This is a genomic window from Campylobacter portucalensis, assembly GCF_009690845.1.
GTDB classification, from domain to species: Bacteria; Campylobacterota; Campylobacteria; order Campylobacterales; family Campylobacteraceae; genus Campylobacter_B; species Campylobacter_B portucalensis.
The window spans coordinates 1-57671 of sequence record NZ_VWSJ01000023.1; the positions used below are offsets into that span (position 1 = coordinate 1).

Below are 57671 nucleotides of genomic sequence, written 5' to 3' on the forward strand. Positions count from 1 at the left end.
TTTATAGGTTTGTAGTAACGGCTCCTTTATTTTCTATCATCTCCCATTCAAGGGTTGGAATTTTTACGTTTTTACTTATACCTAAATAGCCTTTGCCGTTTATGAAAACGTTTGCTTCTTGTATAATTTGTGGTGCTACTCTTTTCATCTATTCTCCTTATTTTTTTAAAGTTTCCATTAGCTTATCGCCGTATTTATCAACATAGATAAAATCAAGTGTAAGTTGCTTTACGATTGGATTGTTTTGCATTCTAACATCTAAATAAAATTTACCTGCTGTTATGTTTGCTTTTGTGTTTTTTTCGCTCCAACTTATATCAAAACCTAAAAGCACATTTGATCCAACAAAAGCCCTCAAAAGCTCCTCAACGCTTCTTTTTGCGTGGTATAATTCATTTGCTCTTTTATCGATAGCAAATAAAACGCCTTTTTGGCAAGCCTGCGAAATCCTATCAAAAACCCTAACCCTTGCTAAATCTTGCCATATAGTATCGCTATCGCTAGTTTTTCCGCATTTAGCCGTAAAGCCCCTAGCTTTAGTTATGAATACAATAAAGCTTTAAAAAATAATTTTTTATATATTATTTAAAATCAAATTATGTTGTTAGCATACAAATATAAGCTATATAATACTAAAAAGACAAAGTGTATAGATGAGCTTATAAATTTATTTTGTAGTATTTATAACATTTATAGCTTTACATAAAGAAATTATAAACTCTATCATAAAAGCCTAAATAAAGCCAAATTGCAAAAGCATTTAGCGAAGTTAAAAAACTTAAAAAATATAAAAGTTGAAATAATTTAGGCTCTCAAGCTATGCAATAAATCACGAAAAGAATAGATAATGCTAATTCATTAAGTGTCTTGGCAGACTACTTAGTTTTTAAAAGCGTATTAAGTATAAATCTTTCACTCCTAAAGGAAATGTATATTATAAACTAAAAGATAATGCTATCTCTCTAATAGCTATGAGCATAAATTTAGTAAAAATCAAAAAATATTGGCTAATGATAAAATAAAGATTATAACCATTAAGAGAGATAATTTAGGTTCTTCTTATATTAGAAACGAAAGATAAAATTCATATCACAACAGGTAAAAGTGTAGGTATGGATTTAAAACACTTCTAACACTCAGCGATAATATAGCTATAAATTTTCCCTAATTTTATAAAAGAGTTAAAAGCCAAATAAAGAAAACTTAGTTTAAAAAAAAGCTCAAATGATAGACAAAGCTAAATTTCATATAAAATTAGCAAATCAAAGAAAAGATTATTTCTTTGATTTGGCTAAAAATATGATTATTGAAGATTTAAATTTAAAGGCTATGGCTAAAATTTGAGGTAGAAGGATAAACAATTTAGCATTTAATGAGTTTATTAGTATTTTAGTAACTAAAACAAATGTTATTAAGATTGATAAATTTTATCTTAGTTCCCAAACTTATAGTTGTTGTGGATATATTAAAAAGGATTGATAAAATATTTGATTGCTATAATTGCAATTCAAATAGATAGAGATTATAATGCTAGTTTAAATATTTATAGTAGAGCTTCGACTCTTAGTGGAGAATTTGTAAAACTTATAAAAGTAGGCTAGATTCGTTGATGCTAGAAATTCTTGCAGTATAGTATTTTACTCTTACAACATAAAAAACCAAGTTTTTTAAAGGCGTAAGTAATAATGCCGCAATCATAGATATAATAGATATTGCTATGTATAAAAACGCTATCAACCAAGCTCTTTTGTTACTTTTTTCAACCAAATAACAAATACTTTTTTATAAGTAAGTGTTAAGTTTTTATTATCATAGTTTTGTTTAGCCATTTATTTTTCTATCTCCTTTTTGTTTTGCTTATTTATCTCTTTTATGAGATCGCTAGGTTGCGTTTGTATTTTTTCTTGAAAATTATAAAAAGCTTTAACATTTGGATTTTTAAATTTCATTTTTTAGTTAATATTTCTATCGTAATAAAATATTATAATTTTATTTTCAGAAGAGGATAGGGCGGTGTCGACCCTCCTTTTTGACTTTTCTAAAATATCTATAACACGTCTAAATCTGACTTTATCTTTATTTTGCTATTCATAAATTTTTCCACATTTGTTTTTATCTATAAATGGCTTGTTAAAAATTTCTAGTTTAAATTTTTAGACTTTGGTTAAATAAAAGATATTGAAATGGTTTTTATTGAAGTTGAGTAGGCAAATAAAAAATATTTTATAAAAATTTAAGAGCAGATATTTTAATACAAAAATAAAAATAGAGTAAAAATATGTTGAAATTTTAATTACTTATTTAAGCACAACTAGAATAATCGAGCAAAATAAATTTAAGAGATAAAAAAATAGCAGTTAAAACCCACATAAATGCTTATTAAACAAAGAATATAATGTTAAAGATATTAAAAAAGTGATGGCTTTTTGTGCATCTTAACGGTTGCAATTTTTATTATAGATCTAAATTTAAAATTTCTAAAACCATCTTTTATGGATTGTGTCACTATACAAAAATGTCGCACTTATAGAAAATATAAATATTAAAATGATCATTTAAATTTAGCAGTAGGCTTAAAAGTGATTTAATAAAATTTTTATTGATACGAATAGATTTATCAAAATTTCTTTTATTTGGCTTGATAAGCTTGGATCATTTTAATGCAGACTAATTGAATTTATATTGATTTTCTACCAACCAATGCCTTTAAATTTTATCATAGGTTTAAAAAATGTGTAATTTTTTATGTCAACTAATTTGATTTTTTAACATAATAATTAATCTTTTTTGATATAGTTAAATGGTTTATTTAAATCTTTTAAATTCTATTTATAGCCAAATATTTTATTTGTTATTTTACATTAAAATTTAGGTGCATAAACTAGATTTTTTAATTCTAATCGCAAGAAGAAGGCATATTTTAAGAGATTGAGTAATTTTTAAAGCCATACTTTATGGTTTATCAATATTTTGATATGGATAATGAACTTAGCTTTTATGAGTTTTTATAATTATCACAACAAAAGCTATGATATTAAAATCGATTTTTGAAATGTTTTAAGCTAATAATTAATTATTTTAGATTAAATTTACAAAATTATTAGAAGAAAGAGATATGATTTATTGGGCTGCTAAAAATTCAAGCCCATATTTTTTCAATGATATCATATTAATCAAATTTTATATATGTTTTTTTGTGTTTACTTGATCTTGATTTAATATAAAATTATAAAATAAAGTGCAAAAATAATGATAATAATGTAGTCTATCTATTTTTAATAATTGCACTAAAATTTTAAGAAGCATAAAATGAGATAATTTTTGGACCTAAATTTAAGGTATTAAATTTTAAGCCCACAATGGGCTTAAAATTTAGTGGAGTTTTGACCAAATTTTTCTTTTCCACAAACCTGCAAAAATGCCTAAAATCACAAAATATATCATTATGTATATAGAAATTCTCTCTCTTTCATCCTTTTTGCTATCGCCTACATTTTGCATATAGCTTATAACTTTATCTTCAGATTCTTTTGTGAGTCCTACTCTTGGCATTGAAGTGCCTGGAAGAATTTTTTGTGTGTCGTTAATGAAATTATGGAGATAATTTATATCTCTTGAACGAATCATCATTGATAAATCAGGCGGTGTTGAACCCATATATTTAGCTACGCTTAGTTTATTTCCATCGGTATAAACATTATCGTATTTCATATCGTGGCATCTTTGACAAGCAACTTTAAATATCTCTTTTCCACTTAATTCTTCTTGTTTTGATGCTATTGATTTTAAATACGCTACAATATCGGCTATTTCTGTATTTAAATCTCCGCCAGCACCAAAAAATTCTGGCATAGGATATGGATTTTCATCGCCAAATTTATGATCAAGCTTTTGTGCCATAACAGGATTTTTAATCAAAGCTGCTAAAAATTTAGAGTCATAAATAACGCCTGCATCGCTTAAATCTGGCGGATTTGCACCATAGGCTTCACTTGCAGACATAGCATCCATAGAAGCTGGCATACCTGCTTTTTCTACGCTATGACAAGCAACACAACCTGCTGAAGCAAAAGTTTCAGCACCCCTAGTAGCATCACCTTTGCTAAGATCAATAGCATTTATTTCATTCCAAAAAGCATTGTATTTGTTTTGAGCTAATTTGGCATCTTCAAATTTTTTAGCTGCACTTTTTATTAAATCTTCATTGCCTGAATTTTGTGCAACTTCTAATGATTCTTGAGCTTTTTCTACATTTGTAGCTGCTAAATTTTTATCTTCTAAAGCAAAATCATAGTTTGCAGGATCGACATGTGGATGAAGTTTTGAATGAGCATAAGGCTCTATCCCCCAATATAAAAATAGTGTAAAAAATATGACTATTAGTAGTGTTTTTAACTCTTTCATTATCTACCCTTTCTTTCGGCTATTGTGATAAGCGGTAAAAATACTAAAATAAGAAGTATATAAAGCACAGATAACGCAAAACCAATATATGTATTTGCAATCCCTAGGGTTATACCATCTGCTGGTAATTTTCCAAAGAAACTTAAAAGTATTAAATCTAAAATCAAAACCCAAAACCAAATAGCAAATTTGATATTTTTATGTGCTGGTTTAACTACATCGCTTCTATCAAGCCACGGAATAAACGCTAAAGAAATCATAGCAAAACCAAAAGCCATAAGCCCAATATCTGCTGCTTTTAGAGGTCCAACATCAAAGAAAAAGCCTCTTAAAATTTCATATTGCCATAAAAAATACCATTCAGGGTAGATATGTGGTGGCGTTTTTAAGCTATTTGCTGGATCAAAATTTATAGGATCCATTGAAAAGCTATAATTAAAACCAACCAAATAGAAGAAAAATACCATAAAAATACAGATATAAAAGAAATCTTTTGCTAAAAATCCTGGCCAAAATGGTATAACTTTACTTTCTGCCGTTTTGCCATCTAAATATTTCTCTCCTTCAAGATCAAAGTCTATTTCTAGATCATCGCCCATTAGGTTATTAACGTGTGGAACTCTTAAAGTGTAAAAGTGAAAAGCAACACAAGCTATAACGACAATTGGAAGCAAGCAAACATGAAGCATAAAAAATCTTGTCAAGGTTGGATCACTAACTGCATAATCACCTCTAATCCACTCAACAATAGCATCACCAATGATAGGAATTCCACCAAAAAGTTGAGTGATGACTTGTGCTGCCCAATAGCTCATCTGACCCCAAGGAAGCATATATCCACTAAAGGCTTCAGAGGAGAATAAAACTAAGAGTAAAATTCCGCTTATCCATATCATTTCTCTACCTTGCTTATAAGATCGATAGTAAATTCCTGTAAAGGTATGTATATAAAGTATTAAAAATATAACAGAAGCTGCAACTGCATGCATATGTCGCCAAAGCCAACCATACTCTACTTCTTGCATTATGATTTTATTTACGCTATCAAATGCAAGCAATGCATCAGGTTTATAATAGCTCATAAGCATAAGACCACTTACAAGCAAGATAACAAAAAGTGTAGTTAAAATAACGCCCATCGCCCAAAGAAAACTTATATTTTTAGGTATCCAATAATGTCCAGCCAAAACATTCCATAATTTCTCTAGTCCAATTCTTTGATTAAACCAATCTCCCATACTAGTAGCTTTTTTAATGTGTGCCATTCATGCCTCCTTATGCTTTTCCTACGAGTTTTTGATACTCTGGCCCAACTTCGCCCAGAACTAGTTTTGTTCCGTCAATTTTAAAAGGTGGAATATCAAGTCCTCTAGGAGGTGGTCCAAAAATAGCATTTCCACTTAAATCAAACATACCACCATGACATGCACATGCAAAGTGCTCACCTTTATAACTTGGAATACAGCCTAAATGCGTACAAAGCCCGATGCAGACTGTATATCTTGAATTGCCAACGACTACATCTCTACTGTCATCTGGTTTCATATTTGCACTTTTTTTTAAAATGAAAATCGGCTTTTTACGCCATTCAACCTGATGAAGTTCACCATCTTTAACTTGACTTAAATCTACTGTTGTAAATCCAGCTGCTTTAACGCTAGGAAGTGGATCCCAAGTTTTTTTCATAGCCCCTAGAGCGAAAATTCCACCAATTGTTGCAACTCCTGCAAATGATAATCCGATGAAATCTCGTCTATTTTTGTTTTCGATAGACATTTTTATCCTTTCTAATGCTTTTTGAAATCAACGGTTAATTTTATCATAAAAAATATAAAATTTTTATAAGTATTTTATAAATATTAAAAATTTAGTTTTTATAATTTACAATTTTATAAAATTTAATATAGCATTGAAAAACCAGTTAAATATTAGAAATTTAGTTTAGTTTTTATGTGTTGGTAGCAATTTTTGATTTATTTATGTATTATTTTAAAATTTTAAGCAATATATCAGTTTTAAAATTATATAATAACAATTCTTTTTTAAAGGACAGATGGGTGAGTGGCTGAAACCACACCCCTGCTAAGGGTGCAGCTCTTAATCGGGGCTCGAGGGTTCAAATCCCTCTCTGTCCGCCACGAAATACTATTGCAGCGACATTTCAAGCAATTTTAAATAAAAAATAAAAACCCTATGCAGAGGCGATTAATAAATTTTAATATTTTTATCAAAGTCTTTTAAATTTGAATTTAAATAATTTACATAAACATCATAAATCATTTTAGGGGTTGAATGTCCTAATAATTTCGCAAGTTTTACAGGAGTTACAAAATTTTGATAAAGCATATTGGTTGCGTAAGTATGACGCATATTATATAAACGGCGATAAGATAAATTTAATTCTTTCAAAATTGGTATCCAGCAATCCCTAATAAACAGTTTAAAGACGTATTTAGGTCTAAATTTACTTAATTTTGCTAAAATATTGAATGAGAAATAACAAAAATTAAGGTTATTTAAGATAATTTGTCTAATAATTAAACAAAATAACGAATGAAATATAACAAAAATATCCTTAAATAATGCTTAATTGTTAAACAAAAATAAAATTTTATAAAGAGAAATGTTTAAAATGACAAGACAAGAACTAGCAGAACTATTAAACATAAGCAGGGGAACACTTAATAATTGGGAAAAAGAAAAGCCTGAGTTAATAAGATTAATTAATCAAGGCTTAGCACTTGATGAACAAATAGAAGAAACTAAAAAATATTTGGAAAAATTAGAGAACATACAAAAAAGAGCTATAACATCTAAAAAGATAAATTTAAAATAAAAAGTTAATTTATGAAAATATCAAATATTATAGTGATATTATTTTTAATCGCAATAATTACAATAACCAAAAAATCAACTAAAAGCAAAAAATATAAATCAAATAATAAACATCACAAAAAGGGAAGGAATATGGCAAATTTAACAGCTAAAAAAATAGGCGAAAAATTAAATTTAACTCCAAAAGAGATAAATGATATATTTATAGAACTAAATTTTATAAAAAAGTGTGATAAAGGATATGAGATAACAGATTTAGGAAAGCAAAATGCAGGAGAGCAAAAATTTTATATGGGAAATAGCTTTATAATTTGGGATGAGAAAATCTTAAATAATGAGCTATTTTTAAAGATGATAAAACCTGAAAATGAGATAAAAGAAAATATTGAAATTGATTTTAGAAAGAAATTTCAAGCACAATATAGAACTAAAAGTGGTCATTATGTAAGAAGTAGGGCTGAAGTTATAATAGCTGATTGGCTTTATAGTGAATATATTTGTTTTGCATATGAAAAAAGAGTGCCAATATTAGAAGATATTTATTGTGATTTTTACTTGCCAAAAGAAAAAATTTTTATAGAATTTTGGGGATATGAAGAAGATGAAAAATACATAGAAAGAAAAAATAAAAAACTTGAATTATATAAAAAATACAATTTAAATTTAATAGAAATTGATAATAAAATAATAAATAATATTGATGATATTTTGCCAAGAGAAATTTTAAAATTTAAGTAATTTTTATAATTTTACTTTTAACTAACATTAGAATATAAAGACACAAGAGCACAGCTGGCTCGCCGTCCCGCGGAGCGGTCCAGCTCCCCAGCGTGCGGAATGTGGGCAGTGCCCTTTATACTCCAAACACCCACACCAAAAAAATATAACCTTACAAAAAAAGCAATCTATTTTTTTATTTAATGTACGCCTTGATAGGTGCGCTTCGTCCGTTCGTAGCCCAAGGCGAGGGGCTACTCACCGTGCTAATGTTGGCGGGTTCGCAGGTGTCTGCTCACCTATCGCCAACTGCTTGTGATATTGTCGCTTTGCTCCATCACAAGCCCATTTATTTAGCAAGGAAGTAGTTTTATAAGCAAATAAGATTTCAAATCCTTCTCTGTCCGCCACTTATTTTTCAATGACAACAAAAATTTTTTATTTAAATATTTAAATTTAACAATCCCTGTAAATTTATATTTCAATAAGCTAAAATTTGCAAATAAACATAACAAAATTTAATATTTTTTTGTTTATCGCTAGCAAATATGATTTAAAATTATGAAATTTCAATAGATATTGACTTATTAAAAATAATATAATATTTTTATTTTATTATTTTTTCGTAAAATTACAGAATATAATAATTTTTAAATAGCTACAATAAAGGCGTAAATATGTCAAAAGATAGATTATTAAAACTTTTAGAGGATAAAGAGGTGCAAGAAAAGATTAATAATAGTGTTTTTAGCAGTGTTTTTTTGGTGGGTTGAATATGTTTTTTAATAAATTTAGTAAAGATATTTTGTGAAGATGACACATTAAACTCAAATTTTCAAAAAAAATAGAAGATTTACAGCAAGAAAATAAAAATATTAACAAAATTTTAAAGCAAATTTAGTCTAATTTAATTCAAACTCAAGAAAATTTACAAAAAAACGAAAAACAATTTAAAATATTTGATAATTTAAAAATCTTTCAAGCCAAACGAAAGACTCACTCAAAAATTTAAATGATGAGAATTTTGCTACTTTTATTTTATCAAGTTTTGAAGAGATAAATAATTTATGGGATTATGTAAATAATGAGCTTATTAAAGGCAAAGATAGTAATTCAAGAGAGCTTAGAGATAATTGATTTTTTGCTTCAAAATTTTATATAAGACAAGTTCGAATTTTAAATTGTAAGATGTAAAAGTGGGCGAATATTTTGATATGTAAAAGCATAGATTAATCAGTAAAGAAAGTGGAATTATAAAAGAGATTTATTGCAGAGCTTTACCTATAAAGCAATTACAAAAAAATCGGTAGTAAAAAATAGATAAGGATATAAATTTATGCAAGATACAATACAGATAGCAAAAATAAAGTTAAAAAAGTATGCTAGAAAAAAAGAATGATAGCTGGATGAAATTTTAGGTATTAATACCAAAAATGAAAATTTTAAGCATCTATTTACTGAATATATCGATAAATTTTTTAATAAATTTGTTATATATGATGAAAAAATAAGAGACTAGCTATGCTTGATGATTTGATAGAGACAATAAAATGCTTTATCTTTTATGGAATTACGACAAAGAACCGTCAAATAAATTTACAGTTATAGAAAATGAATTTAAAGAGTATGAAGAAGATGGATTAAATTTGAAATTCGGATTGAATTTGAAAAATACTTTAATCGTATGTATAAACTTTTACCTAGAATAAGAGATGAAGAAAAATTTGTTTATTATCATTATAATGATGATAATCTTTATTATTATATTGCTTTTGATAAACACTGTTTTTTACCATTAAATGAAATATGTTATAAATTATGTAGTTTTGCTATTAAAGAGATTTTTTATATGCTTTTAAAGAGTGATTGTATATCAAAATATACGAAAAAGATCAAGATTATAAGATTTAAATTTAAAGGCGATAAATTTACATTATCTAACAATGAAATATTGAATTTAAATATTGATGGGCATTTTGATTATTTATTATCAAGTGATAAGATAAGGGCTAATATTAAAGAGTATAATAAAAAATGATGGAGGATATAGAGTTTGGGCTATGGAAGATAGATCAAAACAGTGCTTTAGAAGCAATAAAAAGATGAAATTTAAAAAATCTTAAAGAGTTGCTAGATATCGGTAAAATTCCAAATAATAAAAGATATTTAAGCGATTATATTTTAAAGAAATTTTATGGCAATGATACTTAGTTTGTAAAAAATAAGATAGATTTAGTTTATGAAAAAATATTTAAAATCCAAGATGAAGATATTTTATTTAATAATCATAAAAATTTAAATGTAATTAAAATTTAATAAAAAAGAAAAAATGGGATTTTGGTTATTTGTTGGTAGTGCATTATGCAGGAGCGAGCTTATTTTTAAAAAAGGAGGCGAATTTTTGCATACAATCCTTATCTGTAGTAAATTTATGTTCTACAAAAAGCCAATTAAACTTGGTTACTGTGCTTATATATCCGATAAAAACCAGAGGATTTTGAAAAAAATAGAACATAGAATACATAAAAAAGAAGTGAATGCTGATTTTAAAGATTTTGAAAATTTTAGTGAAATTGATAAGAACAGTTATAGGATTATGTGTTTTAATAAATGCCATACTTGATACATTTAGTAAAGATGGTAAGTTTGATGATTTTTTAAAATATGTATCTAGAGATTTATAGAGCGTAAAAGATAAAATGGTCTTAAAGATATGTATAAGAGTAAAGATATAGAAAAAATGTAAGCGATATGAGTGATATAAAATCATGAAAGAATTTTTGATAATATATAAAAAGATAAAATTTCTGTTTTTGAGTTTAAGTGCGAAAATTTAATTAATTAAATGTTTTAAATTTAATATCTTATCTTGCAAATTTTAAGTTAGAAGAGGGGTAAAATTTAGATTTAGAAGAAGATAAATTTATATCACAATCAAAAAAACGCGATTTAAGAATGCATTACAAAGAAAAAATATAAACATATAGAAATAAAAAGGATAATTTAATGACTATTTAACCAAAAGGTTTTAAAAAGGTTTTAAAAAGGTTTTAAAAAGTTGTGGATATATTGAGATTGTCATATAAAAGGCGATGGGTTGGCTAGCTAAGATATAAAAAAGCTTGCATCTAAATGCACAAAATTGGTGGTGATATAAATATATCAAAAATGAAGAGCAAATTTATGCAGAAATCTTGACTAAAATAATGTATTTTTAAAAAATAGCTTTAGATGATTAATTATCGCTAAAATAGTAAAATTTAGAGATTTAAACTAATTAAAACTATCTAAAAGAAATTTAGGCAAATGTGATTTTTGTTTTAGTTGTAAAATATTTAAATTTGTTGTGATTAAGATATTAAATGATTAACAAAGATATTAGTAATTATATTAAATTATTATGTTGGTAAAGATTTTATGTAAAAAATGTTTATTATAAAAAAATATTTGAATTTTTTACTTTGCGATAATTTTTTATCGTGTTTATTGTCTTTAAATTTAACTAGATATTTATAAAATTCAAGCAACAAATTACCAAAGTTTTTGCGTATAATTATTAAAATTTATAGTGATATTTTAATGAATTAAACTAGCCTCGATTTGTTTAAATTTAGAAGAATTTATACGATACTCTTTTTAAAATAAAATGTATTTATATAAAAGTATCGTAAATTTAGTCTTTAATCTCATCTAAATTTTCATTTGATAAAATTTTTTGATTTTTATCTTGAAATTTAATCAAATATCCCTCATCTACTAGCATTTCAACAACTTCTTTAAATATCGGCAAGGCATTTTGCGCTGCATAATAACTTCCAATAGTTGGCTCTCTAACTAAAACTCCTATAGTAAAGGATGAGTTTTTATCATTAGCAAAACCAAAAAATGAGCTATTATATGCTTTTATATAGGTGCCGTTTTTTGCCATCCTTGCTGTTCCAGTTTTGCCTCCAATTTCAAGTCCATTAATTTGTCCTTTTTTGCCTGTTCCACGCTCAACCGCTTGTATGAGAATATTTTTCATTATGTTTGCTGTATTTTGCGATATGACTTGTGTTTGCTGAGGTTTATCTACTACATAAAATTTACCATTTTTATGTAAATGGCTTACAATACGTGGTTGTGTCATAATACCATTGTTATTAAATACACAAAAAGCATTTAAAATTTGCATAAATGTTGTTTGGATGCCATATCCATAGCTTAGAGTGGCTTTATAAGATTGATTTTTTAACATATTTATTGTAGGTAAAATTCCTGAGTGTTCATATGGTAGATCTATACCTGTTTTTTTAGATAGATTAAATTTATCTAGGCCTTCATAAAGTGTTAGATTATCTAGTCTTGAAATTATCATTATCATACCTATATTTGATGAATGAACTATTATGTCGGTTAGATTCATTTGACTGCTTGGATGCGTATCTTTGATAATACTATTTCCTAATTTATATGTTCCATTGTATGTAGGTATCATTTCGTTTAAATTTAATTTTTTATTTTCATAGGCGATAGAAAATATTATTGGTTTTATAACTGAACCTGCTTCGTATGGGTATTCTATGGCTGTAGAATTTAGAGCACTATAATTGCTTTTTAGGATGTTTTCTGGATTGTATCGATTCGATGTGGCAAGGGCTAGAATTTTTGATGTTTTGGAATCCATTACCCCCACTATAATCTCTTTTGCACCATATTGTTTGGCTTTTTTAGTTAAAAGGCTTTCTAGTTTTATTTGAAATTTAAGAGGAATATTTAAGATAGCATCATAACCATCTATTTTGAGTGATTTTATTGATCCTTTATCTAGGATTATTGTATTTCCTATATCTCTATAACCTTTTATAAATTCATCTTGATTTGCAAAAAGGTATTGATTGTAATATTTTTCTACGCCTTTTACTCCTGTTGTTTTTGTGATTTTATCTTTTTCTATTTTTTTGATATACCCTAAAATTGGACTTAGGCTATCTTTTGCTATATATTTTCTGTTTTCACCACTTTCTAGGATATCTAATGCTATTGGCTGACGCACTACATTATCATCTGTTATGAATGATATAAAGACTTTCTTTTTGGTTAGATATCTTGATAGTTTTTTTAGATGCATCGCTGTTTTCGGATCTATTTTATATGATAAAACAACCGTTCCTTTTCTAGAAGTGATTAAATTTTTAACCTTTTTTTCGTTATCATTTGTGTATATACAATATAACTTTATAAATAGATCTAATTTATCTGGATCTATGCTTCTTGTATCTATTACGGCTTTATATAGTTTTTGAGAATTTGCTACAATAAAGCCATCTTTTGTTATTATGCTTCCACGAAGAGCCGATGTTTTTTCGCTAATTTCAAGTTTTGTTGATTTTTTGTGTGAGATTGACTGAAAATAGGCTGCCAATAAAAATATACCCATAATAACAAATGGTAAAAAATAAAATAAAAAATATCTTCTTAAATTACTAAAAAGGTTGTTCATCATACTTCCTAAAATAATATTATATAAATTTAATCCTTAGAAACTATTTATAAATTTGGTTTTAAATTTTTAAAATCTAAATTTACATCTTCATCTATTAGTTTTAGATATATTTTTAAAAATTGCTCTTTTTTTATATTGATAGCACCCATAAAATTTAAGTGATTATTTGGTGCTTGAGAATCTATTAGAAAATTATATTTTTCTAATGCTTTACACAAAATAACAAGAGCTACTTTTGATGCATTTGGTTTTAGGCTAAGCATACTTTCTCCACAAAAAACTCGCCCAAAAATAAGTCCGTAAAGCCCACCGATAAGTTCATTATTTTCATAAACTTCTACGCTATGGGCTATATTTAAATCGGCCAAATTTGAGTAAGCTTGCACGATATCGCTACTAAGCCAAGTGATTCCTTTTTGTTTTCTAGTTTTATAACATAAATTTATAAAATTTTTAACATCTTCATCAAATTTAACTTCATATTTTTTAAAAAATGGTTTCAGGCTTTTGTGAGATTTAATAAATTTAGGAATGATTATAGAGCGTAAATTTGGCGAGTGCCACTGTATTTGTTCATTTTCTAAAAACCACGGAAAATAGCCTTGCTTGTATGCACTAATTAAGTGATTTGTATCTAGCTTGCCACCAACGCAAAATGATAAATTAGGTGGAAGCATATTTGGATCTGGAAATTTTATAAATTTATAATTCATCTTAAAATACTAAATTTGAGCCTTTTAAGACTCAAATTTAACCAAACTCATAAATTTTTAGCAAATTTTCGTTTAAAGAATGCTAAAAACGATAGCAAAAACATCACTAAAGCACTTATCCAAACTACATTTGGTATTGGAATTTTTTCTCCAGCAGCATAAGAGTGCATACCGCTAAGATAGAAATTTACGCCAAAATAAGTCATAATAACACTTGCATACGAAAACATAGAAGCCACTGCAAAATAGTATTGAGAATTTAACTTAGGTATAAATCTCATATGAATTACTGCTGCATAAATTAAAATAGTAACTAAAGACCAAGTTTCTTTGCTATCCCAGCCCCAATATCTCCCCCAGCTTTCATTTGCCCAAATTCCACCTAAAAAGTTACCTACAGTTAATAGACAAAGCCCTAAAATTAGGCTCATTTCATTTATTCTTGTCGATTCTGTAATGTTTTTAGAAATTTCATCATCAGATTTATCTTTTTTAAGAATAAAGAGTATTAGGGTAAAAAATCCGAGCAAAGATCCAAGACCTAAAAATCCGTAGCTAGCCGTAATAACTGATACATGGATAGTTAGCCAGTATGAATTTAATACAGGTTGAAGATTTGTGATTTGAGGATCTATGCTATTTAGATGAGCTACAAAAAGAGTAATGCCTGCTAAAATAGATGTTAAAGATAGAGATATGGCTGATGTTTTTGAGAATATTATTCCGCTTAATGATAATGCCCAGGCTATATAGACTAGCGATTCATAAGCATTTGACCAAGGTGCATGACCTGAAATATACCAACGCATAGTAAGACCTGTAGTGTGTATTAAAAAAGCCAAAATATTTACGAAATACACACTTTTAAAAGCTAGATTTAAATTTAAATTAGGTTTTATTAATCTCAAAAATACAAAAATCAATAAAGCAAAGCCTGATAAAAGATATATAGGCATTAATCTCTCAAAAATTTGAACTTTATTAAAAATTAACTCAAATTTAACTTTACTTTCTGAAGGAATTACATTTTTACCTACGTTTTTTTGATAGTTTTTCACCATTTCTAAAGCTTCATTAGCTTTTGTCCAGTCTCCATTTTTTTGAGCCGATAAAACACTTTCAAAATAGTTTTGAAGTAGCAATCCAACCATTTTTCCTTCTTCACCACCAAAATAATTTATAGCACCAAAAGGAGAGTACCATTTGTGATTTGGATCGTTTTGTTTAGGTATAAATTTAAAAACCTCACTCATAAAAGCTGAATAAAAAATATTTAATCTCTCATCTACTTTAATTACATCTTTATCAAAAGTAGTTCGATTTCCAGGCGGTTTTCTTGAGATTTCTTCTGCCATTTTATTGAGTTTATAATATGTTTTATTGTTATCATCTACAGCGTAAAAGTCGCTAAATTTAGCATACTTTCTATCTTTTTGCATTCCCAAAATTTTTTTTAATTCTTCATCACTTACTTTTATAAATTCAGCACTACGCCAAAATTCTGGATTTATCATTAAAGAAAGCATAACTTGAGTTGGCTCTAAGCCTTGAAAATTTTCTTGTTTATAAATTTTATGCATTATATCTCTAGCAGTTGTATCAAAAGGCTCCATTCTTCCATCAAATCCTTGCACTATTAAGGATTTTAAATTTTGAGCATGCTCTTTATCGATATATGGCACATTGCTAGCCCTTAAATTTGGAGCCAAAAGAGAAATCATTGTAAAAATAGCTAAAATTCCAACTAATTTTTTAGATGAATTTTCATTATGTTTCATAAAATTTGACCCCCTGTTTTTTTGACTACTCTCATCTATTAATTTTGATAATTTTAAAAATCTTGAATTTTTATTAAAAAAATTTAAAAACATCCCGACCATCAACAAAAAATATCCTATATATGTAGGAATCTTGCCAGGATCGTTATTTACAGATAAAATTGTGCCTTGTTCATCAAGATCGTAACTGCTTTGAAAAAATCTATATCCATTATAATCTAAAACATTATTCATATAAATTTTATACTCTTTTGTGAAATTTCCATCTTTTAATATTACCTCGCTACTATATCCAGACGGAGAATTTGAACCAGGATAACGCTCCATTTCAAAATCTTTTAGATACAAACTAAAAGGAAGTTCTATTATTTTTGGCGACCAAGCTAGTTTAAATTCTTTATCTGCAACTTTAAAATTTCTAGGATAATCTCCAAAAAACATAAAAACTTCTTGAGTCTCTCCGTTATATGATAAATCGGCTATTAAGGCGTTATTTCCTTGTATATTTTTTGGTTTTTTAACGACAACTTTTTTTGCTGAATTTGAGATAAATTTAGTAGCAAAATTTACACCATCAATAGTATATAATCGAGGTTTGTCAAAAGGAGTTTCAACATTTTTTTCAACCACCCCACTGCTCATATCAGACATTTGCATATAATTTATATCTTGATTTGTTTTGATGTAGAATTTATCATCTTTTGAGTAAATTTGTATGTAATTTTTCTGTTTAGGTTCAGTATTGAAAGCTATATCTAAATCACCAATAGCAAATACATCTTTATCTTTTAAAACAATATCTCTTTTATTTTTTGAATCAGAAAAAACTAACTCTAAAATAGGCTCGCCACCCTTAAGATGAGTCCATTCTAAAGCACCATTTAATATAAAATTTTTATATGATAAAGTGGCTTTTTTACCATCTACTTCTAAATTTATATCAAATTTATTTTTAGAAGGATTATTTGATATAAATTTTTTAATATCTTTTGAAATTTCTTTGTTTTCTGCATTTTTGGTTGAAAATTGTATAAAAATTTCTCTAGTTGAGATAGTATTTGATTTAGAATTTTCCCTTATGTGCATGGAACCTTCAAATCCAATATATCTTGTTATAGCCGATCCTATAAATATGATTATAAAGCTAAAATGAAATATAAAAGCTGGAAGTTTTTTTATTTTATATAGCCTATATTTGTATATGTTGTAAGATAAATTTATAACTATTAATAGTTGTAAAATTCCAAACCAATCAGAACCATATATATAATGCCAAGCAGTATCGGTTCCATACATACTTTCTATTATTGTCGCCCATCCGCTAGAAATAGCAAAAATTAAAAGCAGTATAATCATACAGCCCATACCTAGAAATTCTTTTAATAATCTACTCATCAAAAACCTTTTTTATCATAATTTTAGCAATATCTACATTACCTTAACAGGCATAAATAAAAAATCATAAATTTTCCACTCATCATTTTCTTTGTGCAATATAATCTCTTTTTCAAAAACGGCATTTTGTTTTTTGTAATTACTATTTAATTTCACAACGGCTATTGTAGGGCTACTTTCTTCTTTTAAGAATTTATAACTTAGCTCTATCACATCGTCATTTTTTTTATAATCATAATCTATATAAAAAAGATCTTTTCCACTATTTTTGTCTTTGTATTTTTTAAAATAGTCTAAATTGTGTTTTTTGGCTAGTAGCTTTTGAGCTTCATCAATTTGACCTTTTTCACAAAGCAATATAAAATTTTCTACAACCAAAACTGGATCTTTTGAATCTATTTTTTTAGAACAGGCGTTAAAAATAAAGCCTATCATTATAATAAAAATAATCTTTTTAAACATATATTTTCCTTATATTTTTGTGATACATTATCTAAATTTTATATAATTAAATTTAAGATTTAGCTAATAAATAGTTATTATCTCTATTAATAGCTTTAAAATCACTGAATTTAATCAATATTTTTGTAAAATTTTTCATTTAATAAAATTTAATCTAATATAAATATTTAAATTATATTTAATTTTCAATTTTTATATTTTTTGAAATTATCCAAAAACTGCTATTTTATCATTAATTTAATATTTTTATAAATTAATAAAATTTATTTTACTTATTTAAAAAAGCTTATATCTCCAATAATAGGAGCTTTTTGGTATGATTTTAAAATAAATATTAAAATAAATTTAATTATAAAAAAATTAAATAAAAATTTATATTTTTAAACAAACTTTCAATTTACTTAGTATATAATTTCTGATAATTTTAAAATTTTAAGTTAATATTAATTAAATATTGATATTGATTTGAATGCAAAAAAGGAGAGGCTATGAAGGCTAAATTATCAAAGGTTGCTTTAACCTGTATGATGCTCTTAGGAGCTTTTGGTGTAAATGCACAAACGACTGCTGAAAAATACCAAGAGAATATAAGGTTAAATGATGTTGGTTATGGCAAAGTAGATACCAATATGCCAAGAACTTTGGAGGATTATGTAAAAGGTGCAAATACTTTTTTTGATCTGCTTATAGATGTTCATCCAATGTTTAAATATGAAAAAGAAGGTCGTTTAGTTGGAAAATACACTATGAGTGATAGAATGGAAGAATTTGTTGAAATAAACCAAGGTCCTAAATTTGCAGAAAAAATGGGTTTAGAACACGCCGCTGTTACTTATAGATTAGGTATGGAGTCTATTCTTGATTTTCCTAATAAATTTGTAGGTCCTAAAAAATGTGGCGAGTGTCATCCAGCGCAATATTCTGCTTGGTCAAGATCTAGACACGCAAAAGTTGTAAGATTTCCAGATATGATGGAAGAAGTCGGCGGAGCAGAAGGCCTAAAAAAACCTATGTATAACTCTCCATCTACAATACTTCCATTAGGAATTTATCCAGATGATGTTTATGCAATCATTGGAACCCCTAGAACAAAATATGGATTTATAGATAGATGGTTAGTTAGAGGAACTTATCATATTCAAGATGGAAATTTAAGTGATATGAGTGGTAAAATGGTAGCTGGAGGTAATCAATTTTCAAGACTTTGGGCTGAACATATAACGCCTGAAATGGCTCAAAAAATAGCTAAATTTAGCCCCGGTTTTCCTACAAAAATGGATGATTTTGGACACTCAAAATCAACAGTATGGGGGACAAACTCTTATGGTGCAAAATATGCTCAAACTATGATGTTTCAGCCTGCTACTTCATATTGTGAAATTTGCCATACATTTAAATTTGATTTTAAATCAAATGAAGAATTTTTTGCAGCCATTGGTAATGCAAAAGAGCTACAAAAACACACAATATCTAGAGGCATAAGTTGTGAAGAGTGCCATGGTGCAGGTGCTCACCTTTATGGAGCTAGAGGTGCTGGAATGCCAAGCAATTGCGAAAGATGCCATCAAAGATTTGCATATCAACCAGATGAAGAAAAGCCAAATCCTAGAAAACCATTTAACGTTTATTTTAAATCTAGTTGTCCAGCGTGTGGAACGGAGGGTTCTCAAATGTATAGCTCTCTTCATTATGATAAAGGTATGAGATGTAATACTTGTCATGATCCACATGAAGTAACTGCAAATGATTGGAGAGATGAATATACTAGAGTTGGTTTGAAAAAAACTTGTGCGGATTGTCATGAAATTCAAGATGAATTTTTAAGAAAAATTGGAGGAATTCACGCTAAAGATAATTGTACAGGTTGTCATATGCCAAATATGATGAGTTGTGAAAATTTTGCGTCAGTTCAAAATCCTGATAAAGGTGGATTTGATAATGTTAGAACAAGCCATATTTGGAAAATTAAAGTTGATAAAACTGCAAAATCTATAAATCCACCAACTGGCAAGGAGAGAGATCCGATGAAAGTTAAGGGTTGGAGAATGTCAAGAGATGATGATGGTAGATTTTTTGTTGATTTGATGTGGAGTTGTGGCAGAACAAGTTTTAGCGATCCTGATTTAGTAGGTCCTGGTGCAAGCGGATGTCATAGTCCGGTTCAATCAACATTGCCAAATGATTTAAAATTTACAGATCAAGAGATGATTTATGAAAAAGTTATGCAGTGGCAAACACCTGTAAAAAGTGGTTATGAAGAGATTAAAAAGGGCTTAAGAGATATAGATAGAGCGATGGCAAACAATCAATCTCTTGATAATACAACAAAATCAAGAGCTATATTTTTAGCTAAAGAGGCAAATTTAATTAAAGAAAAATTAGAAAAAGATGGTTCTTGGGGCGTTCATGGACCAGTTTATTCTAAAAAAATTATAGATGAAGCTTTAGTTTATATCAAAGAAGCAAAAGATATTTTAAAGGCTAAGAAATAGCAAAAAACCTAGGTTTATCCTAGGTTTATAAATTTTAAGGATTACAAATGAGAGTATTAAAACAAATTTTAGCCGTTATTTTCTTTACCTTTATTTCTTTATCGAATTTAAATTCATCTAGCAATGGAACGATGGCTTTTGTGGATGGTGTTGTTCCAATTAGCATTAGTGAAGCTAAAAAATTTATAAAAGAGGGTGCTTATATATTTGATGCAAACGTTGATGAGGTTTGGAATGAATATGGACATATAGAAGGTGCGGTGCATATAAATGTAGAAAATTGGCAGTCATTACTTCCTACAGATAAGAATGCTACAATGATTTTTTATTGTTTAAATCGGCTTTGCTATATTAGTAGTGAGATGGCTTTGGCTACTATAAATTTAGGCTATAAAAATGTTTATGTTATGCTACCTGGCATCGAACAGTGGATATTAAATGGAAATCCTGTTGTAAAAGTAAAAAAAGCAGACAATAAAGAAAAATATATAGGTAGCAATAATTGGGAAAATTCTAAAAAAATCACAGATTATACCGACGTAGTTCATAGACAGATGTATTTTGGTGAAATTCCAAGTTGTAGAGATTGTCATGGTGTAAATGTTGGAAATGATACAAAAAGCATACAAAAAGACTTTGCAAGCCATAGAGATAACTTAAACAAAAATTGTGCAAGTTGTCATAAGGATACTGGCAATATATTTAAAAGCAGTGTTCATAGCGAGCTAGTTAGTGGAAAAGATAAAACCCCTCTTTGCTCTGATTGTCATAGTATTCATATGGGTAAAGAAACTACAATGATAAATATGAAAAAAATGAGTGATGAGAAATGTGGCGAGTGCCATAAAGAAAAGCAAGAGCACTATCATGATACTTTCCACGGTAAAGCGATGGTTTTAGGTAGTCATGGTTCGGCTATTAGTGTTGCTGCGTGTTATGATTGTCACGGAAATCACAATATTTTTAAAATTAAAGATGAGAGATCAACCCTCCATCCAGGTGCTAATAGGATAGAAACTTGTGCCGCTTGTCATCCAGGAGGAAACGAAAATTTCTCAAATTTTATGGCACATGCTAATCATCATGATAAAGATAACTATCCTGTTTTATATTATGCTTATATTTTTATGACAGGGCTTGTGATTTTTGTTTTTGGATTTTTTGGAATTCATACATTTTTATGGTTTATGCGTTTGACTATAACTAGAATTAAATTTGCAAAAGAGTGGAAAGAGGCAAAACATAAAGCACATAGCGATAGGGTTAAAATTTCTAGATTTAGCAATTTTCATAAAATTCAACACTTTTTCTTGGCTTCAAGTTTCTTGGGGCTTGGATTTTCGGGATTGCCTCAAAAATTCTATACCGCTTCTTGGGCTCAAGGCATGATAGATTTTATGGGCGGACCGATAGCTGCTACAAAAATACACCATATATCAGCATTTATTATGATAGCTGTATTTTTAAGTCATATTGTTGAAATTTGTTTGGTTGCTTATAAAAATAGAAGTGTTGTTTACAAAGATGGTAAATTTAGCTGGAAGTTGTTTTGGAGTAAATTTTTTGGGCCTGATTCGTTGGTTCCAAATTTACAAGATTTTAGAGATTTGAAAGAAAATATATTATGGTTTATAGGAAAAAGAAAAACAATGCCTCAATTTGATCGATGGACGTATTGGGAAAAATTTGACTATATAGCTGTATTTTGGGGGATGTTTATCATTGGGCTTTCTGGTCTTATATTGTGGTTTCCTGTTGCATTCACAAAAATTTTACCAGGCGAGATTTTAAATCTTGCCACACTTCTTCATTCAGATGAAGCGTTGTTGGCACTTGGTTTTATCTTTGCAGTGCATTTTTTTCATACGCATTTTAGAGCAAATAAATTTCCTATGGATATGGTAATTTTCTCTGGAAATTTAACAGAAGAAGAGATGAAACAAGAAAGAACACCTTGGTATAACAGACTAAAAGAGAGTGGTAAATTTGATGAGTTGGTAGTTAAGGGCGATGATGGATTTAGTAAATGGAAATGGCTAGCTTATGTGATTGGATATGCTATGCTTATTACAGGATTAGTATTTTTATTTATGATAATTTTTGCTTTTATAGAGTAATTTTTAATTGCAAGTTGCTGTTTTGGCGACTTGCAATATTAAATTTAAATTTATTTTTTATATGGATTTAATATTTTATATATGAGTTCATTTATTTTAAAAAATAAAATACATTAAATTTATTAATTGCTTATATTAATTTGTTTTTTTGATATAATTACTTTTAATTTAAAAATTAAGGAGATTTGAAACATGAGAAGTGTATTTTTTGTATTATTTTTAGGAACGTTTTTATTTGCAAATTCGCTTTCTGAAATTTTAAAAGCTGGTGAGATAAGAATAGGTGTTTGGAATGCTCAGCCACCATTTAGTTCATTTACAGATGGTAAATTTAGTGGTTTTGAAGTTGCCATGGCAAAAGAGATTGGCAGAGATATAGTAGGAGAAAATGGAAAAGTTACTCTTGTTGGAATTGATAATGTGTCTGAGAGAGTTACATTTTTAGAGCAAAATAAGGTTGATTTAGTTATTGCTAGTTTTACTGTTAATAAAGAAAGAGAGAAAATAATTGATTTTAGTATGCCTTATTTTGCAGTTGCTCAAGGTGTTTTAGTAAATGATGATAGCGTGATAAATTCTATAGAGAGTGCAAGAGAAAAAGTAGCTTCCGTCCAAAAAGGTGCAGATTTTGCAATAAATTTTGCTCAAAAAAATAATATCAAATTTATAGAAGTTGAACATGTAAATGATCAATATAAGCTATTAAAAGAAAATAAAGTTGATATGATGATAAATGACAATCTTATTGTATTGCCTTATCCTATACTAGATAGGAAGGTTATAGTACCAAAAAATCTTAGAAATGTAGGGGCGAGTTCATATCTTGCAGTAGGAGCACCTAAAAATAGCCCACAACTTATAAAAAAAGTAAATTCAAGTCTTGTTAAATTAAGCAAAAAACAGTTTTTTATAGATACTTTTAGAAATACATTTGAAATCTTTTATCGTGGTGAGTTAGATCCTAAATATTTTTTACTTGAAGATATTTACAGAATTTTTGGAGATTCTGATAGTAAATAGAAATGTAACTCAAGATTATAAAAGCTTTAAGTGGTATAATATAAGTCTCATCTTTCTGAAATAGAGTTGGATTATTAATAATTTAACTCTAATCTATATTTACTTTATGCTTAAATTTATAACGCAAATTTAATTTTATTAATAAAGTAGTATTTTTTTCTTTTAAAAACAAAGTTTTTACTTATTTAATTTTTGCTGTTGATGTATTTTGCAAAATATAGAATTAGACTTTTTTATACTTTTATCTATTTCTATTTTCTGTAAATTTTAGACTTCATTCTTTTATTAGTTTGATATGATTTTTGTTGTATTTATTAATCTTATCTAAATTTGCTATCTTGATATATGAATTATCTCTTTTTAAGTCTTTAAAATTGAGACCAGTATGCGATTATTAACCAATTTGTTTCTTGCATAATTAACAAAAAATCTATAAAGATCTCTAGTTATTTTTGCAATAAACCTCATTAAATCAATATTGGCTTATGATAACAATTTTAGTTTATCTATTTTGAGTATTTCAAATTGTTGTATAAATTAAAACAAACTCTTTTTTCTGTATGTTAATAGAAAAGATAACTCATATATTTATAACTTGTCTATAAATTTAGATATCTTTTTGTATTTTTATAATTAAAATTTTATCTACGATCCTTAAAAATATCACAAATTTTAGCTATTTTTTGATAAAAATACTCTAAAATTTCTCTAAATTTAGCTTCTAAATTTTGGTAAATATAATATATTTTTATCGGTAATACAAATTTGAATCATCCTTTTAATTTAATATAATTTAGTTTTTGAATTGATTTATCTAAATTTAGCCCTTTGTTTGTGATTATTATTTACTGTATTTATGAGGATTATTAAAAATCAAGCAGTATAAAATGTATTTTTGCAAACTTCGGCTTTAAAAGTAAAAATGAGTTTATAAACGATATTAATGGAATTGAAAATTTAGTGATTATAAAACTAGAATTAAGAGAAAAGTTTATTTTATATTTAAAAGTTTAAGTTTTAAATATACTAAATATCAAACAACACTTATATTAAATTCTATTAAAACTGATTAAGTTTTATTGAGCTTAAGATTATATTTAAATTTAAAAATATCATCTTCTAAATAGATATCTATATTTCCACCATCTTTTAATTTACCAAATAAAATTTCTTTACTTATCCTATCACTTATCTCGTAATTTATAGTTCTTTGTAAATTTCTAGCACCAAATTCAGGCGAGTAGCCCTTTTTAATAAGATATTTTTTAGCTTCAATGCTTAAATTTATAGTGATATTTTTAAGAAGTTTTTCTATCTCAGCTATAGTTTTATCAACTATTTTGATTAAAATATCATCATTTAAAGGGTTAAAATTAATGATAAAATCAATCCTATTTCTAAACTCAGGTGAGAAAAAATCTTTTATCGCACTATCTATTTTATAGCTATCATCTTTAGTAAAGCCCATTTGCGGGGCCTCTTTTGTTCCTAAATTTGAAGTCATTATAATAATTGTGTTTTTAAAGTCAGTTTTATTTCCGCTATTATCAGTTAAACTTGCATTATCAAAAATTTGTAAAAATACATTTACTAAACTTGGATGAGCTTTTTCTATCTCATCAAAAAGCACTACACTATAAGGGTGTTTTTTAACGCTATTTGTTAGCATTCCACCATCTTCAAATCCCACATATCCAGGAGGCGAGCCAATAAGCTTTGAAACGCTGTGAGCTTCCATATACTCACTCATATCATAGCGTTCAAAATGAACTCCTAATTGATTTGCAAGCTGTTTTGCTAACTCACTTTTGCCAACTCCGCTGCTTCCTGTAAATAAAAACACGCCTATTGGAGAGTTTTCTTTTTTAAGTCCAGCATAAGATCTAAAAAGTGCTTTGCAAAGTGAGTTTATCGCTTCATCCTGTCCGTAAATAACTCTTTTTAAATTTACTTCTAAATCCTTTAAAATCTCGCTATTATCATCGTTTTTAGCGATATTGCTAATATTTGCACTTTTTGATAAGGTATCAATTATATCATCTTTGGTTACTAGATACTCATCTTTGTCAAGAAATGAGAATTTCGCCCCTGTTTCATCTATCAAATCTATCGCACTATCAGGTAAAAATTTATCACTTAAATATCTTTTGGCTAACTCAACACTGCTTTTTAAAGCCTCTTGGCTAAATTTAACGCTATGGTGTTTTTCATATCTAGATTTTAAGCCTTTTAATATCTCAAAGCTATCTTCTAAACTTGGTTCAGTTACATCTATTTTGGCAAATCTTCTTGATAAGGCTTTATCTTTTGTGAAATTTCTATACTCAGCGTAAGTTGTAGCACCGATGCATGAAATTTCTCCATTTGATAAGGCTGGCTTTAAGATATTTGCCATATCAAGCCCACCACTTCCAGTTTCTCCTGTGCCGATGATTGTATGAATTTCATCTATAAATAAAATAGCTTCTTTATCGTTTTCAAGCTCGTCAATAACACCTTTTAGTCTCTCTTCAAAGTCGCCTCTGTATTTTGTCCCAGCTATTAAAGAGGAGTTATCAAGGGCGTAAATTGTTTTATTTGATAGTTTTTTTGGAACTTCATTATTTATGATTTTTAAAGCAATCCCCTCAACAATAGCTGTTTTACCAACTCCAGCTTCACCTACTAAAATAGGGTTGTTTTTCTTTCTTTTGCAAAGAGTTTGGAGGGTTTTTTCTATCTCTTTATTTCTTCCAATGATTGGATCAATTTTGCCATCTTTTGCTTTTTGGTTTAAATTTATTGTATATTTATCTAAGAATTTACTTTTTGTCTCTTCTAAAATATCTTGATCTTTTGATCCTAAATCATAAACTCCATAAAAATTTAAAAGCCTAGCACAATCGCTATTTTTATCATTTAAAATTGTTTGAATAAACTCAAAAGCTCCATATTTTTCTTGTAAAATATCTGCATTATTTAACACAGTTTTAAGCCAAAATGTTAGATTTGGCTCTTTTATTTTTTTTGATTTTGGAAAGGTATCCAAAATTTTATGTAAATTTTCAATCAAACTATCTAAAGTATCTTCTTTTAGTTTTTCATTAAAAATTTCTTGAATGGCTTCATCTAAATCTAAAATAATGCATAAAATATGCTCAGTCGTTATATATTCATGCTGATAATTTTGAGCTAAATCTCTTGCTTTTTGTATGTAGAATTGAAAATCTGATTTTAACAAATTTACCCCTTTTTAATATCGCAACGAAGCGGAAAATTTGCTTTTTGTGCAGCAATTTTCACTAAATTTAGTTTTGTAATAGCAATTTCTTTTATATATGTTCCACAAATTTCAGATCCATTATTATGAATTTTAAGCATTGTCTCAATAGCTTGATTTGTTGTTTTATTAAAAATTTTAATTAAAATTTCAACCACAAAATCCATTGTAGTTTTATCATCATTATATAAAACTACATGATACATAGATGGTGTAAAAATTTTAATCTCTTGACTAGTTTTTGTTTGCATTTTTTATCCTGTTAAAATCCTCTTCTAAAGTGCTAGTTTTAACTGTTCCAAGATAAAAATACTCTCCTTTTGGCTTAGAAAAATTTGTGAGTTTTTCTAAAATTCCGTCTTTATTGTAGATGACTTTAAAAGGCAAACTTAGAGCATGTTGGTAGTTTAGATCTTTTAAAATTTGATTTATAATTGCCTTATTTGGGTTGTCTTTAGAATTTGCAATAAAATAATAAGCATTGTATTTTTTAACAAAGTTATCAATTATATAGTCATTTGCAACTTCTTCGTATTCAATTAAACCAACTATAGTAAAATCGTCTTTATTTTTAAGCTGGAAATCCATCAAATGCGGTGCTTCAGTTTGACAAGGCACGCAAAATGTTCCAAAAATGTCTATCATTAAAATTTTATCACTATTTTCTATCTTAAAACCTTTTTGAGTTCTAACTATAGTAAGATCATTTCCTGTTACGCTTTTTAGGGTAATTTTATCGCCTTCTTTAAATTCTTGATTGGCATTTTGATTTACATCTTTAGTTGCATCATCACTACAGCCAACTAAAAAAAGTGCTAAAAAAAGTGCTAAAAGTAATTTTTTCATATAATTTTTCCTTTGCCGAAATTTGATATTGCAGCCCTTGTTTGTCTATCTGCATCTTTCTTTTTTAAAGCTTCTCTTTTGTCGTGTAAATTTTTACCTTTACAAAGAGCAACTTTAGCTTTAATTATATTTTTTTTATTTAAATAAAGTGATAATACAATTAAAGTAAGACCATCTTTTGTAACATATCCAAAAATTTTATCTATCTCTTTTCTATGCATAAGCAGCTTTCTAGGGGCTTTTTCATCTGGTCTAAAATATGAGTTTGTGTTTTGTAAAAAACTAATATGAGCACCAAGTAAAAAAATTTCTCCTTTTATAATGCGAACAAAACTATCTTTTAAATTACCTCTTCCAAGCCTAAGAGATTTAACCTCACTGCCCTTTAAACTTACCCCTGCTTCATATGTTTGTAAAATTTCATAATCATGAAACGCTTTTTTATTATTAACTAATATTTTCAAAATTATTCCTTAACGTAAAAATAACTACTTCCACTACCGCTTAAAAACTCATCATCTTTTAACATAAAATTTGGATTTAATTTTTTAAATGGAGGTAAAAGATCGTTTAAATCTATATTTTTATAATTTTTTAAAATCTCTTTTGAGCTTAAATTTGTTAAATTTTTGGCTAAATTTATATCTATTTTATCCATAAAATTTTCTCTAAATTCTTTATAAATTTTAGGTGTTGATGAGAAAATTTGTGTTGTTTTTAGAGATAAATTTGGAATATCATCTTTAAATTCTTCAACAATTTCACCAACCCCACTAACATTTGCACTTTTAAATTCGCTCACAAAAAAGCCAACATCACTACCAATATTTTTTGAAATTTGCATTAAACTTTTTTTGTCTATATTTAAATTTAATTCTAAATTTACCATTTTTAAAAAAGTTGCTGCATTGCTACTTCCGCCGCCAAGACCGCCACCTTGAGGGATATTTTTATTTAAAATAACGCTATGATATCTAAAAAAATCTTTTAATTGTTTTTCAAATCCTAGTTTTTCTAGCTCATTGTAGGCTTTTTGGATGGAATTTATGCCATCTATTTTTGCATTTGAAATTATTTGAAATTTATCATTTTTAGGTTTTTTCTTAAAATAAATTTCATCAAAAAGCTCCTCAAAAAGCACAAATCTTGATTTTATTTCATGATAATCACCTCTAGTTCCTACAATTTTTAAAAATATATTTATTTTTGCATAACTTTTCAAATTTCAACCTTGTTTAAGAGATAAATAACGCTATTTTCCTTTATTTCTACTATAGAGTAAAATTTACCCAAATTTATGATATATTGACCAATATCGGTATTTTGAAAGCTATTTTTTTCTAATTTTTTACCAAATTCAAAATCACTATAATCTTTCAAATAGAAATTCTCTTTTAAATTTAAAAAATTAAGAGGATTCAACTCTTTTTCATCTTCAAATTTAAAATCCCCCTCATTTAATCTTTCTAATGCACTTAAAGTTGCTTTTATGCCAAGTTTTTTACTAAATATTTCGGCATAAGATCTAATATAAGCACCCTCACTAACTTCTAATCTAAGCTTTAAAAACGGATGTTTATAATGCAAAATTTCGCTTTTAAATATATGCATTTTTGATGTTTTTAACTCAAATTCTTTCCCTTTTCTGGCTAATTCATAAGCCCTTTTTCCATCAACTTTTTTTGCAGAAAATTTTGGCGGTATAAATTCAATCTCACCTTTTAAATCATCAACTATAATCCTAATATCATCTATTTGAAATGGTAAAATTTTTTCAACTTCTTGGATATTTTCATTATCTAAACTCTCACTTTTTGCCCCTAACCAAATAGTGGCTTCATATACTTTTGGCTCTTTTTTAAAAAATCTAAATAATTTTGTAAATTCTCCAAAAGCTACTATCAAACATCCGCTTGCAAAAGGATCTAGAGTGCCTGAAAATCCTGCTTTTTTGACACCGTATTTTCTTTTTAATCTGCTTAAAAATAAATTTGAACTAATTTTTGATGGTTTGTTTGCTACAAAAAGACGATTTTTTTGCATTTTAAACTACCTTTTCTACAAAACTTGACATAATCTCTCTACAAATTCCACCAAAATTTATTTTGAGTTTAAATTCATTTTTAATTTTACTTAAACTCTCAACTCTTCCTATGCCAAAAATTTTATGTTTTACTAAATCGCCTTTTTTAAAGTCGCTACTTTTTTCAAATAAAAGAGCACTCTCACAAAGTCCAGCTTCACTTAAAAATCTACTTTTTTTTAGTCTCTCTCTTTTTCCTTTATAAAATCTACTTTCAGCTCTACTTAACGTTAAATTCTTTTTTGCTCTTGTTATGGCTACATATGCAAGCCTTCTCTCTTCTTCAATATCTGTTGTATCTCCAATTAAAGGAAAAAACCCCTCTTCAAGACCAATTACAAAAAGATGATCAAACTCAAGTCCTTTGCTAGCATGAACACTCATTATAGAAATAACTTCATCATTTATAGCGTCTTGTTCGCTTTGCAATGAAAGTTCATTTAAAAATTCAACCAAGTCAAATTTATCATCGTTTCTAATCTCATCTTTTAACATAGCAAATAATTCATCTAAATTTGCAACCCTTTCTTGTGCATCGGGAAGGGCTTTATAATACTCTTTTAGTTTTATTTTATCTTCAAAATTTTCTAGAATTTCTAAATCATCTTTTAATGAAGATAAAAAATTTAGATTTTGTGCTAATTTTGATAATTCATTTAAGCTTTTTTTACTAATTTGCTTATCATCTAAATTTAATATAGCATCAAAAAGAGATATTTTGTTATCAAAAGATAGCTTTTCAATTTTTGCTAAACTCATCTTTCCAAGACCTCTTTTAGGGCGATTTATTATACGTTTTAATGAAAAATCATCATCTTTGTTTAAAATAAGTCTTAGATAAGCTATAGCATCTTTTATTTCAGCTCTTTCATAGAATTTAATCCCACCTACCATCTTGTAATTAATTTTTGCTTTTGTTAAACCATCCTCTAAAGCCCTAGATAAAGCATTTACTCTATATAAAATCGCTATATCTTTAGGGCTAATTCCACTATTTATAAGAGCTTGAATTTTATTTGCAATCTTATTTGCCTCATAATTTTCATCACTGCTTTCTAAAATTTCAACCTCAGAACCTTTATCTTTTGTGCTAATTAGTTTTTTTCCAAGTCTATTTCTATTAAAATCTATTAAATTATTTGCAGCGTTTAAAATATTTGTCGTTGAACGGTAATTATTTTGAAGCTTTACTATTTTTACGTTTTTAAATTCATTTTTAAAATTTAAAATATTTTCTATCTTTGCACCACGCCAACCATAAATGCTTTGATCATCATCGCCAACTACACATAAATTATTATGTGTTAAGCATAACTTTTTTAATAAATTAAACTGTAAATCATTAGTATCTTGATACTCATCTACCATTATAAATTGATATTTGCTAGAAATATTTTTACACAAATCTTCATTTTTATCTAAAATTTTATAAGGCAACATCAATAAATCATCAAAATCAATCAAATTCTCATTTTGTAATGTTTCTTCATATTTTTTATATATATTTGCTATTTTGCTAAAAAAATCGCTTTTATAATCATTTTCTACAAAATTTGAAGCATTTTTTAGTGCTTCTTCAACACTAATCAAAGAATTTTTCATCTTTGAAATTTCTTTTGCTAAAATAGAAGATGCAATATCACTTTCAAAATTTTTAATGATTTTTTTCTTATCATCACTATCGATTATAATAAAATTATTATTTCTATTTAACTCGTTAATATGGAATTTTAAAAACAAAAGACCAAATTTATGAAAAGTACACAAAAGAGGAGTAGTTGTTAAATTTACATTTTCTAATAATCTTAATGCTCTAATTTTCATCTCATTTGCAGCCTTATTTGTAAATGTAAGTGTTAAAATACTGTTTGGAGGAATTCCTTGACTAACAAGATAAGCAAGCCTTGAAGTGATTGTTTTTGTTTTTCCGCTCCCTGCACCAGCTAAAATAAGCATAGGTCCATCGATGCACTTAGCGGCCATTTTTTGCTCTGCATTTAAATCTCTTAATAAATCTTCCATAATCTCTCTTTAAAATTAATCTACATATTTTACCAAAAATATCTTATAAATGAGTTATGATTTAGATATTTTACATTGAAGATAAATTAAAAATTAAGCTGCAATCAGCCCAAATTTTGGACTGAAAGTTTATTTTACCTCAAACACAAGAGTTGTTTTATCATTAAAAATTTCACAATCATCATTATTTGTTTTAGTATTTACTGTAGATTTTAGATACCAAAGTCCTTTCTTTAGTGCTCTAAATTCAAAATTTCCTTCTAAATCACTTTTTGCGTAACCAGCTTGAGCCATATCATTGCTAGCATATCCATCATAACTTGCATAAATTTGTGCTTTTTTTACAGGTTTTCCATTTAAAAGAATTTTAAATTTAAGTAACTCGCCTTCTTTTATTTTTGATACGCTATCAAAAAGCGGAACAATTTCTAGCCCTTTATTCAAAGGTTTTGCAATAATTTTAGAATCCCCTCCATCAACCTCTACAAAAGCCTTGCTTTGCATTGTTGAAATACCGCAATACTTAACCGCTTCTTTTGTATCTTTTCTGGTTTTATTCATCTCCCATTTGCCATCTTCTTTTTGTATCCAAGGTGTTGGTTTGTAAAAAGCATTTACAATATACACGCCTTTTTCTAGCTTATCTCCTTCAAAATGATACTCTTTGCCGCTTTGAGTTAGTGTTATTTGCGTGTTTTCGCCTATTACCTTAACTGGGTCAAAAAGCACTAATCTATCTTTTTTTATATCTTCTGGTGTTGGAAAATGATGTCCATATACCATATCAGCTTCAAATTTTTCTCCATTTTTACCTATTACCCACAAATCATGAGCTGCAACTTGTGAAGTCAAAATTCCAAATAAACATAAAAATGCTACTTTTTTCATATATTTCTCCTTAAAAATTATTAAAATAAATAACGATTATTATATTGTTTTTAAAAGCAATTGTCAAATTTAAAAATTAATTATGATTTATCAAAATAAAAGTAAAATTTATGTAAAATTACGACTTTTATACTACACTAAAGGCATATAATGATTGGAATTGATATCGTTTCTGTTTCTAGAATATCAAAATTAAAAGCCAAATTTGGTACTAAATTTTTAAAAAAATTTCTAAATCAAAATGAGATAAATTTAGTAAAAAGTGATGAGAGTTTGGCGGGTTTTTATGCAGCAAAAGAAGCAGTTTCTAAAGCACTTAAGACAGGAATAAGTGGCGAATTTTCGTTTTTAGATGTTGAAATTTATAAAGATACAAAAAATGCACCAAATTTAAAATTTAAAGATGAAATTGTAAGAAAATTTAACATAAAAAAAAGCGATTTAAGCATAAGCCACGATGGAGGATTTGCCATCGCAGCTGTAATCATTAATTAATTTAAATCAAGTGCTATGATTCTTTTTTTGTCAATAGGACAAAATTGGCTTATATACTCATAAGCTTCTTCGTAGTCATTATCCATAAAACCAGCAACTTTTACAAAAAGCTCGTAAAGCTCTTCATCATCCATATCGTTTAGATCTTTATAATCTTCTAAAAGTTCTAGGATATAAGTTTCTAACTCGATTTCATCATAAGTCATTATTGCCTCCAAATTTCAAAAATCTCGAAATTGTATCAAAAAAAGCTTTATATTAGATAAAATTTTATTTTTAAAATTATTTTTTGATTTATGATTTTTTAAGTTTGATGAAGTTATAATTTCAGAAAATTTTATCAATATGATTATAAATATCATATTGTTGGGTATTTTGATATTTTATATCCATACAAGGGGAATTAAATGGTTCTTAGCAATTGCCAAAGTGGTCAAATTTATAAAATTAAAAAAGTAAATGCCAAAGGTAAACTTTTTTATAAGATGTTAGATATGGGATTTATAGCTGGAGCCGATGTGGAGATTGTTAGAGAAGCACCGTTTTTTGATCCAATGGAGTTAAAAATTCAAAACTACTTAGTAGCTATTAGAAGAAGCGAGGCAGAGTTAATAGAGGTAGAAAGTCTATGATTGAAAATAGCACAACTGAAAATTTAAACATAAAAAAAAGCGTAAAAATTGCATTAGCTGGACAACCAAACTGTGGAAAATCTACAATTTTTACTATGCTTAGCGGTATTCGCCAACATATAGCAAATTATCCAGGCGTTACAGTGGATAAAAAATCTGGTTTTTTTTCTTACAAAAATTTAGACATTGAAATGGTAGATTTGCCTGGAACTTACTCATTTAGTTCATATTCTCTTGAAGAAAGAGTTGCAAAAGATTTTATTCTGACACAAAACCCTGATGTTATTTTAAATGTAATTGATGCTTCAAATTTAAAACGTAATTTATACTTAACTTTTCAGCTTTTAGAGATCGGAAAACCTGTTATTATTATTTTAAACATGTGTGATGTTATACAAAAAAGAGGTATTGAAATAAATTCTAAAGAAATTTCAAATATGCTTAAATGCCCTGTTCTTATGGTAAGTGGTGCTAAAAATATAGGTAAAAATGAAATTTTAGAAGCCATCCATGATGTTTGCAATAAAACTTATTCTTATGAAGATTTCAAAATAAATTACGAAGAGTTAGAGCCATATATTTTAAAACTAGAAAAAGCTATTAAAGGTGAGTATGATATTAAAAACAGATGGCTTGCCATAAAAGCATTAGAAGATGATAGCCTCGTTTATGATTTATTAAAAGATAAAAATCCAAATTTCGAAACTTTAGCAAGAGAAAGCATTGAAAATTTTAAAAATATTTCTTCTTTAAATACCGAAAATTTTTTAGCTACTTTTAGGTATGATTCAGCACAAATTATAAGCTCAAAATGCGTAAAAGAAAACAAAAAATACAAAGAAACATTTGCTGATAAGATAGATAGAGTTGTATTAAATAGATGGCTATCTTTTCCTATTTTATTTTTGATAATAGTTGGAATTTACCAGCTGTCCATTGTATTTGGGTATTATTTGACGAACAAAACTTGGCCTATTTTAGCCGCTTTTAAAAATTTAGTTGTCGATATACTACCTGAACCAGATATAACATATGTGCCTATGATTACAGATTTAGGAATTTGGCTTGTAAATAGCGTAAATGCTTTACTTAATTACTTACCGATATTTTTCATACTATTTTTTTTAATAGCTATTTTAGAAGATGTTGGATATATGCCTAGAATGGCTTTTATTTTAGATAGAATTTTTAGAAAATATGGACTTCATGGACAAAGCACATTACCACTTGTTTTGGGTGGTGCCTTGGTTGGCGGATGTGCTGTGCCTGGCGTTATGGCTACAAAAGGAATTGCAGATGAAAGGGCTAGGATGGCCACTATTTTTACAGTTCCTTTAATGAATTGTCTTGCAAAAACACCATTTTATACGCTTTTACTTGGTGCGTTTTTTCCCAAAGATATGGGATTAATGATGTTTTATATATCGACAATTACCATTTTTACAGCACTAATTATTTCAAAAATTTTAACCTTAACCCTGCTTAAAACACGAGAAACAGCACCATTTGTGATGGAGCTACCATCTTATCATATGCCTACATTTAAAGGTGTGATTTTGAAGGCTTTTGAGAGAGTTTGGATTTACATAAAAAAAGTTTGCACGATAGTTTTAGCTGTTGCTATAGTGCTTTTTGCTTTGCTTCAATTTCCAGGCATTGATTCTAATAAAGCCAAGGAATTCGAAGTTAGTGAAAATAAAATTTTAGTTAATTTTGATAAAAAAATTAAAAAAACCAAATATTATGAAAATTTTAATTCTAGAGATAAAGTATCGTCGCTTTTAAATTTTTATGATTCATATAAAGATAAAAAAATGGCAGGCGGAAGTAATATAGATAAAAAATTTGAAAAAGAAAATAAACTTTTTTACTCAATAATAAAGCCAGAAAAAAATGATAAAGACGCAAAATTAATAAATAAAGAGTTAAGAAATTTATCAAAAGGTCGAGATAAAATTTTAAGAGAACAAAAAAATATTCGCATAGAAAATTCACTTTTAGGTATGATTGGAAGAGCATTAGAGCCTATTAGTAAATTTGCAGGTTTTGACTGGAAAATTAATGTTGCTTTTTTAAGTTCTTTTGCAGCTAGAGAGTCTGCTGTAGCAACTTTAGGTAGTATTTATGAAACAGGAAAAGAAAGCCAAAGAGCTGAAGATATGATGGCAAAAAACAGTGGATACACGCCTCTTCATGCAGTAGCTATTATAATTTTTATGCTACTAACTCCGCCATGTATTGCTACAATGGTAGTCGTAAAACTTCAAATGAATAGCTATAAATGGATGCTTTTGGCTTTGTTTATACCTTTTGGTTTGGCTTTAATTATGTCAATGATATTATTTAGTGCTGGTAGCGCTTTAAATTTAAGTGGGCTTGAGGTTATGAGTTGGTATTATGGGATTGTTGTTGTACTCACTTTAATATTAGGATTGATTCCAGAAAAACGTATAAATTGGCAAGGTGGATTAAAATTTAATAAAAATCAATTTTATAAGGAGAAAGAATGAAAAAAATTCTATTTGTTTCAGCATTAGCTGTAAGTTCAATGTTTGCACATACTGCTCTCATGAGTTGTCTTGATAATGGAGATGGCACAGTCTCTTGCGAAGGCGGTTTTAGTGATGGAAGTACCGCAAAAGGCGTTAAATTTCATTTAATGCAAAATGGAAAAAGTATTTTGGAAAGCACTTTTGATGAAAATAGCGAAGTTAGCTTTAAGAAGCCAGAGGGAGATTTTGAGGCTCAGTTTGATGCAGGCGAAGGTCATAGAGTAACCATAAAAAGCTCAGATATAGCAGAATAACTTTAATAAAGGATAAAATATGAAAAAATTTTTAATTTCTTCAGTAGCAGTTTTAGCTCTTAGTACAGCAGCTTTTGGTCATTTTCAAATGGTTTATACACCAGAAAGTGCTTTAGAAAAAGGTAGCGAAATACCTTTAAAATTGGTATTTAACCACCCTTTTGCAGATGAACATACAATGGATATGGGTCTTGATGCTAAAGGCAAAATTAAGCCAGTTGAAGAGTTTTTTGTGGTTCATAAAGAGAAAAAGACAGATCTTAAAAAGAATTTAAAAAAGATAACATTTAAAGGAAATTCAAACTCAGGAAAAGGGTTTGAGTCAAAATATGCAGCTAAAAAATTAGGTGATCATGTTTTTGTTTTGGTTCCAGCACCTTATTATGAAAAAAATGAAGATGCATACATTCAACAAATAACAAAAATGGTAGTAAATGTTGCTGGTGCACCGACTGATTGGGATGCAGAACTTGGCTTAAAAGCTGAAATCGTTCCACTTACAAAACCATATTCGATTTGGGCAGGTAGCACATTTAGTGGCATAGTAAAAGGCAATGGTAAACCAGTTCCATTTGCAGAAATTGAAGTTGAATATCTAAACTGGGATGTTGATGTTGAAAAAAACGAAATGGGAAAAACACCTCATGCAACTGCACCTCAAGATAGTTTTGTAACTCTAACAATAAAAGCCGATCAAGATGGTAAATTTACATTTGGTATTCCAAAAGCTGGATGGTGGGGCTTTGCTGCTCTTGGCGTTGGACCTGATGATAAACACGATGGCAAAGAGTTAAGTCAAGATGCTGTTATTTGGGTTCAAGCAAAAGATATGAAATAATTTTTAGGGGAGCAACTCTCCCCTTTTTTTAGGAGATGTTATGAAAATTTATGAATTAGTCATTTTATTAATTTTGGCTGGATTTGCAGGATATTATGTGTATAAAAAACTCTTTAAAAGCAGTGGTTGTGGTTGTGGTAAGAGTAGTTGCAACGCTAAAAAAAATAGTTAAATTTAATCTAGTGTTTATAATAATATCAACGTAGTTAAATAAATTTATAGTTATTATTTGTTTTTTAAAAAGCACTTTGTAGATTATTTATATTAATACGCTACTAAAATAACACAAAATTTAGGCACAATATGAGTGAAGATAAGATTTTTAGCAGTTTTTTAAATATCATTCTAAGCAGAAATAGTAAAAATTCAACTCCAAGAGAGAGAATTTTAAAAATTCTTTTTTATAATAAGCACATAAGTGTCAATGAAATTCAAAAAATTTATAAAAATCTACACAAAAAATCAGTAAACATAAGCACTATTTATCAAACTCTAAATTTACTACAAAGTTATAATTTTTTAACGACAATAAAGCATTCTAAAACAAATAAATATGAAATTAACATAAATTTAAATCACGATCATATAATTTGTTCAAAATGCGGTAAAATAGTGGAATTTAGAGATGATGATTTACAAGATCTGGAAATACAAATTTCACAAAAATACAATTTTTTAGTAGAGGGTCATATACTTTTGCTTGATGGAATTTGTTTTGAATGCTTAAATAAAAACTAGATTAATGAGCATTATTATAAATTTAGTAAGATTGATATTTAAATTTAAAGATGTGTTGGCAAGAGATGAGTTTAAGCAAAAAATATTAAAAATTTCAAGATAAAAAACGTGTGCTTTATAAAAATTTACTTATGTAAATTTAAATATTAATTAAAAATTTTATAAAGATTAAAATGATTGTTGCGATGACAATAGCGAAATTAAAATGATTATTGCTTAGGATTTGAAATAAAATTGAAAATATTTATTTTGTTTACAAAGCGTAAATGTGTGATAAGTAAGATACTAAATATTATCTAAAAACTTTATATATTAACCACTTTAAATTTAAACTCAATATTTTTTAGTTTAATAGATTTTTAAATTAAAAATATAAATGATATGGTTACATTTATCAAATTTAGCCAATTATATTTGAAAAAATGGTAGAAAAATAATTAAATTCATCTTATAATGCTAAAGTTTTTATAGATAGCTAAGTTGGAGTTTTTTGTGGCTAAAATTTAGCTTGGTTTATAAATTTCAAAAGTGGCTTTAAAATATTGATAGCTTTAAATGCTATATAAATTTTAACCATATATTTTAATATATCAATATTTACTGCTTTTTTTGTTTAAATATTTTTGTACTTTTGATGATATTTAAATAAAATATTATTTGGCTTTATTTTGCAATTATGCATATCAAAAATAGCTTTTAAATTTTTAATTTCAATAATATAAAATAATATACTAAAAACTTATAAATTTAAAAGTTAAGTGTAAAAATAGCCAATAAAGCTTTATCGCTTAAATTTTAATATATAATAATATTTTATTTATGAGTTAAGATAAAATTTCTTTCAAACAAATAAAATATTTATTATATTTGATATTTAAAAAATAGATATGATTTAAATATAATCATTTATATAAATTAACTTCGCAAAACTATTTTTTTTTATTGTTTAGGCTTAGTTATTTAATTTTTATAGTACAATTTAGTTGTTTAAAAAATAAGAAAATATTTAAGATTGTGATGTATAAATTTAGTAAAAATCGTGCTTAATCTCAACTTTACAAAACTTTAGTTATAAAATTTAATGAAGTAGAAAATTTAAAAATAAATGTTGTAATTGATATAAAAACAAGAAAGATTATTTATCTATTTTTATTACATCAATATAAATTAAAATAGTATGAATTGTTTTGATATAAAATTTCATCTTTTTTTAAAAAAAATTATATCAAATAAATAATTAAATTTTAAGCTATAAAAGTATAAAATAGTGCTTAAATTTTTATTCAAGGAGAGAATCATGAAAAAACTAAGATTTTTTCTATATATTTTCGTTGCTAGCGTAGTGTTTAGTGGTTGTGCATCAGAAAAATCAAGGGCAATAAATGTTCCAAAAGTTGAAGTAGCAAATACCCCTTATTACGGAGAAAAAGTAGCTGTTTCAATAGGTAGATTTAGTAATCAAAGTTCTTATAATAACGGAATTTTTAGCGATGGTGAAGATAGACTTGGAAATCAAGCTCAAACGATACTTATCACGAGTTTACAACAAAGTGCTAGATTTAGCGTTTTAGATAGATCAAATTTAAAAGTTATCAAGCAAGAAAGCGACATTAGCAAAAAAGCTCAAAATTTAAAAGGTGCAAGATATGTTATAACTGGCGATGTTGTTGAGTTTGGAAGAAAAACGCATGGCGATCATCAATTATTTGGAATTTTAGGTAAAGGTAAAACTCAAGTTGCATATTCAAAAGTAAATTTAAATGTAGTAGATGTTGAAACTTCAGAAGTTATAGCGTCAGCTCAAGGGGCTGGAGAATATGAGTTGTCAAGTAGAGAAGTTGTTGGATTTGGTGGAACTAGCGGTTATGATTCAACTTTAAATGGTAAAGTTTTAAGCTTGTCAATAAATGAGGCTGTAAATAATTTATCAAAACTCATAGATAATGGAACTTGGAAGATTAAATGATAAGATTTGTGTTTTTTGCTTTTTTTGTTTTACTTTTTACTGGTTGTGCTACTAAACAAGAGAGTGTTTATCATTGGGAAGCTTCATATTCAAAATCAATTTATGATTATTTAAATCAAGAAGGTGATATAAATTCTCAAATTTTAAATCTTGAAAATTTAATAAAAAATGCTGACAAAAATGGCAAAAAAGTTCCTCCTGGAGTCAATGCTCATTTAGGACTTTTATACTCAAATTTAGGAAATAGCTCAAAATCTATTTATTATCTAAATCAAGAAGCAAAACTTTTTCCAGAATCAAAAGCTTATATTGAGTTTTTAAAATCTCAAAATAAAAGGATTAAAAATGAGAAATAAAATAGCGTTTTTATCTTTTTTTATTATTGCATTTTTTACAGGATGTGCAAAACAGCCTGAAATTTACGATTATTCAAATTTCTTAAACTCAAAACCACGTTCGATTTTGGTTGTAATGCCAACAAATGAATCTATTGAAGTTAAAGGTCCAGCAGCTGTTTTATCTCAAGCTATTATGCCTTTAAGTGAAGCTGGGTATTATGTTTTTCCTGTAGCATTAGTAAATGATACATTTAAAAATAACGGAGTTTATGAAGCAAGCGATATAGCAAATATTTCAATATCTAAATTAAGAGAAATTTTTGGAGCGGACGCGGCATTGTATATAAATATTGAAAAATATGGCTCATCTTACGCTATTTTAAATAGTTCCACTACAGTTCAAGCAAATGCTAGGCTTATCGATTTAAAAACATCACAACAAATTTGGGAAAAACGAGTTATAGTTAGCGAAAACTCAAGCAGTGGTAATCAAGGAATTTTAGGAATGCTAATAACTGCAGCGGTTTCTCAAATAGCAAATACAGTTTCTGATGCTGGATATAATTTATCATCTTATGCCAATGCTATGCTTTTTGCAACCAATTGTAATGATTGCATACTTTTTGGTCCTTATTCTCCAAAATATGGACAAGATAAACAACTTAGCAAGTAAATTTAGGAATTTTCTCTAAATTTACTTTTGCAAACATCTATAAATATTTTTGCTTATTAGTGCAATAATTCAATGTTTCTTAATATAAATTATTTGAATTTATATTTAATTATTTTTGTAATGGATAGTAAGTCAAGCTACTTTGTGCTTTAATGTATTATTTAAAAATAGCCTTAACTCTTTTAAATTAAAAATATCTTTTACGATTAAAAAATTACATTTTTGAAATTTCTCAATGCGATTTTTATCGATATAAATTCCAATATTTTGTACGTTGTTTAATATATCTAAATTTCTAGCATATTCTATATAGAATAGCTAAATTTTGATATTTTTTTAAATTTTTTGGATAATTCTTAGCCCTTGTTATAATTTTTATACCAAAAGAATTTAGCTTATAAAAATATAAAGCCATATCTAATATCAAAGTTTTAATTTTATTTTTAAATCATCATCCAAAAGATTTAAAATTTTATCCTGTTTAGAGCTAAATAAATCTTTTGGATAGTAAGTTTTGTATATTATATTTGCAAATTTATGATACTCTAGCGGATTTAAAACATCCCTTTTTTGCTAAATTTACAGGTTAAAAGTAAAATCTCTTTAGAATTTTAACTCCTTGATGATTAGCTTAAGGTGGCTGGATAAACTTCTTTGATTCCATTTTTTTTAGAATTTCGCCTATGATCTTAATCATCTATTAAAAGAGCGTTTTATTTTGCAAATTTTTATCTTTTAATTCTAATGTGTTAATTTGATAGACTCCATTTAAATTATTGGCCTGTTTTGTATGAATTTTGCATACTCTTTTACTTGGATTTTTGTGCTATTTTTTGAACTAAATTATAAAAAGGAGTGTTTAGTTTTTAGCAACTTTTATGGCAAAATCTTTACTAAATTATTTTTTAAAGATGGTTTTATCACCAATTTAGCATTTATCAGTTTCTATATCATCTATAATAACAGCAGTTAAGGCTTTATTTCTACCTAGAACTTCACTAACTAAATTTGTAATGATCTCAATTAAAAGTGCTTTTTGCTCTTTTGTAGGTTCATTATTTTCTTTAGTGATTTTTATGTTTATGTATGGCATAAATTTATCTTTTAAATTAAGCTTATCTTCGTCTTTTAGTCATTTAAAAACTTAAAATTTTACTTACTTTATGAATAGATAAAATGCAATTATTTTTATTTTATTTATCTAAATTTAGTATATTTCTTCCTTTAAATGATATTCTTTTATCTGCTTTAGAATTTCGTAGTTTTCGTGTTTATTTGACATAAGTTTTTTCTCAATACTAAATTTTAAAGTATTGACAAACTTTTTAAGAATCAAGCTAAACCCACCAATTCCAGCAAATAAATCAATAAAAGTAAAACTCAAATTTATCCTTTAATTTCAAATAAAAAGACTATTTTTTGCATCATTTAGCCTATTTTGAGCAATTTTGATATACTCTTCATTTATCTCATAGCCTACAAAATTTCTTTTTAAATTATATGCTGAAATAGCTGTAGTACCGCTTCCCATAAATGGATCTAAAACTATGTCATTTTCAAAACTATAAAGTTCGATTAATCTATTTGGAAGTTCAACTGGAAATGGCGCTGGATGTCCGATTTTTTTGGCACTTGCTGTGCTAAATTGCCAAATTGATTTTGTATAAGACATAAAATTTTCTTTACTTATACTATCATTTTTTTTATTTTTATCTCTTTTAAAATCATTTTTGCTAAAAACCAAAATATACTCATGAACATCTCTTAAAACTGGATTGCTAGCACTTTTAAAACTTCCCCAAGCCAAAGAAACTCCACTACTTGCTCCTTTATCCCAAATAATTTCTCCGCGAGATAAAAAGCCAATTTCAAACATTATTTGATAAACATAAAAAGTTAATGGAATATAAGGTTTTCTACCAACATTTGCGATATTTATACAAGCTCTTCCGCCATCAACAAGCACTCTAAAACACTCATTAAAAACGATTTTTAAAAGCTCCATATACTCTTTTAAACTTAAATTTTCATCATAATCTTTGCTAACATTATACGGCGGAGATGTGATTACTAAATGAACGCTTGAATCTGGTAGTTCGTGCATATTTTCGCAAGAGTGAGCAAAAATTTGGTTTAAATTTTCATCTTTTATTTTGTTTTCTATCTTATCATTTGAAATTTTTATATTCATATTTTGATATAGTCTTGTGTTATAAAATTTTTCTGAATTATGTCCGATTCTACCACTTGAGCCAAATGATGAAGTTTGTGTCGTACTCATATTTTTGCATCCTTTATGAAATCTAAAAAATAGTTTGCAATTGAAATTTCATCTTTTTGTAAAGCAGAATTTTTAATAAGTTTAGCTAATTTTTCCTTACTAATCATAGCTGAAAAATAAGTTAAATCATGAGCTAATATTTTTTCTATAATATTTTCTAATTCAAGTGTATTTTTAATTGTTCTAAAATACCCTAAATTTGAATTTTTTACAATATCTAAATTTGGATTTAAAGATAAAATTTGTTGTAAAACCCCACTTTGCCCTAAATAATCAACTTTAGCCATATAATTATCGCTAAGATGAGTATTTCCTAAAATAACTATTGGAATTTGATTTGCTTTTGGCGAACTTACTCTAATATTTACCGATTTTCCAATAGCTTTTAAAACACTATCAGAGCGGATTAAAGATGGAAGTGCCTTGTGTGTTTTATAATCCCCAATAAATTCTATATTTTTACCTAATAATTTATAGTTATTTACTATACTCATTTTTATTTCAAAGATAATTTTTATATCTTTTGGTTTTTGGATTATGCTATCTTTAGAACAAAAAGCCAAATCAGCCCTAGAAGATGGAATTAATCCTATCTCCTCGCATATTACGCCATTTATTGCAAATAAGCCAAATTTTTGTGCAATTTTTTTAAATAGCTTTTGACACCAAATTTCAGTGTATTTTCCAATAAGTGAATTTCTTGATTGTAAAGTTGGAAAGCTTCGTTTTTCTTTTTTAGGAATATAGGCGAAAAACTCGCCGTCTATCTCGTAAAAAATATCTTTTTTGTTAGCAAAATTTGATTCTAATGCGTTTTTAAAAAATGTAATTTCATCATTTATTTCCCACATTTTCGCCCTTTTAATCAATCTTAAGCACACTCAAAAACGCTTCACTTGGTAAATTTACCTTACCAACTTGTTTCATTCTTTTTTTACCCTCTTTTTGTTTTTCTAAAAGCTTTCTTTTTCTTGTGATATCTCCACCATAGCATTTTGCAGTAACATTTTTGCCCATTGATTTAACGGTCTCTCTTGCAATTATTTTATTTCCAATACTTGCTTGAATAGCAACTTCAAAAAGTTGCCTCGGAACGATTTCTTTCATTGCTTTTACCAACTCTCGCCCTTTACTCTCAGCCTTTGTTTTGGGAACGATGATAGATAAAGCATCCACAACTTCACCAGCTACTCTAACATCTAGTTTTATTAAATCTCCACTTCTATAATCACTTATTTCATAATCAAAGCTCGCATATCCTTTTGTGCATGATTTTAGTTTATCGTAAAAATCCATAACTATTTCATTTAAAGGGATATCGTATTCTAAAAGAACTCTAGTTTCAGTAATGTAATCCATTTTGGTTTGGATAGCTCTTCTATTATTTACTAAAGTTATTATATTTCCTAAAAATTCACTTGGTGTTATAATGGTAGCTTTAACGTATGGTTCAAAAATTTCAGCTATTTTATCACTAGATGGCATTTGACTAGGATTTGTAACTAAAATTTTATCATTATTTGTGCAAACTATCTCATAAGTTACACTTGGTGCAGTTGCAATCAAATCAAGATTAAATTCTCTCTCAAGCCGCTCTTTTATAACATCCATATGTAAAAGCCCTAAAAATCCGACCCTAAATCCAAAACCAAGTGCTGCTGAAGTTTCAGGTTCGTAGCTAATAGAACTATCATTTAATTTTAGTTTATCTAAAGCATCTCTTAAATCTTCAAATTTATCAGTTTCTATTGGATAAATTCCTGCAAATACAAAAGATTTTGCCTCTTCAAAGCCTGAAATCGGCTCTAAAGCTTTATTGCTAGCACAAGTTATTGTATCGCCAACTCTTATATCACCTACATTTTTAAGTCCTAAAACTATTATGCCAACTTCACCGCTTTTAATCTCTTTTGTTTTGATTGGAGAGATTGGATTTGGATACATAAGATCTAAAACTTCGTGGCGTTCGTTTGTGCTCATTATTAGGACATCATCTCCTTTTTTTACCATTCCATCATAAATTCTAACTAAAGCTAAAGCACCTAAATAATTATCAAACCAACTATCGTAAATCAAGGCTTTGAGTGGTTTTGTATCATCTGTTTTTGGTTCTGGAATTTTTTTGATAATAGCTTCAATTAAATCTTTTATGCCTAGCCCTGTTTTTGCACTAACCATTACAGAATCACTGCAATCAAGACCTATAATGTGTTCAATCTCATCTTTTACTTTATCAGGATTTGCAGCTAGAAGATCGATTTTATTTAAAACAGGGATTATTTCAAGATTATGTTCAAGTGCTATATAGACATTTGCAATAGTTTGAGCTTGAACCCCTTGTGCAGCATCTACAACAAGTAAAGCCCCCTCACAGCTTGCCAAACTTCTACTAACTTCATAACTAAAATCAACATGTCCTGGAGTGTCGATTAAATTTATGATATATTTTTCACCATTTAATTCATAATCTAAGCGAACAGATTGAGCTTTTATAGTAATTCCTCGCTCTTTTTCAATATCCATATTATCCATAACTTGATTGCTCATTTGTCTATCGCTTACTGCTCCGCATTCTTGAATGATTCTATCTGCAAGCGTGCTTTTTCCGTGATCGATATGAGCTATAATGCTAAAATTTCTAATATTTTTTTTCATAAAATTCCTACTTAAAATTTAAAATGCAATATTTTATCTAAAATTTTATAAAATTAAATGAAATTTAAGTTCAAAATAGTGATAATCAAAAAATGAAAAATCAAATTTATTTATATTTTGGAAACAAAACAGATAAAATTTCTTTTAAAAATTTAGATAGAAGAGATAAAAGGCGAGTAAAAAAATCTCCAAATTTGATTAAAAATCCGAGTTTTTTATCTTCTAGATGGTTAAAATTTAAGCTTAAAAAAAGAGATATTTTTATATCCCACAAGAGCAAATTTAGCGTGATTGGCATTTCCAAAAAGAAAATTGGTATAGATATGGAAGAGTTAAAAAGTAGAAATTTTAACTCTATAGTTGAGTTTTGCTTTACTCAAGAAGAGAAAAATTTTTTTTATGATTGCGATGATAAAATTTTAACTTTTTATAAAATTTTTACAACTAAAGAAGCTATTTTGAAATATAAAAATTTAAATTTCAGTGATTTTAAAAAAGTTAGTTATTTTGATAATGATATCTATAAATTTCATATCAAAAAATTTAATTTTTTAATTACTGTTGTATTTTAAAATCATTATTTAGTTTAATTTAAACAGTTTTTAGTATAATTTGGCTTTAATTTGGATTTTAAAGAAAAGTTATGATAGATGTTGATATTTTAATAATAGGTGCTGGTCCTAGTGGCTCTTTGGTTAGTGCGATTTTGCATAAAAATGGCTTCAGCGTGAAGTGTGTTGATAAGGCTAAATTTCCGCGTTTTGTTATAGGTGAGAGCCTTCTTCCTCATTGTATGACATTTTTAGAAGAAGCTGGTTTTTTAAATGCAGTTTTAAATGCTAGTTATCAATATAAAAACGGAGCTGCTTTTAGCTTTAAAGATCAATATACTTATTTTGATTTTTGTGATAAATTTAGCGATGGATTTGGTACTACATTTCAAGTTAAAAGAGCTGATTTTGATAAACTTTTGATTGATGAAGCTATTAAACAAGGTGTAAATGTTGAGTTTGATTATAAGATAGATGATGTTAAATTTAGTGAAAATTTTGTTATAGCATACTCAAAAAGTGGCGATATTAGAGCTAAATTTATAGTTGATGCTAGTGGATATGGAAGATTTTTGCCAACTCTGCTAAATTTAGAAATTAAAAGCAATCTAAGCCCTAAAAAAGCGTATTTTACGCATATATTTGATAATATAAGTGAGCCACTTTATGATAGAAATAAAATTCTCATCACAACACATCCAGAAAATAGAAAAATTTGGTATTGGCTCATACCTTTTAGTGATGGAATTTCTAGTATTGGAGTTGTTGGCGAGGATAAATTTTTAAATTTAAATTTAGATGATAGACAGACTTTGATAAAACACGTTTATGATGCACCTATTTTAAAACGACTTTTAAATAACGCCAAATGGCAACAAGATGTAAAAAGTATAAAAGAGTATTCTAAAAACGTTAGTAAACTTTATGGAGATAGATTTATTCTTTTAGGTAATGCAAGTGAATTTTTGGATCCTGTTTTTAGTAGTGGAGTTACCATTGCTTTTAAATCAGCTAGTTTAGCAGCAAAATGCATTACAAAAAAATTAAGAAATGAAAATGTTGATTTTAAAAAAGAATACGAAGATGAGCTTATGATTGGAGTTGATTGCTTTAGGAGTTATGTTGAGGGCTGGTATGATGGAAGTTTTCAAGATATTATTTATACCAAAAATCAAAATTATGAAGTTAAGAGAAAAATTAGCTCTATTTTGGCGGGCTATGCATGGGATAAAACCAACCCATTTGTTGTAAAATCAAATGAAGCATTGCACGCTTTGCGTGGATATTGTTAGGAATTTATGAGTATTTTGAAGTTTATTTTTTTTATTATCATATTTTTTTGCTTATCATCTTGTGGTTTGAAATTTCCAAATTTGGAATTAAAATTTGAAGAAAAAAGATTTTTTTTAGAATGTGATAATCAAAATTTTACACTTTTAGTAAGCAATAATGGTAGAAATTTTTCGCTATTTGATTCTTTATTTACTCCTATTGTGAGTAGAAATTTTATGAATTCTAAATTTACAAATGCAAAATTTCTACCGCCATCATCAAAATATGATGAGCTATTTTATGAAATTTTAAAAATGATAAAAGAAGATAAAAAATACCATATTTACAGTGGTAAAAAATTATTTTGCAAGGTTAATGAAATTTGAAAATTTATATATCAAGACCATCGATTTTATCGGCAGCTGGAGATGAAAAGGCTTTATTAAAAAGTATAAGTTTAAACCAGACACATATACAAAAATTTAGTTATTTAAATCAAAAATTTATGGTAGGAAAAATCACTCAAAATTTAGAAAATATACCATCTAAATTTAATGATTGGTTACAAACAAGGACAAATCAAATAGCTTTTAATGTCGTTTTGTCGTTAGAGAGCGAGATACAAAAAGCTATTAAAAAATTTGGAAGAGATAGAGTGGGCGTAGTTGTAGGCACGACAACAAGTGGAGTTGAAGAAAATTTTAAAACGTTAGAAAATGGAAATTTAGATAGAGCAAAATTTTGTGTAAATAAAAATGCACTTTTCAATCCTGCTGTTTTTATTAAACAAATGTTTAATTTACAAAATGTAGCTTATAGCATATCAACTGCTTGTACATCTGGATTAAAAGCGATAAATGAAGGGGTAAATTTAATAAAAAGCGGAATTTGTAAAGCTGTGATTGTTGGTGGAGTTGATAGCTTAAACACTCTTACTCTTTTTGGATTTAAAAGTTTATCGATACTTTCTGATGATTTGATTAAACCATTTGGAAAAGATAGAAATGGTACAAATTTGGGCGAAGGAGGATGCTTTATGTTACTTAGTTGCGATGAGATAAGTGATTTTGTAATAAAGGGATTTGAAAATAATTGCGATGCTTTTCATATCACAACACCAAGAAAAGATGGGCTTTTTCAAACAAAAATAGTTTTAAATTTACTAAAAGCTTTAGAAGATCAAAAAGTTGAATATGTAAATTTACACGCCACAGGGACTTTAATAAATGATGAGATGGAGGCAGCAGTCTTAAATCAAACTCTTTCAAACACAAAGTCAAGTGGCATAAAACACATTATTGGACATACTTTGGGTGCTGCTGGTGCGATTGAGACTGGAATTTGTATAAAATTTTTAGAAAATGAAGAAATTTTACCATTTTATGATGGATATGAGATTGATGGAAGTTTGGATAAATTTAATCTCCTATCTTTACCTGAGAAGCTAAAAGTAAATAATGCTATATCGCTTTCATTTGCTTTTGGTGGTGATAATGCTGGAATTTTAGTAGGAAAAAGTTATGTATGATGTAAAAAATTTAATCCCACATAGCGGAGTTATGGTTTTAGTTGATGAGGTTGTTTTTGTAGATGATGTTTCGATAATAACTAAAAGTGTCATTAAAAATTCACCTTTTATAAATGATGGCAAATTTTTATCTTTTCAGCTTATAGAGATTATGGCTCAAAGTTTAGGAGTTTATAAAAGTTGTAATGACAAAACAAGTGCTAATGATGTGGCTTTTTTGATTGGATGCAGGAAATTTGAAATTCTAAAACCGTTTTTGGAAATAGGCGATGAAATTTTAATTGATGCCAAACTTTCAATCCAAGATGAGAGTGGTTTTGGAGTGTATGATTGTAAATGTTATTTGGATAAAATTTTAGTTGCAAAAGCTAGTATTAGTGTTTTTAATCCAAATAAAGAAAAATTAGCGGAGATAAAAAATGCGTAAAGTTTTAATCACAGGATCAAGTCGTGGAATAGGGCGTGAGATAGCCAAAAAACTAAAATTAAACGGATATGATGTTATTTTGCATGGCAAGACAAAGAGTTTAAATTTACTAAATTTAGCAGATGAGTTAAAGAGCGAATTTATAACTTTTGATGTTGGAAATTTTGAAGAAGCAAAAGAGGTGTTGGATAAATTTAGCGAGCCGTTTTATGGAGTTATTTTAAATGCAGGTATTGCCAATGATGCGACTTTTGCAGCACTTAGTGTTGATGATTGGAATGGGGTTATAAATACAAATTTAGGAAGTTTTTATAATGTTTTAAATCCTCTTATTATGCCGATGGCAAGAGCAAAGCAAGGAAGAATTATTGTGATTAGCTCAGTTAGTGGAATCTTAGGAAATCGTGGCCAAAGTAATTATGCAGCTAGCAAAGCTGGGCTTATTGGAGCTTCTAAGTCATTGGCGATAGAACTTGCTAGTAGAAATATAACAGTAAATGTCATAGCACCTGGACTTATAAAAACTGATATGATTGATGAAAATTTACCTCTGGATGAGATTAAAAAGATGATTCCGATGCGAAGATTTGGTGAAGCTAGTGAAGTGAGTGGGCTTGTAAATTTTTTATTGAGCGATGAGGCTAGTTATATAACAAAGCAAGTTATTGGCGTAAATGGCGGAATGATATGAGGGATATTTATGAATAGAGTTTTTGTAACTGGTTATGGCTTAATAAGTGCTTTTGGAAAGTCGTGGAGTGAGAATAAAACAGCTTTTGAGAATGGTAAAAATGCGGTTATATTTATGAATGATTGGGAGCAATATAGGGATTTAAATACTCGTCTTGGAGCACCGATTTTAAACTACTCTCATCCAAAAGAGTGGTCAAGAAAACAAACTAGAAGTATGGGAAGGGTGAGTGAATTTAGCGTAGATGCAAGCGGTATGGCTTTAAATTTAGCAAATTTAGTAGATAAAGAAGGCATAAAAAAAGAGATAAAAGATGGAAGGATGGGTGTTGCGAGCGGTTCAAGTACAGGTAGCACAGACGCTGTTGCTTCTATGGCAAGACTTTTATTGAATGGTCAAAGTGATTGCAATGCAAATACGTATATAAAAATGATGCCACACACTACAGCTGCAAATATATCTCTTTTTTATGGATTAAAAGGTAGGATTATCCCAACTTCTTCTGCTTGCACTTCAGCAAGCCATGCAATTGGATACTCATTTGAGGCCATAAGATACGGACTTATAGATATGATGATAGCTGGTGGGGCAGAAGAGTTATGTCCAAGTGAAGCTTATGTTTTTGACACACTATATGCAACAAGTTGTAAAAATAACACTCCAAATTTAACTCCATCGCCTTTTGATAAAAATAGAGATGGTTTGGTTTTGGGTGAGGGTGCAGGGTATTTAATTCTAGAGAGCCAAAAGAGCGTTTTACAAAGAGGTATTACGCCAATTGCTGAGTTAGTTGGTTTTGGAAGTACAAGTGATGGCACTCATATAACTCAGCCAAATTCAAAAACAATGAAAGAAGCTATGATTTTAGCCTTAAAATCAGCAAATTTACAGCCTAAGGATATAGGCTATATCAATGCTCATGCTACAGCTACAACTTTAGGTGATATGGCAGAGACAAAGGCTACAAATGAGCTTTTTGGCGAGAATATCGCTATATCAAGTACAAAAAGTTATTTAGGCCATACTCTTGGTGCTTGTGGTGGATTGGAGGCTATTTTTAGTATAGAGATGATGAGAGATGAGATGTTTTTTCCTACTATAAATTTGGTAAATTTAGATGAAAATTGTGCAAAACTAAACTATTTAAGAGAGATAACTAATATTAAAACTAATTATGTTATGAGTAATAATTTTGCATTTGGTGGGGTAAATACTAGCTTGATTTTTAAAAAATTTAATGGATTTTAATTGAAAGGATAGAGATGAAAAAATTTTTAGTTTTAGCTATTTTAATGGCTTTTGGTTTTAGTGCTTTAAACGCAAAAGATAGATTTTTTAATCACAATATAAACGAAGCACTAAACTCAGAATTTGCCAAGAAGATGCTAGATAATAGCGTTAATTTTGAGTTTTCAAAGACTTACGATATAGATGAAAAACCGTTAGTTTTATCAAAAAGTTCAAATAAATATAGAAAAAAATTTGATTCTAAAACAAAAGGATTGAAGATAATAGATAAAGACTATAAAACATCGTGTCAGTATGTGTTTATAACCACACTCAGAGAATTTGAAAGTGAAGCAAAGGTTAGAGGTGCAAAAAGTGTAGTGAATTTGCAAGGATTTTTTCAAAATCAAACATTTGATAGCAAAGATGAATTTCAATGCATAATAGGAAATATGATAACAAGAGTTATTTTAAAAGGAAATTTTAAATGAAGGATATAATGAAAAAAAATTTAGTTTTAGCTATTTTAATGGTTTTTGGGTCTTTGACGTCTTATGCAAAAGATTTGATTTTTTATCATGATATAGATGAAGCACTGAAATCTAATTTTGCAAAGAAGATGTTGGTAGATGAAATAGGGTTAGAATTTTCACAAAAGTACGATTTAGATGAGAGAGAAGCCGCTGTTTTAACACAAAGAAGTACTCATTTTTTTAAAAATATGATAAAAAACAAGCAAAAAAAGATTCTTACAAAGAAGTTTGCCAATATGTTTTTATATCGACTTTAAGAGATTTTCAAAATGAGGCTATAGCTAGAGGGAAATCAAAAGTTGTAAATTTACAAGGCTTTTTTAAAAGACAAATTTTTGATAGTAAAGATAAATTTCAGTGTGCAGTTGGAAAAATTGTAATTGCAGTAGATTTAAAAGGAAATTTTATTTGAAAGGATAGAGATGAAAAAATTTTTAGTTTTAGCTATTTTAATGGCTTTTAGCGGATTGAATGCAAAGGATGATATTTTACATATTTCGTTAGATAAAGCTTTAAATTCTCCTAAAGCAAAAGAGGTTTTAGATCCAAAAATAAAACTTAGTTTTGGTAGCGGAACAAAAGCAAATATCATAAAAGCAGGGCTTCAATCAAATAAAAAAACAAATTCTTTTAATAAAACAGATGAAGAAGCTTGCATTTGGGCATTACTTTCAGCTTTAAAAACTTTTCAAAATAGAGCAATTCAAGAAGGCGGTACAAAGGTTGTAAATTTAACAGGATATTATAAAAAACAGCATTTTAATAGCAAGACAGAATTTCAATGCGGTGCTGGAGCTTTGATGGCTGGAGTTACTTTACGTGGAGATATTGCAAAGTAATGAAATTTGAAATTTTAGATTTAAATTTTTGCGATTTTAAAAGCGGTTTTAATCTTAATGGTTTAAATCCGCTTCAAAAGAGGCGTCTAAGCATTCCATCAAAATGTATTTATACACTTATTAAAAACAGTGTTAAATTTAATATGCCTTGTGTATTTGCATCAAATTATGGAGAATTTCATAGATGTTTAAATTTACTTAGTGGGCTTAGTTTGACAAATAGTGTTTCTCCGACTTCGTTTTCATTATCTGTTTTAAACTCAGCTTTAGCAACATTTTTTATAAAACATGAAATTCATTCGCCACTTTTTGCAATCAGCTCTGAAAATTTAGTAGAAGATGCGGTGATTTGTGCTTATTCTAAACTTTTAGAATTTAATGAAATTTGCGTGATTTGCTATGAAGAAGTTCCATTTAGTGATGAGTTTTATAGTTCTAGTTTTATTATAAAAAGTGGAAATTCCATATCTTTAGAAATATCGCAAGAAAAAATTATATCTAATTTAGTAAATTTGGAGAATTTTAGAGAAAATTTTGGCAAAGATTTTTCTTGGAGTGGAAGAGAGATTGGCTATAGATGGAAATTTTTATGATGGCTTTTAGAATTTTTTTAGTTGGTTTTTTGTTTTTTGTATTTGGTTTTATATGTATGATTGGAAATTTAATTTTTATTCCTATTTTGCTTTTAAGGCTTTATAAATTTAACAAAGTTCAAAATTTTAGTAGATTTTTAGTTAGGCACTCTTGGAGGCTTTTTCTGTTTTTTACTGAAATTTTAGGATATCAAAAATCAAATAAAGAGATTTTAAAAGGTATCAAAACATCTTCATCTATGATTATTTGCAATCACCCATCTTTGCTTGATGTTGTATTTTTCTTATCAAATATAAAGGGTGTAAATTGTGTTGTAAAGAGTGGTTTGAGGAAAAATATATTTCTATATCCAGCGATAAAATCTAGCGGATATATCACTAACTCAAACGATAGCAACTTTCTAAATAAATGTATAGATGTTTTAAAAAATGGAGAAAATTTAGTGGTTTTTCCAGAAGGAAGCAGAACAAAAGATGAAATTTATATGCAAAAAGGTGCGTTTTATATAGCTGTAAGAGGTGCTAAGAATTTGATTTTGGTAACTCTTGAAATGAATCCATTGAGTTTAAGAAAAGATCAAAAATGGTATGAAACCCCTAAAGAGAAAATTGTATATAAATTTAGCATCAAAGATAAAATTGAGCTATCTAAATTTGAAAGCGATAAGATCGATACCATAAGAACTAGAAAATTAAATGAAGAGATAAATAAATTTTATAAAAAGGAGATAAGATGATTGAAGAAGTTAAAAATTTTATTATAAAGAGTTTAAATTTAGAGGATATGAGTCCGTCTGATATAGATGAAAATGAGCCTTTGTTTAATGATGGTTTAGGGCTTGATAGTGTTGATGCACTAGAACTTGGACTTAGTATATCAAAAGTTTATGGCATACAATTGGATTCTAAAAATTCTAATTTAAAAGAAATTTTTCAAAATGTTAAAACATTAAGCGAATTTATAGAAAAAAATAGGACAAAATAATGAATAAAAATGAAATTTTTGAAATTTTAAAAACAAATTTAGTTGAACTTTTTGAGTTAGAAGAGTCAAATATTACACTTGAAGCAAAAATTTATGAAGATTTAGATATTGATAGTATTGATGCGATTGATTTAATCGATAGTATTAAGAAAAAAACTGGTTATAGACTAGAGCCAAATGATTTTAAAAATGTAAAAACACTTGGAGATATAGTTGAAGCGGTTTCATCTAAGGTTAGTTAATCAAATACTTTTAAGTATTTTTAGTGTTTTATACCCTTTTGGAATTGTTTTTAAGAGTGAATTTTTATTAGAGATTGCATTTTTTCTAGCTTTATTTTGGGGCTTAAAAGCGTATTTTGATAAAAAATATTGCTATTTTTTAGTATCTTTATTTTTTATCTTTATAGCTTTTTTTAGAAAGTTTGCATTTTTTTATCCTGTGCTTATGAATTTAGCTATGTTTTTAGTTTTTTTTATAAGCTTAAAAAATGAAAGCATAATTACCAAATTTGCCAAAATCAAAGAGCCAAATTTACCACAAAAAGGCGTTATTTATACAAGAAATTTAACTAAAATTTGGTGTTTATTTTTTATAATAAATGGATTATTTAGTTTTTTGTTATTTTTTGTGAATGAAAAATTTTGGGCGATTTATTGCGGCTTTATAAGCTATGTTTTGGTTTTTATTCTATTTTTTGGAGAGATTTTATATAGAAAGGTGTTTATAAAAATTGATTAATAAAAATATATTTTTCATACAAGAAGAGAAAAATTACAGTGATTTTGAAAAGCAAGCACTAGAATTTAGCGAGTTTTTAAATATAAATAATATAAAAGAGCTATCTTTAAATTTAGATAATATTTATAATTTTTTTGTTTGTTTTTTTGGTTGTATGCATGCAAATGTTAAGAGTTATTTAAATAATAACATCTCTTTTGTTGTAGATGATAAAAATTTAAAAACAATGAAGGCTTCTTGTGGTCAAAATAGCCTAAATTTCAATGAAAATTATGAGTTTTATTTAAAAACTTCTGGAAGCAGTGGCGAGCCAAAGTTGATTAAAAAGAGTATTAAGCAAATGCTTTTAGAAGCTGTTTGTTTACAAGAATTTCTAAATTTAAAAAATCCTACATTTTTCTCAAGCGTGAGTCATTTAAACATGTTTGGTCTTACTTTTAAAGTATTTTTACCACTAATTAGCGGCGGTAAAATCCACTCTTTTTTATTAAATTATCCAGAGATTATGCAAGATATAGACTTTTCAAATGGAGTTTTTATAACTTCTCCAACTGTATTAAACATCTTATCTCAAAAATCAGAGTTGAAGAATTTAAAAGATTTAATTTGCTCAATTACTGCTGGCTCGAAATTGAAAGATAGTGTTATGTTAAATTTAAAAACTATATTTAATATGAATGTTATAGAAATTTATGGAAGTACAGAAACTGGCGTAATAGCTAGGAATTTAGACAATCAATTTTATGCTTTTAAGGGCGTGGATTTAAAAATTTCTCAAGATGATAGATTGTTGATAAATTCACCATGGTGCGATAATTTTTTAAGTAGTGATATGGCAAATTTAGATGGAGATAAAATAACTCTTCTTGGTAGGTATGATAGAATTGTTAAGCTAAATGATATGCGTTTTAGTTTAGATGGAGCTGAAAATTTACTTAAAACCCACGATTTTGTAAATGATGCAAAGTGCGAGTTATTGGAAGGAAATAACAGAATTTCAGCCTTAATTTCACTTAGCGATAAGGGCAAGATTGCTTATCTAAAAGGTGGCAAAAAAAGAGTCTCAAATGAGCTTAAATCATACACAAAAGATAAATTTAAAACTAATATTAGATATTTTAAAATAACCTCAAAAATAGCCTTAAATTCAAATGGAAAATTTACAAAAAAAGATTTTTTAAATGAGTATAATAAGGTAAAAAAACCTGAATTAAAAGAGATTGAACAAGATGGCTTATTTGAAATTTTTACTAGCGAAGATCTATTTTTTTATGAAGGACATTTCAACACTTTTCCTATCACACCTGGTTTTATTGAGCTTGGTTTTGTTTATGAAGCTTTGAGGATGAAAAAAATTGATATTTTAAAGATAAAAAGTATAGAAAATATTAAATTTACAGCTATTTTAAGACCTATGCAAAAAGTATTTTTATCATTAAAAGATGGTGAAAATTTAGTAAATTTTGAAATTTTTGATGATGAGAAGATATATGCTAGTGGAAGGATGAGATTTGGATAAAATTTGCTTTTTAGTGCCGTATTATAATCATCCTCAAAAGATTAAAATTTTGGTTGATAGATTAAAATCATATCAAATTCATATAATTTTAATCGATGATGGAAGTAGCGATAAAGATGTTTTAGAAGCTCTTGGGATAGATATATTAACTCATAGTCAAAATGAAGGCAAGGGCAGGGCTTTAAAAACTGGTTTTGAGTATGCTTTAAAAAATGGTTTTACTCACGCTTTTCAAATAGATGCAGATATGCAACACGATTTAAATAAAATAGATAAATTTTTAGAAATTTACAAAAATGATAAAAAATCAATAATTTGCGGGTATGGAAAATATGACAAAACAGCTCCAAAATCAAGAATTTATGGACGAAAAATTACAAATTTTTGGGGATATATCAATACTCTTGGTGGGCACTTTGAAGATTTTATGATAGGTATGAGAATTTATCCGATAAATAATAAAGTGATTTTAAAAACAAAATCAAATAGAATGGAGTTTGATATTGAAATTTTGATAAATTACTATAAAATGGGATATAAATTTAAGTGGATTGAGGTTGATATAAATTACGATTCTATATCGCATTTTAAGATGTTAAGAGATAATTTTTTAATAAGCAAAATGCATGCAAGATGCTTTTTTTCTTTACCTAAATTTATATATAAGAAGATAAAAAATGAGTTGGTATAATCAAAAAGAAAAAGGGAGTAAATTTCTACTAAAAACAACTCTTTTTTTAGTTAAATTTACACCGAATTTTATCTTGAAATTTATCGTTTTGATGGCAAGCTTTTTTTATTATATTTTTTCAAAAAATGAACGAAAA

61 protein-coding genes and 1 tRNA gene (1 of these 62 running past the window's edge) are annotated in these 57671 nt (G+C 27.5%); 37 read left to right on the forward strand and 25 right to left on the reverse strand.

Annotation, left to right across the window (positions count from 1 at the left end):
• Nucleotide 1 precedes the first annotated feature (1 nt).
• The 6 genes from F1B92_RS05800 to petA all read right to left on the reverse strand — a co-directional run bounded on the left by F1B92_RS05800 (nt 2) and on the right by petA (nt 6180).
• The gene (locus F1B92_RS05800) at nt 2–148 is read right to left on the reverse strand and encodes a phage major tail tube protein (protein ID WP_154570923.1); all 147 of its coding nucleotides are present in this window, start codon (nt 146–148) and stop codon (nt 2–4) included.
• 9 nt (nt 149–157) lie between these two features.
• Nucleotides 158–358: a hypothetical protein gene (locus tag F1B92_RS09190; protein WP_229770947.1), complete on the reverse strand. Its 201-nt coding sequence runs from the start codon at nt 356–358 to the stop codon at nt 158–160.
• Nucleotides 359–1584: 1226 nt separating this feature from the next.
• Nucleotides 1585–1767, reverse strand: a complete 183-nt coding sequence (locus tag F1B92_RS05810; RefSeq protein ID WP_154570924.1) for a VirB8/TrbF family protein — start codon at nt 1765–1767, stop codon at nt 1585–1587.
• A gap of 1605 nt (nt 1768–3372) precedes the next feature.
• Complete coding sequence (locus tag F1B92_RS05815) at nt 3373–4404, reverse strand: c-type cytochrome (RefSeq protein ID WP_154570925.1); 1032 nt, start codon at nt 4402–4404, stop codon at nt 3373–3375.
• A complete protein-coding gene (locus F1B92_RS05820; protein WP_154570926.1) occupies nt 4404–5669 on the reverse strand; it encodes a cytochrome b in 1266 nt (421 codons plus the stop codon). The genes F1B92_RS05815 and F1B92_RS05820 overlap by 1 nt, the downstream gene beginning before the upstream one ends.
• Nucleotides 5670–5679: 10 nt before the next feature.
• Nucleotides 5680–6180 (reverse strand): ubiquinol-cytochrome c reductase iron-sulfur subunit, encoded by a 501-nt coding sequence (gene petA, locus F1B92_RS05825; protein WP_154570927.1) that lies wholly within the window; start codon nt 6178–6180, stop codon nt 5680–5682.
• 271 nt (nt 6181–6451) lie between these two features.
• Here petA and F1B92_RS05830 point away from each other — a divergent pair.
• Nucleotides 6452–6542: transfer RNA gene (locus F1B92_RS05830), tRNA-Ser, on the forward strand.
• 67 nt (nt 6543–6609) lie between these two features.
• On the opposite strand, the gene F1B92_RS05835 is transcribed toward F1B92_RS05830, so the two are convergent.
• Nucleotides 6610–6813: a site-specific integrase gene (locus F1B92_RS05835; protein WP_229770950.1), complete on the reverse strand. Its 204-nt coding sequence runs from the start codon at nt 6811–6813 to the stop codon at nt 6610–6612.
• A 214-nt stretch (nt 6814–7027) separates the two neighbouring features.
• On the opposite strand from F1B92_RS05835, the gene F1B92_RS05840 reads away from it, so the two are divergent.
• The 5 genes from F1B92_RS05840 (at nt 7028) to F1B92_RS09195 (ending at nt 10579) form a co-directional block, all read left to right on the forward strand.
• The gene (locus tag F1B92_RS05840) at nt 7028–7240 is read left to right on the forward strand and encodes a helix-turn-helix domain-containing protein (RefSeq protein WP_326833113.1); all 213 of its coding nucleotides are present in this window, start codon (nt 7028–7030) and stop codon (nt 7238–7240) included.
• A 131-nt stretch (nt 7241–7371) separates the two neighbouring features.
• Complete coding sequence (locus tag F1B92_RS05845) at nt 7372–7977, forward strand: PDDEXK family nuclease (protein ID WP_229770951.1); 606 nt, start codon at nt 7372–7374, stop codon at nt 7975–7977.
• Nucleotides 7978–9506: 1529 nt separating this feature from the next.
• Nucleotides 9507–9665, forward strand: a complete 159-nt coding sequence (locus tag F1B92_RS05850; RefSeq protein ID WP_154570930.1) for a hypothetical protein — start codon at nt 9507–9509, stop codon at nt 9663–9665.
• Nucleotides 9641–9994, forward strand: a complete 354-nt coding sequence (locus F1B92_RS05855) for a hypothetical protein (protein ID WP_154570931.1) — start codon at nt 9641–9643, stop codon at nt 9992–9994. The genes F1B92_RS05850 and F1B92_RS05855 overlap by 25 nt, the downstream gene beginning before the upstream one ends.
• Nucleotides 9995–10285: 291 nt before the next feature.
• Nucleotides 10286–10579 carry a hypothetical protein gene (locus tag F1B92_RS09195; RefSeq protein WP_229770952.1) on the forward strand — a complete coding sequence of 98 codons (294 nt, stop codon included), beginning with the start codon at nt 10286–10288 and terminating at the stop codon, nt 10577–10579.
• A gap of 1050 nt (nt 10580–11629) precedes the next feature.
• On the opposite strand, the gene F1B92_RS05860 is transcribed toward F1B92_RS09195, so the two are convergent.
• Genes F1B92_RS05860 through F1B92_RS05875 form a run of 4 tightly spaced genes read right to left on the reverse strand, consistent with a single transcriptional unit; the run spans nt 11630 to nt 17789 of the window.
• Nucleotides 11630–13438 carry a peptidoglycan D,D-transpeptidase FtsI family protein gene (locus tag F1B92_RS05860; protein WP_229770953.1) on the reverse strand — a complete coding sequence of 603 codons (1809 nt, stop codon included), beginning with the start codon at nt 13436–13438 and terminating at the stop codon, nt 11630–11632.
• A gap of 47 nt (nt 13439–13485) precedes the next feature.
• Nucleotides 13486–14154: a leucyl/phenylalanyl-tRNA--protein transferase gene (gene aat, locus F1B92_RS05865; RefSeq protein WP_154570933.1), complete on the reverse strand. Its 669-nt coding sequence runs from the start codon at nt 14152–14154 to the stop codon at nt 13486–13488.
• Between the two features lie 47 nt (nt 14155–14201).
• Nucleotides 14202–17327, reverse strand: a complete 3126-nt coding sequence (ccsA, locus tag F1B92_RS05870; protein WP_154570934.1) for a cytochrome c biogenesis protein — start codon at nt 17325–17327, stop codon at nt 14202–14204.
• Nucleotides 17328–17360: 33 nt separating this feature from the next.
• A complete protein-coding gene (locus F1B92_RS05875; protein ID WP_154570935.1) occupies nt 17361–17789 on the reverse strand; it encodes a DUF4878 domain-containing protein in 429 nt (142 codons plus the stop codon).
• Nucleotides 17790–18277: 488 nt separating this feature from the next.
• Here F1B92_RS05875 and F1B92_RS05880 point away from each other — a divergent pair, with 488 nt between their 5' ends.
• From F1B92_RS05880 to F1B92_RS05890, 3 genes are all read left to right on the forward strand, one after another.
• Nucleotides 18278–20281: a cytochrome c3 family protein gene (locus F1B92_RS05880; RefSeq protein WP_154570936.1), complete on the forward strand. Its 2004-nt coding sequence runs from the start codon at nt 18278–18280 to the stop codon at nt 20279–20281.
• 47 nt (nt 20282–20328) lie between these two features.
• On the forward strand, nt 20329–22398 hold the full coding sequence (locus F1B92_RS05885; protein ID WP_154570937.1) for a rhodanese-like domain-containing protein: 2070 nt from the start codon (nt 20329–20331) through the stop codon (nt 22396–22398).
• 192 nt (nt 22399–22590) lie between these two features.
• Entirely contained in the window at nt 22591–23418 is an 828-nt protein-coding gene (locus F1B92_RS05890; RefSeq protein ID WP_154570938.1) for a transporter substrate-binding domain-containing protein, read from the forward strand.
• A gap of 1069 nt (nt 23419–24487) precedes the next feature.
• Here F1B92_RS05890 and F1B92_RS05895 read toward each other — a convergent pair.
• The 8 genes from F1B92_RS05895 to F1B92_RS05930 form a co-directional block, all read right to left on the reverse strand.
• Nucleotides 24488–26638 (reverse strand): AAA family ATPase, encoded by a 2151-nt coding sequence (locus tag F1B92_RS05895; protein WP_154570939.1) that lies wholly within the window; start codon nt 26636–26638, stop codon nt 24488–24490.
• 2 nt (nt 26639–26640) lie between these two features.
• Entirely contained in the window at nt 26641–26928 is a 288-nt protein-coding gene (locus F1B92_RS05900) for an ATP-dependent Clp protease adaptor ClpS (RefSeq protein WP_154570940.1), read from the reverse strand.
• Nucleotides 26912–27523, reverse strand: coding sequence for a TlpA disulfide reductase family protein (locus tag F1B92_RS05905; protein ID WP_154570941.1), 612 nt, complete (start codon nt 27521–27523; stop codon nt 26912–26914). Before F1B92_RS05905 ends, F1B92_RS05900 begins: the two co-directional genes overlap by 17 nt.
• The gene (smpB, locus tag F1B92_RS05910) at nt 27520–27987 is read right to left on the reverse strand and encodes an SsrA-binding protein SmpB (protein WP_154570942.1); all 468 of its coding nucleotides are present in this window, start codon (nt 27985–27987) and stop codon (nt 27520–27522) included. The genes F1B92_RS05905 and smpB overlap by 4 nt, the downstream gene beginning before the upstream one ends.
• Before the next feature lie 2 nt (nt 27988–27989).
• Entirely contained in the window at nt 27990–28745 is a 756-nt protein-coding gene (locus F1B92_RS05915; protein ID WP_154570943.1) for a 4-(cytidine 5'-diphospho)-2-C-methyl-D-erythritol kinase, read from the reverse strand.
• Entirely contained in the window at nt 28742–29566 is an 825-nt protein-coding gene (gene truB, locus F1B92_RS05920) for a tRNA pseudouridine(55) synthase TruB (RefSeq protein ID WP_154570944.1), read from the reverse strand. The genes F1B92_RS05915 and truB overlap by 4 nt, the downstream gene beginning before the upstream one ends.
• A gap of 1 nt (nt 29567) precedes the next feature.
• Nucleotides 29568–31628: an ATP-dependent helicase gene (locus tag F1B92_RS05925; RefSeq protein WP_154570945.1), complete on the reverse strand. Its 2061-nt coding sequence runs from the start codon at nt 31626–31628 to the stop codon at nt 29568–29570.
• Between the two features lie 129 nt (nt 31629–31757).
• Nucleotides 31758–32516, reverse strand: a complete 759-nt coding sequence (locus F1B92_RS05930) for a DUF4198 domain-containing protein (RefSeq protein WP_154570946.1) — start codon at nt 32514–32516, stop codon at nt 31758–31760.
• A gap of 150 nt (nt 32517–32666) precedes the next feature.
• On the opposite strand from F1B92_RS05930, the gene acpS reads away from it, so the two are divergent.
• Complete coding sequence (acpS, locus tag F1B92_RS05935; protein ID WP_154570947.1) at nt 32667–33011, forward strand: holo-ACP synthase; 345 nt, start codon at nt 32667–32669, stop codon at nt 33009–33011.
• Here the strand turns inward: acpS and F1B92_RS05940 are convergent.
• A complete protein-coding gene (locus F1B92_RS05940; protein ID WP_154570948.1) occupies nt 33008–33217 on the reverse strand; it encodes a hypothetical protein in 210 nt (69 codons plus the stop codon). The two genes, acpS and F1B92_RS05940, sit on opposite strands and share 4 nt — an antisense overlap.
• 201 nt (nt 33218–33418) lie before the next feature.
• Between F1B92_RS05940 and F1B92_RS05945 the strand changes: the two genes are divergently transcribed.
• The 9 genes from F1B92_RS05945 to F1B92_RS05985 all read left to right on the forward strand — a co-directional run bounded on the left by F1B92_RS05945 (nt 33419) and on the right by F1B92_RS05985 (nt 41002).
• Nucleotides 33419–33643 carry a FeoA family protein gene (locus tag F1B92_RS05945; RefSeq protein WP_154570949.1) on the forward strand — a complete coding sequence of 75 codons (225 nt, stop codon included), beginning with the start codon at nt 33419–33421 and terminating at the stop codon, nt 33641–33643.
• A complete protein-coding gene (gene feoB, locus F1B92_RS05950) occupies nt 33640–36153 on the forward strand; it encodes a ferrous iron transport protein B (RefSeq protein WP_154570950.1) in 2514 nt (837 codons plus the stop codon). Before F1B92_RS05945 ends, feoB begins: the two co-directional genes overlap by 4 nt.
• Nucleotides 36150–36449, forward strand: coding sequence for a hypothetical protein (locus F1B92_RS05955; RefSeq protein ID WP_154570951.1), 300 nt, complete (start codon nt 36150–36152; stop codon nt 36447–36449). Before feoB ends, F1B92_RS05955 begins: the two co-directional genes overlap by 4 nt.
• Before the next feature lie 19 nt (nt 36450–36468).
• On the forward strand, nt 36469–37287 hold the full coding sequence (locus F1B92_RS05960) for a DUF4198 domain-containing protein (protein WP_154570952.1): 819 nt from the start codon (nt 36469–36471) through the stop codon (nt 37285–37287).
• A 40-nt stretch (nt 37288–37327) separates the two neighbouring features.
• On the forward strand, nt 37328–37459 hold the full coding sequence (locus F1B92_RS05965) for a FeoB-associated Cys-rich membrane protein (protein ID WP_154570953.1): 132 nt from the start codon (nt 37328–37330) through the stop codon (nt 37457–37459).
• 131 nt (nt 37460–37590) lie between these two features.
• Entirely contained in the window at nt 37591–38025 is a 435-nt protein-coding gene (locus F1B92_RS05970) for a Fur family transcriptional regulator (RefSeq protein ID WP_154570954.1), read from the forward strand.
• Between the two features lie 1297 nt (nt 38026–39322).
• Nucleotides 39323–39991, forward strand: coding sequence for a CsgG/HfaB family protein (locus F1B92_RS05975; protein ID WP_154570955.1), 669 nt, complete (start codon nt 39323–39325; stop codon nt 39989–39991).
• The gene (locus F1B92_RS05980) at nt 39988–40347 is read left to right on the forward strand and encodes a DUF4810 domain-containing protein (protein WP_154570956.1); all 360 of its coding nucleotides are present in this window, start codon (nt 39988–39990) and stop codon (nt 40345–40347) included. The genes F1B92_RS05975 and F1B92_RS05980 overlap by 4 nt, the downstream gene beginning before the upstream one ends.
• On the forward strand, nt 40337–41002 hold the full coding sequence (locus tag F1B92_RS05985) for a DUF799 domain-containing protein (protein ID WP_154570957.1): 666 nt from the start codon (nt 40337–40339) through the stop codon (nt 41000–41002). The genes F1B92_RS05980 and F1B92_RS05985 overlap by 11 nt, the downstream gene beginning before the upstream one ends.
• A 928-nt stretch (nt 41003–41930) precedes the next feature.
• Here the strand turns inward: F1B92_RS05985 and F1B92_RS05990 are convergent.
• The 5 genes from F1B92_RS05990 to lepA form a co-directional block, all read right to left on the reverse strand.
• A complete protein-coding gene (locus F1B92_RS05990) occupies nt 41931–42095 on the reverse strand; it encodes a tautomerase family protein (RefSeq protein WP_154570958.1) in 165 nt (54 codons plus the stop codon).
• A 114-nt stretch (nt 42096–42209) separates the two neighbouring features.
• Nucleotides 42210–42386, reverse strand: a complete 177-nt coding sequence (locus F1B92_RS05995) for a DNA cytosine methyltransferase (protein ID WP_154570959.1) — start codon at nt 42384–42386, stop codon at nt 42210–42212.
• A gap of 15 nt (nt 42387–42401) precedes the next feature.
• Entirely contained in the window at nt 42402–43283 is an 882-nt protein-coding gene (locus F1B92_RS06000; RefSeq protein ID WP_154570960.1) for a DNA-methyltransferase, read from the reverse strand.
• Nucleotides 43280–44134, reverse strand: a complete 855-nt coding sequence (locus F1B92_RS06005) for a hypothetical protein (RefSeq protein WP_154570961.1) — start codon at nt 44132–44134, stop codon at nt 43280–43282. Before F1B92_RS06005 ends, F1B92_RS06000 begins: the two co-directional genes overlap by 4 nt.
• Nucleotides 44135–44144: 10 nt before the next feature.
• The gene (gene lepA, locus F1B92_RS06010) at nt 44145–45938 is read right to left on the reverse strand and encodes a translation elongation factor 4 (protein WP_154570962.1); all 1794 of its coding nucleotides are present in this window, start codon (nt 45936–45938) and stop codon (nt 44145–44147) included.
• Between the two features lie 92 nt (nt 45939–46030).
• On the opposite strand from lepA, the gene F1B92_RS06015 reads away from it, so the two are divergent.
• The 18 genes from F1B92_RS06015 to F1B92_RS06100 all read left to right on the forward strand — a co-directional run.
• Nucleotides 46031–46510, forward strand: coding sequence for a 4'-phosphopantetheinyl transferase family protein (locus tag F1B92_RS06015; RefSeq protein ID WP_154570963.1), 480 nt, complete (start codon nt 46031–46033; stop codon nt 46508–46510).
• Between the two features lie 71 nt (nt 46511–46581).
• Nucleotides 46582–47781, forward strand: a complete 1200-nt coding sequence (locus tag F1B92_RS06020) for an NAD(P)/FAD-dependent oxidoreductase (RefSeq protein WP_154570964.1) — start codon at nt 46582–46584, stop codon at nt 47779–47781.
• Nucleotides 47782–47787: 6 nt separating this feature from the next.
• A complete protein-coding gene (locus tag F1B92_RS06025; protein WP_154570965.1) occupies nt 47788–48147 on the forward strand; it encodes a hypothetical protein in 360 nt (119 codons plus the stop codon).
• A complete protein-coding gene (locus F1B92_RS06030) occupies nt 48144–49289 on the forward strand; it encodes a beta-ketoacyl synthase N-terminal-like domain-containing protein (RefSeq protein WP_154570966.1) in 1146 nt (381 codons plus the stop codon). The genes F1B92_RS06025 and F1B92_RS06030 overlap by 4 nt, the downstream gene beginning before the upstream one ends.
• Nucleotides 49282–49716: an ApeP family dehydratase gene (locus F1B92_RS06035; protein WP_154570967.1), complete on the forward strand. Its 435-nt coding sequence runs from the start codon at nt 49282–49284 to the stop codon at nt 49714–49716. The genes F1B92_RS06030 and F1B92_RS06035 overlap by 8 nt, the downstream gene beginning before the upstream one ends.
• A complete protein-coding gene (gene fabG / locus F1B92_RS06040; RefSeq protein WP_154570968.1) occupies nt 49709–50407 on the forward strand; it encodes a 3-oxoacyl-ACP reductase FabG in 699 nt (232 codons plus the stop codon). Before F1B92_RS06035 ends, fabG begins: the two co-directional genes overlap by 8 nt.
• 9 nt (nt 50408–50416) lie before the next feature.
• On the forward strand, nt 50417–51655 hold the full coding sequence (locus tag F1B92_RS06045; RefSeq protein WP_154570969.1) for a beta-ketoacyl-ACP synthase: 1239 nt from the start codon (nt 50417–50419) through the stop codon (nt 51653–51655).
• 14 nt (nt 51656–51669) lie between these two features.
• Nucleotides 51670–52125, forward strand: a complete 456-nt coding sequence (locus F1B92_RS06050) for an excinuclease ATPase subunit (protein ID WP_154570970.1) — start codon at nt 51670–51672, stop codon at nt 52123–52125.
• A complete protein-coding gene (locus F1B92_RS06055; RefSeq protein WP_154570971.1) occupies nt 52122–52424 on the forward strand; it encodes a hypothetical protein in 303 nt (100 codons plus the stop codon). The genes F1B92_RS06050 and F1B92_RS06055 overlap by 4 nt, the downstream gene beginning before the upstream one ends.
• Before the next feature lie 165 nt (nt 52425–52589).
• A complete protein-coding gene (locus F1B92_RS06060; protein ID WP_154570972.1) occupies nt 52590–53006 on the forward strand; it encodes an excinuclease ABC subunit A in 417 nt (138 codons plus the stop codon).
• Complete coding sequence (locus F1B92_RS06065) at nt 53006–53599, forward strand: beta-ketoacyl synthase chain length factor (protein WP_195836300.1); 594 nt, start codon at nt 53006–53008, stop codon at nt 53597–53599. The genes F1B92_RS06060 and F1B92_RS06065 overlap by 1 nt, the downstream gene beginning before the upstream one ends.
• Nucleotides 53584–54336: a lysophospholipid acyltransferase family protein gene (locus F1B92_RS06070; protein ID WP_229770954.1), complete on the forward strand. Its 753-nt coding sequence runs from the start codon at nt 53584–53586 to the stop codon at nt 54334–54336. Before F1B92_RS06065 ends, F1B92_RS06070 begins: the two co-directional genes overlap by 16 nt.
• On the forward strand, nt 54333–54584 hold the full coding sequence (locus tag F1B92_RS06075) for a phosphopantetheine-binding protein (protein WP_154570974.1): 252 nt from the start codon (nt 54333–54335) through the stop codon (nt 54582–54584). Before F1B92_RS06070 ends, F1B92_RS06075 begins: the two co-directional genes overlap by 4 nt.
• The gene (locus F1B92_RS06080) at nt 54584–54826 is read left to right on the forward strand and encodes an acyl carrier protein (protein WP_154570975.1); all 243 of its coding nucleotides are present in this window, start codon (nt 54584–54586) and stop codon (nt 54824–54826) included. The genes F1B92_RS06075 and F1B92_RS06080 overlap by 1 nt, the downstream gene beginning before the upstream one ends.
• Entirely contained in the window at nt 54798–55325 is a 528-nt protein-coding gene (locus F1B92_RS06085; RefSeq protein WP_154570976.1) for a COG4648 family protein, read from the forward strand. The genes F1B92_RS06080 and F1B92_RS06085 overlap by 29 nt, the downstream gene beginning before the upstream one ends.
• Entirely contained in the window at nt 55318–56844 is a 1527-nt protein-coding gene (locus F1B92_RS06090) for an AMP-binding protein (RefSeq protein ID WP_154570977.1), read from the forward strand. Before F1B92_RS06085 ends, F1B92_RS06090 begins: the two co-directional genes overlap by 8 nt.
• The gene (locus F1B92_RS06095) at nt 56837–57535 is read left to right on the forward strand and encodes a glycosyltransferase family 2 protein (RefSeq protein ID WP_154570978.1); all 699 of its coding nucleotides are present in this window, start codon (nt 56837–56839) and stop codon (nt 57533–57535) included. The genes F1B92_RS06090 and F1B92_RS06095 overlap by 8 nt, the downstream gene beginning before the upstream one ends.
• Nucleotides 57522–57671, forward strand: partial view of an LpxL/LpxP family acyltransferase gene (locus tag F1B92_RS06100; protein WP_154570979.1) — the beginning only. It continues 729 nt past the right edge of the window; the window shows 150 of its 879 coding nt (coding positions 1–150); the start codon lies at nt 57522–57524; its stop codon lies off the right edge, out of view. The genes F1B92_RS06095 and F1B92_RS06100 overlap by 14 nt, the downstream gene beginning before the upstream one ends.

Bases quoted from the DNA above. Each gene is read 5' to 3' on its own strand.
- F1B92_RS05945 (WP_154570949.1), top strand. From the start codon at position 33,419: ATGGTTCTTAGCAATTGCCAAAGTGGTCAAATTTATAAAATTAAAAAA.
- F1B92_RS05800 (WP_154570923.1), bottom strand. From the start codon at position 148: ATGAAAAGAGTAGCACCACAAATTATACAAGAAGCAAACGTTTTCATA.
- F1B92_RS05845 (WP_229770951.1), top strand. From the start codon at position 7,372: ATGGCAAATTTAACAGCTAAAAAAATAGGCGAAAAATTAAATTTAACT.
- F1B92_RS05890 (WP_154570938.1), top strand. From the start codon at position 22,591: ATGAGAAGTGTATTTTTTGTATTATTTTTAGGAACGTTTTTATTTGCA.
- F1B92_RS05860 (WP_229770953.1), bottom strand. From the start codon at position 13,438: ATGAACAACCTTTTTAGTAATTTAAGAAGATATTTTTTATTTTATTTT.
- F1B92_RS05875 (WP_154570935.1), bottom strand. From the start codon at position 17,789: ATGTTTAAAAAGATTATTTTTATTATAATGATAGGCTTTATTTTTAAC.
- F1B92_RS06035 (WP_154570967.1), top strand. From the start codon at position 49,282: ATGTATGATGTAAAAAATTTAATCCCACATAGCGGAGTTATGGTTTTA.
- F1B92_RS05970 (WP_154570954.1), top strand. From the start codon at position 37,591: ATGAGTGAAGATAAGATTTTTAGCAGTTTTTTAAATATCATTCTAAGC.
- F1B92_RS06065 (WP_195836300.1), top strand. From the start codon at position 53,006: ATGAAATTTGAAATTTTAGATTTAAATTTTTGCGATTTTAAAAGCGGT.
- F1B92_RS05850 (WP_154570930.1), top strand. From the start codon at position 9,507: ATGCTTTATCTTTTATGGAATTACGACAAAGAACCGTCAAATAAATTT.
- F1B92_RS05925 (WP_154570945.1), bottom strand. From the start codon at position 31,628: ATGGAAGATTTATTAAGAGATTTAAATGCAGAGCAAAAAATGGCCGCT.
- F1B92_RS05960 (WP_154570952.1), top strand. From the start codon at position 36,469: ATGAAAAAATTTTTAATTTCTTCAGTAGCAGTTTTAGCTCTTAGTACA.
- F1B92_RS05955 (WP_154570951.1), top strand. From the start codon at position 36,150: ATGAAAAAAATTCTATTTGTTTCAGCATTAGCTGTAAGTTCAATGTTT.
- F1B92_RS05965 (WP_154570953.1), top strand. From the start codon at position 37,328: ATGAAAATTTATGAATTAGTCATTTTATTAATTTTGGCTGGATTTGCA.
- acpS (WP_154570947.1), top strand. From the start codon at position 32,667: ATGATTGGAATTGATATCGTTTCTGTTTCTAGAATATCAAAATTAAAA.
- F1B92_RS05880 (WP_154570936.1), top strand. From the start codon at position 18,278: ATGAAGGCTAAATTATCAAAGGTTGCTTTAACCTGTATGATGCTCTTA.
- F1B92_RS05930 (WP_154570946.1), bottom strand. From the start codon at position 32,516: ATGAAAAAAGTAGCATTTTTATGTTTATTTGGAATTTTGACTTCACAA.
- F1B92_RS06000 (WP_154570960.1), bottom strand. From the start codon at position 43,283: ATGAGTACGACACAAACTTCATCATTTGGCTCAAGTGGTAGAATCGGA.
- F1B92_RS06050 (WP_154570970.1), top strand. From the start codon at position 51,670: ATGAAAAAATTTTTAGTTTTAGCTATTTTAATGGCTTTTGGTTTTAGT.
- truB (WP_154570944.1), bottom strand. From the start codon at position 29,566: ATGCAAAAAAATCGTCTTTTTGTAGCAAACAAACCATCAAAAATTAGT.
- F1B92_RS06020 (WP_154570964.1), top strand. From the start codon at position 46,582: ATGATAGATGTTGATATTTTAATAATAGGTGCTGGTCCTAGTGGCTCT.
- F1B92_RS05985 (WP_154570957.1), top strand. From the start codon at position 40,337: ATGAGAAATAAAATAGCGTTTTTATCTTTTTTTATTATTGCATTTTTT.
- F1B92_RS09195 (WP_229770952.1), top strand. From the start codon at position 10,286: ATGGGATTTTGGTTATTTGTTGGTAGTGCATTATGCAGGAGCGAGCTT.
- F1B92_RS05840 (WP_326833113.1), top strand. From the start codon at position 7,028: ATGTTTAAAATGACAAGACAAGAACTAGCAGAACTATTAAACATAAGC.
- feoB (WP_154570950.1), top strand. From the start codon at position 33,640: ATGATTGAAAATAGCACAACTGAAAATTTAAACATAAAAAAAAGCGTA.
- F1B92_RS05855 (WP_154570931.1), top strand. From the start codon at position 9,641: ATGTATAAACTTTTACCTAGAATAAGAGATGAAGAAAAATTTGTTTAT.
- F1B92_RS05980 (WP_154570956.1), top strand. From the start codon at position 39,988: ATGATAAGATTTGTGTTTTTTGCTTTTTTTGTTTTACTTTTTACTGGT.
- F1B92_RS05905 (WP_154570941.1), bottom strand. From the start codon at position 27,523: ATGAAAAAATTACTTTTAGCACTTTTTTTAGCACTTTTTTTAGTTGGC.
- F1B92_RS06070 (WP_229770954.1), top strand. From the start codon at position 53,584: ATGGAAATTTTTATGATGGCTTTTAGAATTTTTTTAGTTGGTTTTTTG.
- F1B92_RS06015 (WP_154570963.1), top strand. From the start codon at position 46,031: ATGAAAAATCAAATTTATTTATATTTTGGAAACAAAACAGATAAAATT.
- fabG (WP_154570968.1), top strand. From the start codon at position 49,709: ATGCGTAAAGTTTTAATCACAGGATCAAGTCGTGGAATAGGGCGTGAG.
- F1B92_RS06045 (WP_154570969.1), top strand. From the start codon at position 50,417: ATGAATAGAGTTTTTGTAACTGGTTATGGCTTAATAAGTGCTTTTGGA.
- F1B92_RS06060 (WP_154570972.1), top strand. From the start codon at position 52,590: ATGAAAAAATTTTTAGTTTTAGCTATTTTAATGGCTTTTAGCGGATTG.
- F1B92_RS05815 (WP_154570925.1), bottom strand. From the start codon at position 4,404: ATGAAAGAGTTAAAAACACTACTAATAGTCATATTTTTTACACTATTT.
- F1B92_RS05885 (WP_154570937.1), top strand. From the start codon at position 20,329: ATGAGAGTATTAAAACAAATTTTAGCCGTTATTTTCTTTACCTTTATT.
- F1B92_RS06025 (WP_154570965.1), top strand. From the start codon at position 47,788: ATGAGTATTTTGAAGTTTATTTTTTTTATTATCATATTTTTTTGCTTA.
- F1B92_RS05940 (WP_154570948.1), bottom strand. From the start codon at position 33,217: ATGACTTATGATGAAATCGAGTTAGAAACTTATATCCTAGAACTTTTA.
- petA (WP_154570927.1), bottom strand. From the start codon at position 6,180: ATGTCTATCGAAAACAAAAATAGACGAGATTTCATCGGATTATCATTT.
- F1B92_RS05975 (WP_154570955.1), top strand. From the start codon at position 39,323: ATGAAAAAACTAAGATTTTTTCTATATATTTTCGTTGCTAGCGTAGTG.
- lepA (WP_154570962.1), bottom strand. From the start codon at position 45,938: ATGAAAAAAAATATTAGAAATTTTAGCATTATAGCTCATATCGATCAC.
- F1B92_RS06055 (WP_154570971.1), top strand. From the start codon at position 52,122: ATGAAGGATATAATGAAAAAAAATTTAGTTTTAGCTATTTTAATGGTT.
- F1B92_RS06005 (WP_154570961.1), bottom strand. From the start codon at position 44,134: ATGTGGGAAATAAATGATGAAATTACATTTTTTAAAAACGCATTAGAA.
- aat (WP_154570933.1), bottom strand. From the start codon at position 14,154: ATGAATTATAAATTTATAAAATTTCCAGATCCAAATATGCTTCCACCT.
- F1B92_RS05990 (WP_154570958.1), bottom strand. From the start codon at position 42,095: ATGCCATACATAAACATAAAAATCACTAAAGAAAATAATGAACCTACA.
- F1B92_RS05820 (WP_154570926.1), bottom strand. From the start codon at position 5,669: ATGGCACACATTAAAAAAGCTACTAGTATGGGAGATTGGTTTAATCAA.
- F1B92_RS06080 (WP_154570975.1), top strand. From the start codon at position 54,584: ATGAATAAAAATGAAATTTTTGAAATTTTAAAAACAAATTTAGTTGAA.
- F1B92_RS06075 (WP_154570974.1), top strand. From the start codon at position 54,333: ATGATTGAAGAAGTTAAAAATTTTATTATAAAGAGTTTAAATTTAGAG.
- F1B92_RS05900 (WP_154570940.1), bottom strand. From the start codon at position 26,928: ATGCAAACAAAAACTAGTCAAGAGATTAAAATTTTTACACCATCTATG.
- ccsA (WP_154570934.1), bottom strand. From the start codon at position 17,327: ATGAGTAGATTATTAAAAGAATTTCTAGGTATGGGCTGTATGATTATA.